The organism is Streptomyces sp. SAS_272 (assembly GCF_052543235.1).
Window position 1 is genome coordinate 63,841 of sequence record NZ_JBMNDR010000013.1, and the last position, 57,671, is coordinate 121,511.

At 72.5% G+C, this 57,671-nt stretch carries 48 protein-coding genes (1 of these 48 running past the window's edge); 29 read left to right on the forward strand and 19 right to left on the reverse strand.

All coding sequences use genetic code 11. The features are described 5' to 3' along the window. Together ACN6LD_RS11325 and ACN6LD_RS11330 are read right to left on the reverse strand one after the other, a co-directional pair. Positions 1-945, reverse strand: a 945-nt coding sequence (locus ACN6LD_RS11325) for a DMT family transporter (RefSeq protein ID WP_445043072.1), incomplete at its 3' end; no start/stop codon positions are given. Positions 946-1,341: 396 nt separating this feature from the next. Continuing rightward, positions 1,342-2,265, reverse strand: a complete 924-nt coding sequence (locus tag ACN6LD_RS11330) for an RNA polymerase sigma factor SigF (protein ID WP_107443617.1) — start codon at positions 2,263-2,265, stop codon at positions 1,342-1,344. A gap of 249 nt (positions 2,266-2,514) precedes the next feature. Here ACN6LD_RS11330 and ACN6LD_RS11335 point away from each other — a divergent pair, with 249 nt between their 5' ends. From ACN6LD_RS11335 to ACN6LD_RS11365, 7 genes are all read left to right on the forward strand, one after another. After that, entirely contained in the window at positions 2,515-2,910 is a 396-nt protein-coding gene (locus ACN6LD_RS11335) for an STAS domain-containing protein (protein ID WP_319190827.1), read from the forward strand. A gap of 202 nt (positions 2,911-3,112) precedes the next feature. Continuing rightward, positions 3,113-3,661 (forward strand): ATP-binding protein, encoded by a 549-nt coding sequence (locus tag ACN6LD_RS11340; protein WP_057578560.1) that lies wholly within the window; start codon positions 3,113-3,115, stop codon positions 3,659-3,661. A gap of 421 nt (positions 3,662-4,082) precedes the next feature. Further along, positions 4,083-5,387 carry a serine--tRNA ligase gene (gene serS / locus ACN6LD_RS11345; RefSeq protein ID WP_445043050.1) on the forward strand — a complete coding sequence of 435 codons (1,305 nt, stop codon included), beginning with the start codon at positions 4,083-4,085 and terminating at the stop codon, positions 5,385-5,387. A 132-nt stretch (positions 5,388-5,519) separates the two neighbouring features. Further along, positions 5,520-6,230, forward strand: a complete 711-nt coding sequence (locus ACN6LD_RS11350; protein WP_319190831.1) for an LPXTG cell wall anchor domain-containing protein — start codon at positions 5,520-5,522, stop codon at positions 6,228-6,230. Between the two features lie 37 nt (positions 6,231-6,267). After that, entirely contained in the window at positions 6,268-7,122 is an 855-nt protein-coding gene (locus ACN6LD_RS11355) for a COG1470 family protein (protein WP_445043051.1), read from the forward strand. A 65-nt stretch (positions 7,123-7,187) separates the two neighbouring features. After that, positions 7,188-8,444, forward strand: coding sequence for a hypothetical protein (locus tag ACN6LD_RS11360; protein WP_445043073.1), 1,257 nt, complete (start codon positions 7,188-7,190; stop codon positions 8,442-8,444). Positions 8,445-8,512: 68 nt separating this feature from the next. Then, positions 8,513-9,763 (forward strand): hypothetical protein, encoded by a 1,251-nt coding sequence (locus tag ACN6LD_RS11365; protein WP_445043074.1) that lies wholly within the window; start codon positions 8,513-8,515, stop codon positions 9,761-9,763. 87 nt (positions 9,764-9,850) lie between these two features. Here ACN6LD_RS11365 and ACN6LD_RS11370 read toward each other — a convergent pair whose 3' ends face one another. Continuing rightward, the gene (locus ACN6LD_RS11370) at positions 9,851-11,347 is read right to left on the reverse strand and encodes an oligopeptide:H+ symporter (RefSeq protein WP_319190835.1); all 1,497 of its coding nucleotides are present in this window, start codon (positions 11,345-11,347) and stop codon (positions 9,851-9,853) included. A 517-nt stretch (positions 11,348-11,864) separates the two neighbouring features. On the opposite strand from ACN6LD_RS11370, the gene ACN6LD_RS11375 reads away from it, so the two are divergent. Together ACN6LD_RS11375 and ACN6LD_RS11380 are read left to right on the forward strand one after the other, a co-directional pair. Continuing rightward, a complete protein-coding gene (locus tag ACN6LD_RS11375) occupies positions 11,865-12,542 on the forward strand; it encodes a response regulator transcription factor (RefSeq protein WP_020128522.1) in 678 nt (225 codons plus the stop codon). A gap of 159 nt (positions 12,543-12,701) precedes the next feature. Continuing rightward, entirely contained in the window at positions 12,702-13,976 is a 1,275-nt protein-coding gene (locus ACN6LD_RS11380; RefSeq protein ID WP_319190837.1) for an ATP-binding protein, read from the forward strand. Between the two features lie 145 nt (positions 13,977-14,121). Here ACN6LD_RS11380 and ACN6LD_RS11385 read toward each other — a convergent pair whose 3' ends face one another. After that, positions 14,122-14,637 carry a GtrA family protein gene (locus tag ACN6LD_RS11385; RefSeq protein ID WP_319190839.1) on the reverse strand — a complete coding sequence of 172 codons (516 nt, stop codon included), beginning with the start codon at positions 14,635-14,637 and terminating at the stop codon, positions 14,122-14,124. Positions 14,638-14,835: 198 nt separating this feature from the next. Here ACN6LD_RS11385 and ACN6LD_RS11390 point away from each other — a divergent pair, with 198 nt between their 5' ends. The 4 genes from ACN6LD_RS11390 (at position 14,836) to ACN6LD_RS11405 (ending at position 19,068) form a co-directional block, all read left to right on the forward strand. Further along, positions 14,836-15,975, forward strand: coding sequence for a 5-(carboxyamino)imidazole ribonucleotide synthase (locus ACN6LD_RS11390; RefSeq protein WP_319190840.1), 1,140 nt, complete (start codon positions 14,836-14,838; stop codon positions 15,973-15,975). Then, on the forward strand, positions 15,972-16,493 hold the full coding sequence (gene purE / locus ACN6LD_RS11395; protein ID WP_266721368.1) for a 5-(carboxyamino)imidazole ribonucleotide mutase: 522 nt from the start codon (positions 15,972-15,974) through the stop codon (positions 16,491-16,493). Before ACN6LD_RS11390 ends, purE begins: the two co-directional genes overlap by 4 nt. 8 nt (positions 16,494-16,501) lie before the next feature. Next, positions 16,502-17,689, forward strand: a complete 1,188-nt coding sequence (locus ACN6LD_RS11400) for a dipeptidase (RefSeq protein WP_319190844.1) — start codon at positions 16,502-16,504, stop codon at positions 17,687-17,689. A gap of 125 nt (positions 17,690-17,814) precedes the next feature. Next, positions 17,815-19,068, forward strand: coding sequence for a dipeptidase (locus ACN6LD_RS11405; RefSeq protein WP_445043052.1), 1,254 nt, complete (start codon positions 17,815-17,817; stop codon positions 19,066-19,068). A 217-nt stretch (positions 19,069-19,285) separates the two neighbouring features. Here ACN6LD_RS11405 and ACN6LD_RS11410 read toward each other — a convergent pair whose 3' ends face one another. After that, positions 19,286-19,693 (reverse strand): VOC family protein, encoded by a 408-nt coding sequence (locus ACN6LD_RS11410; protein WP_445043053.1) that lies wholly within the window; start codon positions 19,691-19,693, stop codon positions 19,286-19,288. Positions 19,694-19,709: 16 nt separating this feature from the next. After that, on the reverse strand, positions 19,710-20,069 hold the full coding sequence (locus ACN6LD_RS11415) for a VOC family protein (protein ID WP_319190850.1): 360 nt from the start codon (positions 20,067-20,069) through the stop codon (positions 19,710-19,712). 105 nt (positions 20,070-20,174) lie between these two features. Here ACN6LD_RS11415 and ACN6LD_RS11420 point away from each other — a divergent pair, with 105 nt between their 5' ends. Beyond that, positions 20,175-20,678 carry a CGNR zinc finger domain-containing protein gene (locus ACN6LD_RS11420; protein ID WP_445043054.1) on the forward strand — a complete coding sequence of 168 codons (504 nt, stop codon included), beginning with the start codon at positions 20,175-20,177 and terminating at the stop codon, positions 20,676-20,678. A 157-nt stretch (positions 20,679-20,835) separates the two neighbouring features. Here the strand turns inward: ACN6LD_RS11420 and ACN6LD_RS11425 are convergent, their stop codons facing one another. After that, positions 20,836-22,179, reverse strand: a complete 1,344-nt coding sequence (locus ACN6LD_RS11425) for a UDP-glucose dehydrogenase family protein (RefSeq protein WP_445043055.1) — start codon at positions 22,177-22,179, stop codon at positions 20,836-20,838. A gap of 199 nt (positions 22,180-22,378) precedes the next feature. Between ACN6LD_RS11425 and ACN6LD_RS11430 the strand changes: the two genes are divergently transcribed. After that, positions 22,379-23,536, forward strand: a complete 1,158-nt coding sequence (locus tag ACN6LD_RS11430) for an acyl-CoA dehydrogenase (protein ID WP_057578524.1) — start codon at positions 22,379-22,381, stop codon at positions 23,534-23,536. Positions 23,537-23,825: 289 nt separating this feature from the next. Here ACN6LD_RS11430 and ACN6LD_RS11435 read toward each other — a convergent pair whose 3' ends face one another. Beyond that, entirely contained in the window at positions 23,826-24,386 is a 561-nt protein-coding gene (locus tag ACN6LD_RS11435; protein ID WP_057578520.1) for an acyl-CoA thioesterase, read from the reverse strand. Positions 24,387-24,506: 120 nt separating this feature from the next. Between ACN6LD_RS11435 and ACN6LD_RS11440 the strand changes: the two genes are divergently transcribed. Beyond that, the gene (locus ACN6LD_RS11440) at positions 24,507-25,790 is read left to right on the forward strand and encodes an LCP family protein (protein WP_319190857.1); all 1,284 of its coding nucleotides are present in this window, start codon (positions 24,507-24,509) and stop codon (positions 25,788-25,790) included. 115 nt (positions 25,791-25,905) lie between these two features. Here ACN6LD_RS11440 and ACN6LD_RS11445 read toward each other — a convergent pair whose 3' ends face one another. Continuing rightward, positions 25,906-26,268, reverse strand: coding sequence for a four-helix bundle copper-binding protein (locus ACN6LD_RS11445; protein WP_319190859.1), 363 nt, complete (start codon positions 26,266-26,268; stop codon positions 25,906-25,908). A 145-nt stretch (positions 26,269-26,413) separates the two neighbouring features. Next, the gene (locus ACN6LD_RS11450; RefSeq protein ID WP_445043056.1) at positions 26,414-27,874 is read right to left on the reverse strand and encodes an LCP family protein; all 1,461 of its coding nucleotides are present in this window, start codon (positions 27,872-27,874) and stop codon (positions 26,414-26,416) included. 132 nt (positions 27,875-28,006) lie between these two features. Between ACN6LD_RS11450 and ACN6LD_RS11455 the strand changes: the two genes are divergently transcribed. Next, on the forward strand, positions 28,007-29,038 hold the full coding sequence (locus ACN6LD_RS11455) for a glycosyltransferase family 2 protein (RefSeq protein ID WP_319197405.1): 1,032 nt from the start codon (positions 28,007-28,009) through the stop codon (positions 29,036-29,038). Positions 29,039-29,246: 208 nt separating this feature from the next. Here ACN6LD_RS11455 and ACN6LD_RS11460 read toward each other — a convergent pair whose 3' ends face one another. From ACN6LD_RS11460 to ACN6LD_RS11475, 4 genes are all read right to left on the reverse strand, one after another. Further along, a complete protein-coding gene (locus tag ACN6LD_RS11460) occupies positions 29,247-30,827 on the reverse strand; it encodes an LCP family protein (RefSeq protein WP_445043057.1) in 1,581 nt (526 codons plus the stop codon). 416 nt (positions 30,828-31,243) lie between these two features. Further along, positions 31,244-33,001, reverse strand: coding sequence for an LCP family protein (locus ACN6LD_RS11465; RefSeq protein WP_445043058.1), 1,758 nt, complete (start codon positions 32,999-33,001; stop codon positions 31,244-31,246). A 245-nt stretch (positions 33,002-33,246) separates the two neighbouring features. Then, the gene (locus ACN6LD_RS11470) at positions 33,247-34,476 is read right to left on the reverse strand and encodes an LCP family protein (protein WP_445043059.1); all 1,230 of its coding nucleotides are present in this window, start codon (positions 34,474-34,476) and stop codon (positions 33,247-33,249) included. A gap of 252 nt (positions 34,477-34,728) precedes the next feature. Continuing rightward, the gene (locus tag ACN6LD_RS11475; RefSeq protein WP_319194878.1) at positions 34,729-35,487 is read right to left on the reverse strand and encodes a TIGR03089 family protein; all 759 of its coding nucleotides are present in this window, start codon (positions 35,485-35,487) and stop codon (positions 34,729-34,731) included. Between the two features lie 140 nt (positions 35,488-35,627). On the opposite strand from ACN6LD_RS11475, the gene ACN6LD_RS11480 reads away from it, so the two are divergent. Both ACN6LD_RS11480 and manB read left to right on the forward strand, forming a co-directional pair. Next, on the forward strand, positions 35,628-37,262 hold the full coding sequence (locus tag ACN6LD_RS11480; protein ID WP_319194880.1) for an N-acetylmuramoyl-L-alanine amidase: 1,635 nt from the start codon (positions 35,628-35,630) through the stop codon (positions 37,260-37,262). Between the two features lie 303 nt (positions 37,263-37,565). Next, entirely contained in the window at positions 37,566-38,648 is a 1,083-nt protein-coding gene (manB, locus tag ACN6LD_RS11485) for a mannose-1-phosphate guanylyltransferase (protein WP_057578501.1), read from the forward strand. A gap of 195 nt (positions 38,649-38,843) precedes the next feature. Here the strand turns inward: manB and ACN6LD_RS11490 are convergent, their stop codons facing one another. The 4 genes from ACN6LD_RS11490 to ACN6LD_RS11505 all read right to left on the reverse strand — a co-directional run bounded on the left by ACN6LD_RS11490 (position 38,844) and on the right by ACN6LD_RS11505 (position 43,154). Beyond that, on the reverse strand, positions 38,844-39,848 hold the full coding sequence (locus ACN6LD_RS11490) for a DNA-3-methyladenine glycosylase family protein (RefSeq protein WP_319194884.1): 1,005 nt from the start codon (positions 39,846-39,848) through the stop codon (positions 38,844-38,846). A 221-nt stretch (positions 39,849-40,069) separates the two neighbouring features. Then, the gene (locus ACN6LD_RS11495) at positions 40,070-41,404 is read right to left on the reverse strand and encodes a coenzyme F420-0:L-glutamate ligase (RefSeq protein WP_445043060.1); all 1,335 of its coding nucleotides are present in this window, start codon (positions 41,402-41,404) and stop codon (positions 40,070-40,072) included. Continuing rightward, positions 41,401-42,360 carry a 2-phospho-L-lactate transferase gene (gene cofD / locus ACN6LD_RS11500; protein WP_319194888.1) on the reverse strand — a complete coding sequence of 320 codons (960 nt, stop codon included), beginning with the start codon at positions 42,358-42,360 and terminating at the stop codon, positions 41,401-41,403. The genes ACN6LD_RS11495 and cofD overlap by 4 nt, the downstream gene beginning before the upstream one ends. 248 nt (positions 42,361-42,608) lie before the next feature. Further along, a complete protein-coding gene (locus ACN6LD_RS11505; protein WP_445043061.1) occupies positions 42,609-43,154 on the reverse strand; it encodes a cysteine dioxygenase in 546 nt (181 codons plus the stop codon). Between the two features lie 734 nt (positions 43,155-43,888). Between ACN6LD_RS11505 and ACN6LD_RS11510 the strand changes: the two genes are divergently transcribed. The 3 genes from ACN6LD_RS11510 to ACN6LD_RS11520 all read left to right on the forward strand — a co-directional run bounded on the left by ACN6LD_RS11510 (position 43,889) and on the right by ACN6LD_RS11520 (position 49,660). Further along, positions 43,889-44,158 (forward strand): WhiB family transcriptional regulator, encoded by a 270-nt coding sequence (locus ACN6LD_RS11510; RefSeq protein WP_020128551.1) that lies wholly within the window; start codon positions 43,889-43,891, stop codon positions 44,156-44,158. A gap of 208 nt (positions 44,159-44,366) precedes the next feature. After that, a complete protein-coding gene (locus ACN6LD_RS11515; protein WP_445043062.1) occupies positions 44,367-48,095 on the forward strand; it encodes a glycosyltransferase in 3,729 nt (1,242 codons plus the stop codon). Beyond that, positions 48,092-49,660, forward strand: a complete 1,569-nt coding sequence (locus ACN6LD_RS11520; protein ID WP_445043063.1) for a DUF5719 family protein — start codon at positions 48,092-48,094, stop codon at positions 49,658-49,660. Before ACN6LD_RS11515 ends, ACN6LD_RS11520 begins: the two co-directional genes overlap by 4 nt. Positions 49,661-49,712: 52 nt before the next feature. Here the strand turns inward: ACN6LD_RS11520 and ACN6LD_RS11525 are convergent, their stop codons facing one another. After that, positions 49,713-50,162: a metallopeptidase family protein gene (locus ACN6LD_RS11525; RefSeq protein WP_319194896.1), complete on the reverse strand. Its 450-nt coding sequence runs from the start codon at positions 50,160-50,162 to the stop codon at positions 49,713-49,715. A gap of 313 nt (positions 50,163-50,475) precedes the next feature. Between ACN6LD_RS11525 and ACN6LD_RS11530 the strand changes: the two genes are divergently transcribed. The 7 genes from ACN6LD_RS11530 to ahcY form a co-directional block, all read left to right on the forward strand. Further along, positions 50,476-50,898 (forward strand): DUF3499 domain-containing protein, encoded by a 423-nt coding sequence (locus ACN6LD_RS11530; protein ID WP_057578486.1) that lies wholly within the window; start codon positions 50,476-50,478, stop codon positions 50,896-50,898. A gap of 219 nt (positions 50,899-51,117) precedes the next feature. Further along, on the forward strand, positions 51,118-52,554 hold the full coding sequence (locus ACN6LD_RS11535; protein ID WP_445043064.1) for a phosphomannomutase/phosphoglucomutase: 1,437 nt from the start codon (positions 51,118-51,120) through the stop codon (positions 52,552-52,554). 175 nt (positions 52,555-52,729) lie between these two features. Further along, positions 52,730-52,900 carry a Trm112 family protein gene (locus ACN6LD_RS11540; protein WP_445043065.1) on the forward strand — a complete coding sequence of 57 codons (171 nt, stop codon included), beginning with the start codon at positions 52,730-52,732 and terminating at the stop codon, positions 52,898-52,900. A gap of 114 nt (positions 52,901-53,014) precedes the next feature. Next, on the forward strand, positions 53,015-54,148 hold the full coding sequence (locus ACN6LD_RS11545) for an SIS domain-containing protein (protein WP_445043066.1): 1,134 nt from the start codon (positions 53,015-53,017) through the stop codon (positions 54,146-54,148). Positions 54,149-54,290: 142 nt separating this feature from the next. Next, complete coding sequence (gene manA / locus ACN6LD_RS11550; RefSeq protein WP_445043067.1) at positions 54,291-55,442, forward strand: mannose-6-phosphate isomerase, class I; 1,152 nt, start codon at positions 54,291-54,293, stop codon at positions 55,440-55,442. A 135-nt stretch (positions 55,443-55,577) separates the two neighbouring features. Beyond that, positions 55,578-56,558 carry a cation diffusion facilitator family transporter gene (locus tag ACN6LD_RS11555; RefSeq protein ID WP_445043068.1) on the forward strand — a complete coding sequence of 327 codons (981 nt, stop codon included), beginning with the start codon at positions 55,578-55,580 and terminating at the stop codon, positions 56,556-56,558. A 373-nt stretch (positions 56,559-56,931) separates the two neighbouring features. Then, positions 56,932-57,671: the 5' portion of an adenosylhomocysteinase gene (ahcY, locus tag ACN6LD_RS11560; protein ID WP_319197648.1), read on the forward strand. Its footprint extends 718 nt past the window's final position; only the first 740 of its 1,458 coding nucleotides appear in the window; its start codon is at positions 56,932-56,934; its stop codon lies off the right edge, out of view.

The following is a 57,671-nucleotide window of genomic DNA, read 5'->3' on the forward strand; positions in this document are numbered from 1 at the left end:
AGCCCGCCCCCGGCCTGCCGCTGCCTGCCCCCGGTCCGCCGCTGCCTGCCCCCGGTCTGCCGCTGCCTGCCCCCGGTCTGCCGCTGCCCGCCCCCACGCCGTGCCGACGAGCACCAGCAGCGCGCCCGCGAACCCGAGCCGTCCCGGCCGGTCCCCGGCGAGCGCGATGCCCACGGCCGCAGCCCACACCGGCTCGGTCCCCAGCAGCAGGCTGACGCGGGACGGAGAGGTACGGCGGACGGCCCACATCTGCACGAAGAACGCGAACAGGGTGCAGAAGACGGACAGGTAGACCAGGCCGGCCCAGTCCCCGGCGTCGAAGTCCGCCGCGGCGGCCCAGGGCGAGGCGCCCGTCCCCGGCAGGGCCACCAGCACGGCGAACACAGCCACGGCGCCGCCCAGTTGCACGGTCGTGAGGGACAGAGCGTCCGCGCCGCGCACCGACTCCATCCGCGCCATGGCCAGCACGTGCACGGTCCGGACCACGGCCGCACCCAGCATCAGCAGGTCACCGCCCGACGGAGCGGTGAACCCGGCCCCCTGCGTCAGCAGGGCCACGCCCGCCACCGACAGGCCGGCGGCCGCCAGGAACGCGCCCGGCAGCCGCACCCGGCGCACCCGGCTCTCGGCGAGGGGGGTGAAGACCATGGTCAGGCTGATGATCAGACCGGCGTTCGTGGCGGAGGTGTGGACGACGCCGTACGTCTCCAGCAGGAAGATCACGGCGAGAATCAGCCCCAGCAGTCCGGCCCCTCGCAGTTGTGCGCCGCTCAGCGCGCGCAGCCGCCGCCACCCGACGGCCGCCAGCACCGGCAGCACCACGGCGAACCGCAGCACCAGCACGGCGAGCACGGTGTCCGCCGTCGTGACGCCCTTGGCGGCGAGGTAGCTGGACCCCCACACGACGGCGACCAGCAGCACGGGGACGTCGGCGAACCGGCCGATTCGGGAGACAGCGGAGGAGCCAGGAGAGCCAGAGGAGCCAGGAGAGCCAGAGGAGGCAGGGGAGCCGGAGGAGGCAGGGGAGACGGTCACGGGGCTCCTCGTGAGCAGGTGACGCGGCTGGCCCAGCGGCGCTGCTGGTCAGAGGGCTGGGCCAGCGTAGCCATCGCCGGGAATCCGGCCAGCGGATTTCACCATGAGGACAGGAGCAGACCCGGTTCCGTGTGGTCTGCGGTCTCTGCGGTCTCTGCGGTCTGTCGGCTGGGCTGGGGACCGGCGACATGCCGACGTCCGCGCCCGGGCGATCGCTCAGCGGCTGATCGCCCGGACGCGGACGGCACCGGTGTCCGGTGGACACCGGTGAGACCGGCGCTGCTGTTCGCACCGCGGCCCGTGGGCCTACTCCTCGAGCGTCAGGCCCTTCCGCAGCCGCACCAGCGTGCGCGACAGCAGCCGCGACACGTGCATCTGCGAGATGCCGAGTTCCTCGCCGATCTCCGACTGGGTGAGACCCGCGACGAAGCGGAGGGAGAGGATCTGGCGGTCACGGGAGGGAAGTTCGGCGATCATCGGCTTCAGCGACTCGACGTACTCGATGCCTTCGAGCCCGTGGTCCTCGTATCCGATGCGGTCGGCGAGGGCGCCTTCCGAGTCGTCCTCCTCGGGCTGCGCGTCCAGCGACGAGGCGGTGTACGCGTTCGACGCGGCCATGCCCTCGACGACCTCGTCGCGGGAGAGGCCGAGGCGTTCGGCCAGTTCCGCGACGGTGGGCGCCCGGTCGAGCTTCTGGGCCAGCTCGTCGCCCGCCTTGGCGAGGTCGAGCCGCAGCTCCTGGAGCCGGCGCGGGACGCGCACCGACCACGAGGTGTCACGGAAGAACCGTTTGATCTCGCCGATGATGGTTGGCATCGCGAAGGTCGGGAACTCGACGCCGCGCGAGAGCTCGAAACGGTCGATCGCCTTGATCAGGCCGATGGTGCCGACCTGGATGATGTCCTCCATCGGCTCGCTGCGGGAGCGGAACCGGGAGGCGGCGAACTTGACCAGCGCGAGGTTCAGTTCGACGAGGGTGTTGCGGACGTACGAGTACGCGTGCGTGCCCTCTTCGAGGGACTCGAGCCGCGCGAACAGGGTCTTGGACAGGGCCCGCGCGTCGACGGGTGCGATCTCGTCGTACGGGGGGATGTCCGGGAGTCCGGCGAGGAGGTCGGTGGGGTCGACGTCCTGCACCGCGTGCTGGGCGATGGGTTCCAGACTTTTCAGTTCCGGAGGGGGTGTCGACGTCGCTCCGCGGGTATGCGGTGCGTCGAGCCGGGGTGACATGAGTCCTCCATCGTTCTCGGCGTATGGCTGCCGATGCCAGTGAGCGCACTTCGGTGTGCGGCGCCTCCATAGCCGGCCGGGTCGGGTACGTGTTCCCCCTAGCCCTACCCGCTTTACTTGACCGATCGCAAGTGCATTTTGTATGGTTGTGTCCGTTTGTGTGCGATTGTTCAGGTGTGAGGTCGCGGGTCGAGGGCGTAAGGTGCGAGAGCGTCAGCAACCAGTACACGACCCCGGGAGAGAGACGGCATGGACCGCGGGACGGTCGGCAGCGCACAGTCTGGCCGGCTTCTGGTCGAGGTGCGGCAGGAAGGCTCCAGTGCCGTGGTGACCCCGGCAGGTGAGTTGGATCACCACACGGCCGATCTGTTGCGTGAGCCACTCGACGACTGCCTTTCCAGGGGCCTCAGCCGGCTGGTGGTGGACTGCGCGCGCCTGGAGTTCTGCGACTCCACCGGACTCAACGTGCTCCTCGGCGCCCGCCTGAAGGCGGAGGCGGCCGGTGGCGGAGTCCATCTGGCCGGCATGCAGCCCGTGGTGGCGCGGGTCTTCGAGATCACCGGCGCCGACGCGGTGTTCACCGTGCACGACACGGTGGAGGCGGCCCTCGCGGACGACGACGGCGAGCGTGACGGAGACGGCTGAGCTTCGCCGTCCGTCCGAATCGGGTGGAAACGGGGCGAAGGCGGGGGGTGTTCCGCCGGTTCCCCCGGGCAGGAGACATCCTGAACCCGAACATGTCGGCGGTGACGCCGACACACACGCCGTTCGGCTACGTACAGACTGTAGTGATCGACTGTTGAACTGTGAACCGGTTGAATCGGGGAATCGGTGAGGTGAAGCGCTGATGAGCACCACCCGGCCTTACTCGCCGGGCGACCGCGGCCCGGAGCCCAGCGGCGCTTCCGGGGCGTCCCAAGGGGGCCCGCAGGAGGCCGGTGCGTCCGGAGGAGGCACGGCAGCCGTGGCCTCCGCGTCGTCCGGCGGCCCTCAGGTACGCAGACTGAGCTTCGAGGACGCCAGCGGCGTCGTCCCGCTCGCCCGCGACTTCGCCCGGCAGGCGCTGTACGCCTGGGGCTGGCTGCCCGCCGCCACCGCCGACCAGCGGGCCGCCGCCGAGGACGTGCTGCTCGTCGTCTCCGAGCTGGTCACCAACGCGTGCCTGCACGCCGACGGACCGGACGGGCTGGTCCTCGGCTGCGACAAGAAGGTGATCCGCGTCGAGGTCTCCGACCGCGGCACCGGACAGCCGGCGCCCCGCACCCCGCACCGCGCGGGCCGCCCGGGCGGACACGGCATGTTCATCGTGCAGCGCCTCTGCCTCGACTGGGGCGTCGTCCGCGCTCCCGGCCTCGCAGGCAAGACGGTCTGGGCGGAACTGGGCGCCCCGGCCTGACCCCCAGGCCGGTCCGGGGCCCGCCCGAGCCGGTCCGGCCCCTCGGGCGCCGTCGCCGAAACCCGTTGGCGTGCCGGTGCGGTCCCGCTCTACCCTCGTCGGCAACGCGCTGACGGAGGCAAGTAGGCCGGGGTCCGCGAGTCGAGAGAGCTGCCGGTCGGTGTGAAGGCGGTCTCGCGTCCCCGACCGAATCCGCTCCCGAGTGCGGGGAGGAAATGCCCCGCCGGCCGGCCCCCGTCACCGGGCCCGAACGAGACCGGCGTCCCTCTTCCCGGCGGCCGACAGGCGACTGTCCGTCGGCCGGGCGGGCGGGCCGGCGGTGAAGGCGTGGTGGCACCGCGAGCACCCTCTCGCCCACGCCCCGAGGGGCCAGCCCCGGGGCGGCACGTGCCGCTCCGGCGTACCGGACGGAGCGCGCACCATGCTCGACGTCACCCTCATCCGACGGCATCCCGACCGGGTCCGCGACGCCCTGCGCAAGCGCGGCGTCGACGCAGGCCTGCCCGCCTTCCTCGCCCTGGACGCGGAGTTCCGCGAGGCCCACGCCGCAGTGGAGCGGCTGCGTGCCGAGCGCCGACGCGTCTCGTCGGAGATCGCCGCACACCGGCGGGCCGACGCCGGGGCGGCAGCCGTGCCGCAGGACGTCGCCGGGCTGCTGGCCGACGCCGCACGGCTGGCCGACCGGGTCGCCGAGGCCGAGGCCGCCTTCGCCCTGCTCGCCCGGCGTCACCAGGACGTCCTCGACGCCCTGCCCAACCTCCCCGACGACGACGTCCCGGCCGGCGGCAAGGAGGGCAACGAGGTCGTCCGGACCGCCGGCGAGCCTCCCGTGCCCGGCTTCCCGGCCAAGGACCACGTCACGCTCACCGAGGAGCTCGGCCTCGTCGACCACCGGCGCGGCGTCGCACTCGCCGGCAGCGGCAACTGGGTCTACCGGGGCGCGGGCGCCGCCCTGGAATGGGCACTGCTCAACCACTTCCTCGACATGCACCGCCGGGCGGGCTACGAGTTCGTGCTGCCGCCGCACCAGCTCGCCTGGGAGGCCGGGTACACGGCCGGTCAGTTCCCCAAGTTCGCCGACGAGGTGTACGTCACCGAGCGTCGCGCGGACGGCCGCCCGGAGCGATTCCTGCTGCCCACCGCCGAGACCGCCCTCGTCTCGCTGCACCGCGGCGAGACCCTCGACGAACGGGACCTGCCGCTCAAGTACGTTTCGTACACGCCCTGTTATCGCAAGGAGGCCGGCGGCTACCGCACGGCGGAGCGCGGGACGCTGCGCGGCCACCAGTTCAACAAGGTGGAGATGGTGCAGTACGTCCGGCCCGAGGACTCGGCGGCCGCGCAGCGTGAACTCCTCGCCCGCGCGGAGGAATCGGTGGCGGGACTGGGGCTGCACCATCGTGTGGTCAAGCTCGCCGCCGGGGACACCAGCCCGGCCCAGGCGAAGACGTACGACGTCGAGGTCTGGCTTCCGAGCCTCGGCGCCTACGCCGAGGTCAGCTCGGTGTCGAACGCCCGCGACTACCAGGCCCGGCGCGGCCTGATCCGCTACCGTCCGGCCGACGGCGGAAAACCGCGGTACGTGCACACGCTCAACGCGTCGGGGCTGGCCACCAGCCGCCTGCTGCCGGCCCTCCTCGAGCAGCATCAGCGTTGCGACGGGACGGTCGCCGTCCCCGAGGTCCTCCGGCGCTGGGGGGCTCCCGCCCTCCTCCGGGCCCGCTGAACCCCCGGGCCGGATCGGCGTAACTCCGGCGCGTGCCTTCTCTTCCCTCCTCATCGCCCCGGGCGTACCTTGACGGCTCAATCTGATGCCTCGTCAGTAAAGGCGGGGCGGTGGGAGTGAGGGGACGGGACCGTGTCGAACCGGAAGCGAACCACCGCGCTCGCGACTGCCGCGGCCCTGGCCGGCGCGGCGGTGGTCTGGACGGCCGCCCCCGCGGCCGTGGCCGAGGTCGTGAACGTCAACTACGGCTGCAATACCCCGATCGGCGAAAAGAGCGCCGTCTCGCCCATCGACATCAAGGCCGCCAAGAGCGGTGACGGTTACCGGATCACCATGTCCTGGCAGAAGGGCGTGTCCTCCAGCCCGGTCGAACTCGGCGCCGGTTCCATGAAGCCGAGCGCCACCGTCAAGCTGGGCGGCGCCGACAGCGGCACCCTGGACGTCACCGGCCCCGCCAACCAGGCCGCGATCCCCGAGAACACCCCCATCAAGATCAACGACCTCAGCGGCACCTACACGCCGAAGAAGTCCGGCAAGGTCACTTTCACGGCCGGCGTGCTCACCATCAAGGCGCTCGGCACGACCACCACGTGCACGCCCTCCAAAACCCCGGGCCCGTCCCTCACCCTCGACGTGACGGCGGCGGGCGGCGGCGGTTCCGGCGGCGGCACCGGCTCGGGCGGGACGACGGGCTCCGGCGGTTCCGGCGGCGATCTCCCGCAGACCGGCCCCGAGGACTCCGCGATCGCCCTCGGCACCCTCGGCGGCACCGTCCTGCTCGCCGGCGCGGCGGGCGCCCTGTGGCTGACCCGGCGCAACCAGCCGGCGCGCACCCGCCACTGACCGCACCGCACCCCGCGCCCGAGTGCTGGAGCCGCCGATGCCGTACCCCGCAGCCCGCGCCCCGCTGCTGTCCCTGCCACTGGTCCTGCTGCTGACCCTGCCCCTGCTGCTCGCCGCCGCGCCCGCGGAATCCGGCGGGGGCTGGGCGGCGGCGCCCTCGGGAGACGGGCGGCCGTCCTTCTACTGCGAGGGCGCGCCCGGCGCGGTGCTCCAGGACACGGTGGCCGTCACCAACCGGGGCGCCGGGCCGCTCACCGTACGGCTGAGGGCGGCCGGCGCCGGTCTGCGTGTCGTCTTCGCCGGGCCGGCCGCCCTCGCCGTGCCCGCACGCACCCGCGCCGAGGTCCCCTTCACGGTGACGGTCCCGGCGGACGCCCGGCCCGGCGACGTCGCCGGCGGGATCGTCGTGCGGGACGCGGCCGGCCGGGAGGCCGCCGTGCCGCTGCTGGTCCGGGTCGGCGGTCCGCGGCTGGCCGCGCTGACCGTCGAGCGGGTGGCCGTGCACGGCGACCGCATCACATACGAGCTGGTCAACCGAGGCACCACGGTCCTCGTCCCGCAGCTCGCCGTGCACGCCGACGGCGTCCTCGGGGCCGTCCTCGACCGGGCCCCGCGCACCCTGCCCGTCCGGCTACCGCCGGGCCGCCGCCTCGTCCTCGACGAGCCCTGGCCGGACCGTCCCGCCCTGGACGCGGTCACCGTGCGCCTGACGGTCACCGCTCCGGGCGCGGCGCCGGCCACCGGGCATGCGTCGGCCCGTTTCGTGCCGTGGGCCGCGACGGCGGGCACGGCGTCCGGGGCGCTGTCGGGGGGGGCCGTCGTCGTGGCCGTACGACGACGCGGGCGCCGCCCGGCCGCCGCGCAAGCCGAGTCGAGAGGAGCGCCGGCGTGAGAGGCAAGCCGCGCAGCACGGTGACGGCGACGCCGCAGGCCGTGCGCCCGTCCCTGTTCCGGTTCCTGTTCCTGTTTCCGGCCCTGCTCCTGCTCCTGCCGTTCCTGTCGCTGCCGGCGGCCGGTCCAGCGGCCGCCGCCGACAAGCCGGCCGTGACGCTCTCCACCGCCCAGGCGGGCGCGGGCGGTTCGGTCACCGTCAACGGCAGCGGTTGGCGGCCGCGCACGCTGGTGATGCTGCTGATCTGCGGGCAGGCGACACCGGCCCGGGGCGTCGTCGGCGGGACCAACTCGTGCGCCAACGCCGACGGCCGGGCCGTCACCACCGACGCCGACGGCCGCTTCAGCCGGCCGCTGCCGGTGGCCGAACCGCCGGCGCCCTGTCCGTGCGTGGTGCACGCGGCCACCGCGACCGGAGCGAAGGCACAGGCCGACGCGGTGTTCCAGGTGGCCGGGCACCCCGTCCGGCCGCTGCCCGCGGCGACGACCGGCGGACGGCTGTCGGTGCTCACCGACACCCGGCTCGAGGGTTCCGGCGGTCTGCTCACCTGGTTCGGCGCGCCGCCCTCCCGCACGCTCGTCTTCACCGTCGGCAACGTGGGCACCGGTCCCGTCGAGAACCCCGTCTTCCGCGTCGGCGCCGCGCACGGGGTGTTCGCCCCACAGTGGGACGAGCGCCAGTGGCACGGCACGATCCGCCCCGGCGGGAAGGCCCGCGTCGAGCTGCCCGTGGAGCTCGCCGCCGGCGCCCACGGCGACTACACCGTCTCCCTCGAGTACGGCGGGAAGGTCCTCGCCGAGCAGCCGTGGGGCGTCGGCCGCCCCTGGGGCGTGACCCTCTTCTGGATCCTGCTCTGCCTGGTGGTGCCGGCGGCTCTCTTCCGCACGGGGATGGCCGTGGTGGACCGGGTGCGTCCCCGCCCGGCGGCCGGACGGCCGGCCCGCGCCCGCCGTCCGGGACGCCTGCGGCCCGCCCCGGGGGCCGTTCCGGGGCCCGAGCCTGCCGTCCTGTCGCACGCGACCCTGCCGTGGTTCACCCCGGACGGCGCTCCGGGCGCAACGGTCCGGCCCTCCGCACCCCACGACGACCGACCGGGGCCCCCGACGAGCTTCACCACTCCGGCGTCCTCCGTGACTCCCGTGAGTCCCGCGCCCCCCACCGCTCCCGCGCCCTCCGCGAGTCCCGCGAGTCCCGCGACTCCCGTAGGTCCTGCGACTCCCACTCCTCCGGCGGCCTCCGCCGCTCCTCCGCCCCCCACGCATCCCACGCATCCCACGAGTTCACCGAGCCCCACGACTCCCCACAGGAAGGGATCCACGTGAGTGAGAGAGCCATACCCTCCGAGCGGGCGCCCGCCCGGAAGCGAGCGGCCGTCGCGGGCGCCGCCGTCATGCTCACCGGGGCGGCCGTCCTGCTGGGCGTGACCGCCGCACCGGCACAGGCCGCGGAGGTCGCCTACGCCACCAAGTGCGTACCGCCCTCAGGCATCGGCCTGCCCGACGTCAACGGCACCACCAAGGTCGAGATCAGCGCGCCGGCCACGGCGAAGGTCGGCGACACCGTCGACGTCGTCTGGAAGTTCACCCAGGCCGCGTCGAAGAACCCCGACATCATCGACCTGCCCGCGAACTCGGTGCAGCCGTCCGGCACTCTCAAGGCGGCCGGCGCGCAGAGCGCGGACATCGCGATGCAGGGGACCCGGCAGAACCCGGCGATCCCCAAGGGCGGCGCGATGACGCTGTCCGACATGAAGGGCACGCTGAAGCTGACGGCGGCCGGACAGGTGACGCTGACGCCGGACGCCTACGTCGTCAACGCGCTGTCGACCGACACCAAGTGCGCGCCGACGGAGACCGTCCAGCCGGCGGCGACCATCACCGTGACGGCGGGATCGGGGAGTTCGGGATCGGGGTCGTCCTCGCCGAGCACGTCCACCACCCCCTCGCAGAGCCGGTCACCGTCGTCGAGCGCGTCGTCCACGCCCAGCGCCACCCCGTCGGCGTCCGCGACGGGCGACAGCGGCGCGACCGACTTCACCGGCAAGGTCGTCGACATCCCCTACACCTGCCAGTCGCCGATCGGCGTGAAGAAGGCGACCTCGCCCATCCAGATCAACGCCAGGAAGAACAACGGGAGTTACGACCTCACCGTGCAGTTCAAGAAATCGGTCATGGACAGCCCCATCGCGATCCCGGCCGGCAAGGTGAAGCCGATCCTGCAGGTCGTGCTGGGCGGCGCGGACAAGGGGTCGGTGAGGGTGGAAGGCCCGCTGAACGCCGCGCCGATCCCGCAGAACAGCCCCATCCTGATCCCGGACCTCAAGGGCGTCTACAAGCCCGGCGCGACCGGTGAGTCCACGCTCTCCCCGGGTGTCCTCACCGTCGAGGCCATGGGCACGACCACCACCTGCACTCCGGACAGCACGGCCGTCTCCCTCACGCTGGACACCGCGCAACAGGCGAGCGGCGCGTCCGGCGGCGGCTCGTCGTCCTCGGGCGGGTCGACGTCGACGAGCGGCGGTCTCGCGGAGACGGGCTCCGGCGACCACGGCGCTCTGAAGGCGCTGGGCCTGGTGGCGGGCACGGCGATCCTGCTGGGCGGCGCGGTGTTCACCTTCATGCCCAGGAGGAGGGCGAGCTGAGCCGAGCCGGAACGACGACGGAACGACGACGGAGGGCCGCCGCACCCACACGGGTGCGGCGGCCCTCCGTCGGCACGGGAGCGGACGTCAGTGCACGTCCCCCATGAGCTCCTTGACCTTCTTGCGGTACATCCACACCGCCGCGCCGGCGAGGACGGCGAGCACGGCCTCCAGGGCCACGATGCCCGTCTTGTTGAGGTCGACGCCGGCGATGGACAGCAGGCCGGTCGTGGCGTCGCCCGCGGTGACGGCCAGGAACCAGACGCCCATCATCTGCGAGGCGTACTTCGCGGGGGCCATCTTCGTGGTGACGGACAGACCGACGGGGGAGAGGGTCAGCTCGCCGACGGTCTGCACGAAGTAGATCGCCGCAAGCCACAGCGCGGCCGCCTTGTGACCGCCCTCGGCGATCGCCAGCGGGGCCAGGAACAGGAAGAACGACGCGCCGACCAGGACGAGGCCCATCGCGAACTTCGTCGCGGTGCTCGGCTCCTTGCCGCGCCGGGCCAGCGCCAGCCAGGCCCAGGCGAAGAGCGGGGCCAGGGCCATGATCAGGACCGGGTTGACCGACTGGTACCAGGAGACCGGGAAGTCCCAGCCGAAGACGCTGTTCTTCGCCGAGGACTCCGCGAACAGGGACAGCGTCGAGCCGCCCTGGTCGTAGATCATCCAGAACACGGCCGCGGCGACGAAGAACCAGACGTACGCAGTGAGCTTGGACTGCTCGGCGCGGTCCAGCTCCTTGTCGCGCTTCATCCGGGCGATGACGAGCACCGGGATGACCAGGCCGGCCACCGTGATCGGCACCAGCAGCCAGTTCAGCGTGTAGACGCCGGAGACGCCCACGACGGCGTAGAAGACGATCGCGACGGCCGCCCAGAACGCGGCCTTGCGCAGCGTGGCGGCCTTCTCCTGCGCCGACAGCGGCGTGGGGACGACGTCCGAGCGGGCGCTCAGATGGCGGCCGCCGAGGAGGAACTGGGTGAGGCCGAGGCCCATGCCGAGTGCGGCGAGCGCGAAGCCGAGGTGCCAGTTGACGTTCTCGCCGATGGTGCCGATGATCAGCGGCGCGGCGAACGCGCCCAGGTTGATGCCGATGTAGAACAGCGTGAAGCCGCCGTCGCGGCGCGGGTCGTCGGGCCCGTCGTAGAGGTGGCCGACCATCGTGGAGATGTTGGCCTTGAGCAGGCCGGAGCCGATGGCGACGAGACCGAGACCCGCGTAGAAGGTGCCGGCGTTCGGCAGCGCGAGGGTCAGATGGCCGAGCATGATGATCGCGCCGGCGACGGCGACCGTCTTGCGGGGACCGAGCACGCGGTCCGCGAACCAGCCGCCGGGCAGGGCGAGCAGGTACACGAGCGACAGGTAGACCGAGTAGATTGCGGTCGCCGTCGCGGCGCTGAGGTGCAGGCCGCCGGGGGCGACCAGGTACAGCGGGAGCAGGGCCCGCATGCCGTAGTAGGAGAAACGCTCCCACATCTCGGTCATGAAGAGAGTGGCCAGTCCGCGGGGGTGGCCGAAGAAGGTCTTCCCGGAGCCGGGGGTGCCCGGGCGGACCGAGTCCTTCGTCAGGCTGGACGCCATGTCGTTCCTTGCTGGTCGGGACGCGCCGCGAGAGCTCGCGCGCCCGGTGGGGGCCGGCCGGCGCCGGCGGACCGCGTCGCCCACCCCTACGCCCGGGGGAGTCCGCTCCGGGTCGCGAAGCGGTGGACGGCGATCACCGGGATCCACGCCCCCTCCTCGGGGGCCCGGCCACAGGTCGTTCCTTGTCGAGGCCGGCGGACCGGCCCGCACACAGAAGAGACCCTCAGCGTCATGCCGACCGCCAAGGGTCCTTGTGTACTACAGGCGTTCTCTCACCATACGGCAGCACAACGCCGCATATGGAAGGACTTGAGACACGGATCACAGGTGATCATGGAACCGGGGGCGGCACTTCGAAGGTCTGCACCAGGATGCCATCCCTCGACCGCAGGTCCGTACCAACATCGCCGGTCCTGCGGCGCCCGACCGGCCGCCGGACTGTCCGGCATGTCCGGGGTAAGAAACCGCGTGGGCGATCACACTTCGACGGTCGCCCGCCGCGGACTACCATCAGCTCATGACCCGAGTACTGCTCGCCGAGGACGACGCGTCCATCTCGGAGCCGCTGGCCCGCGCACTGCGCAGGGAAGGCTACGAGGTCGAGGTGCGCGAGGACGGCCCCACCGCGCTGGACGCCGGAATGCAGGGCGGCGTCGACCTGGTCGTGCTGGACCTCGGTCTGCCCGGCATGGACGGCCTGGAGGTGGCCCGGCGGCTGCGCTCCGAGGGCCACGCCATTCCGATCCTGATCCTGACCGCGCGCGCCGACGAGGTGGACACCGTCGTCGGCCTGGACGCGGGCGCGGACGACTACGTCACCAAGCCCTTCCGGCTGGCCGAGCTGCTCGCCCGGGTCCGGGCCCTGCTGCGGCGCGGCGCGTCCGAACCGCAGCAGCCGCCCGCCACGCACGGCGTGCGCATCGACGTGGAGTCGCACCGCGCGTGGATGGGCGAGGAGGAACTCCAGCTCACCGCCAAGGAGTTCGACCTGCTGCGGGTCCTGGTGCGCGACGCGGGCCGGGTCGTCACCCGCGACCAGCTGATGCGCGAGGTGTGGGACACCACCTGGTGGTCGTCGACCAAGACCCTGGACATGCACATCTCCTGGCTGCGCAAGAAGCTCGGCGACGACGCGGCCAACCCCCGTTACATCGCCACCGTACGAGGTGTGGGCTTCCGCTTCGAGAAGAGCTGACCGCTCCCCCGGGGCAGGCCGGACGACGCGCGTCACCATCGGCACGGCCGGTGCGGGATGCGCGTCCCTCGGCCGGCGGGGGCCGGTCGCGCAGTTCCCCGCGCCCCGTGAGGGCGCTGTGCAAACCGCTCTCGTCATGTCACCGCCCCGGAGGGCACCGTGCGTCGCCGTCTCATTCAGTCCACCCTCGCCGTGGTGCTCGTCGTCATCGCGGTGTTCGGGGTGTCCCTGGTCATCGTCGAGACCCGCACGATCAGCAACAGCGCCCAGGAACGGGTCGACTCCGAGGCGCTGCGGCTGGCCAGCATCGTGGACAGCCGGCTGGTCGGCTCGGAGAACGTCACCCCGGCGATACTGCGCGACCAGGTCACGCAGGACCGTTACGCCGAGATCCGCATCCCCGGCCGGCCGGTCATCGAGGTCGGGACCAAGCCCACCGGCGACGTCATCAGGGCGCAGGCCAGGGGTGAGGAGGGCGAGACCGTCCTGGTCCAGGAGCCGCGCTCCACGGTGACCCGGGAGGTCGGCCGCACCCTGCTGATCATCGCCCTCGTGGCCATGCTCGCGGTGGTCGCCGCGGTCCTGCTGGCCATCCGCCAGGCCAACCGCCTCGCCTCCCCCCTGACCGACCTCGCCGAGACGGCCGAACGCCTCGGCTCCGGCGACCCGCGCCCCCGCCACAAGCGGTACGCCGTTCCCGAGCTGGACCGGGTCGCCGACGTCCTCGACTCCTCCGCGGAGCGCATCGCCCGCATGCTCACCGCCGAACGCCGGCTCGCGGCGGACGCCTCCCACCAGCTGCGCACCCCTCTGACGGCCCTGTCGATGCGCCTGGAGGAGATCACCCTCACCGACGACCCCGACACGGTGAAGGAGGAGGCCACGATCGCGCTGACCCAGGTGGAGCGCCTGACGGACGTCGTGGAACGCCTTCTGACCAACGCCCGGGACCCGCGTACCGGCTCTGCCGTCACCTTCGACCTCGACGAGGTCATCCAGCAGCAGCTCGCCGAGTGGCGGCCCGCCTACCGCGGCGACGGCCGGGCCATCGTCAGCTCCGGCAAACGCCATCTGCGCGCGGTGGGCACGCCCGGCGCGGTCGCCCAGGTCCTGGCCGCCCTGATCGAGAACTCCCTCATGCACGGCGGCGGCACGGTGGCGCTGCGGACCCGGGTCATCGGCAACCAGGCCGTCGTCGAGGTGACCGACGAGGGGCCGGGCGTCCCCGCCGACCTGGGGGCCCGCATCTTCGAGCGGGCGATCAGCGGCCGCAACTCCACCGGCATCGGCCTGGCCGTGGCCCGCGACCTGGCCGAGGCGGACGGCGGCCGTCTGGAGATGCTCCAGGCGCAGCCCCCGGTCTTCGGTCTGTTCCTGTCCCGCACGGCCCCGCAGACGCGCACGGCGAACGACGAGGAGCCGACCGTCAGATGAGCGACGGGCGGCCGACCGCCGGGTGAGCGACCGGGAGCCGGCCGTGGAGTGAGCGGCCGGGAGCCGGCCGTCACGTGAGAGCGGCGGGCCCCTGCCCGGCTCGGCAGCCCCCGCGGGCTCGACGGCTCCCGCAGCCCCGGCAGGCTCAGCCGACCCGCTGCGACGTCTTCGGCGCGGGCCTCCTGGCCTGCTCGGCCACCGCGCGGAACGGCTCCGCGCCGGGCACGGGCTCCGTCACGGGCAGCGCCCGGAAGACCCACGTGCGGTAGGACCAGAACCGGAACAGCGTCGCGACCCCGATGCCGACGAACTTGAACACGTTGTTCTGCAGCGGGCTGTCCCAGCCGAAGCCGTACGTCGCGGTGAAGAGCAGCCCGTTCTCGATCACCAGGCCGACCGCGCTGAACGCCATGAACAGCGTCAGTTCCCTCGTGCGCCCGCCCTTGTCGCGGTCACGATAGGTGAAGTAACGGAACCCCACGTAGTTGAAGACGATCGACACGACGGTCGCCAGCACGCTCGCCCGCACCACCTGCAGATCGGTGAGATGGCGGACGAGGTTGAACACGCCGAGGTTGACCAGCAGTCCCGCGCCGCCCACGGCTCCGAACTTGGCCAGCTCGTGAACGAGCCTCTTCAGCCCCGAGGAACCATGCGCCATGGTCGTACAGGCCCCCGTCCGGGTTCGGTTTCGTCAACCCAGCCATGCTAACCACCACTCTTGCCGGTTTCCTGTGGTCCCGCTCACCGGACCGCCCCCGACGGGGCAGATGCGGTGATACGGCGGGTATGAGCAGGGAAAGGCCCCGGTAAGAGGCGCGGGATCCGGCCGCGGCGGCGTGGCCGATATCCTGGGGGCGTGACGTTCCCGGTAGTCGGCATGGTCGGCGGGGGCCAGCTCGCTCGTATGACACACGAGGCGGGCATCCCGCTCGGCATCAGGTTCAAGCTCCTCAGTGACACCCCACAGGATTCCGCGGCGCAGGTCGTGAGCGATGTCGTCATCGGCGACTATCGCGATCTCGACACGCTCCGCGAGTTCGCGCGCGGGTGCGACGTGATCACCTTCGATCACGAACACGTTCCCACCGAGCATCTCCGGGCTCTGGAGGCGGACGGCATCCCCGTCCGCCCGGGCCCCGACGCGCTGGTGCACGCCCAGGACAAGGGGGTGATGCGCGCCAGACTCGACGCGATCGGCGTCCCGTGCCCACGGCACCGGATCGTGACCGACCCGGCCGACGTGGCCGCCTTCGCGGCCGAGGGCGACGGCTTCCCGGTGGTCCTGAAGACCGTCCGCGGCGGTTACGACGGCAAGGGCGTGTGGGTCGTCGACTCCGCCGAGGAGGCTGAGGACCCCTTCCGGGCCGGCGTCCCGGTGCTGGCCGAGGAGAAGGTCGACTACGTCCGCGAGCTCGCCGCCAACGTCGTGCGCTCCCCGCACGGCCAGGCGGTCGCTTACCCGGTCGTCGAGTCGCAGCAGGTCGGCGGCGTCTGCGACACGGTGATAGCGCCCGCCCCCGGCCTGGACGAGGCCCTCGCGCTGCGGGCCGAGGAGATGGCCCTCAGCATCGCCAAGGAACTGGGCGTCGTGGGCCACCTCGCGGTCGAGCTGTTCCAGACCCGCGACGGCCGCATCCTCGTCAACGAACTGGCGATGCGCCCGCACAACTCGGGCCACTGGTCGATGGACGGCGCGATCACCTCGCAGTTCGCCAACCACGTCCGCGCCGTCCTGGACCTCCCGCTCGGCGACCCGCGCCCGCGGGCCAGGTGGACGGTCATGGTCAACGTCCTCGGCGGCGACTACCCGGACATGTACTCCGCGTACCTGCACTGCATGGCCCGCGACCCCCAGCTGAAGATCCACATGTACGGCAAGGACGTGAAGCCCGGCCGCAAGGTCGGCCACGTCAACACCTACGGCGACGACCTGGACGACGTCCTCGAGCGGGCACGTCACGCAGCCGGTTACCTGAGAGGCACGATCACCGAATGAGCCCTGTCGTAGGCATCGTCATGGGGTCGGACAGCGACTGGCCCGTCATGGAGGCCGCAGCCCAGGCCCTCGACGAGTTCGAGATCGCGTACGAGGTCGACGTCGTCTCGGCGCACCGCATGCCGCGCGAGATGATCGCGTACGGCGAGCAGGCGGACGGGCGCGGACTCAAGGCGATCATCGCGGGCGCCGGCGGTGCGGCCCACCTGCCCGGCATGCTCGCCTCCGTCACCCCGCTGCCGGTGATCGGCGTGCCCGTGCCCCTGAAGTACCTGGACGGCATGGACAGCCTGCTGTCCATCGTGCAGATGCCGGCCGGCGTGCCCGTCGCGACCGTCTCCGTGGGCGGCGCGCGCAACGCCGGCCTGCTGGCCGCCCGCATCCTCGCCGCGCACGACGAGGAGCTGCTCGCCCGGATGCGCGAGTTCCAGCAGGAGCTGGGCGAACAGGCCACCGAGAAGGGCAAGCGCCTGCGCGCCAAGGTCGAGGGCGCGAACGGCTTCGGCTTCGGGAAGTGACGGGCGACGTGAGCGAGCCGACCTCACTGGCCGCCGCCCGCGAGCTCCTGCGCGAGTTCCCGGTCGCCGACGGCCACAACGACCTGCCCTGGGCGCTGCGCGAACAGGTCCGCTACGACCTCGACGCCCGCGACATCGCCGCCGACCAGCACGCCCACCTGCACACCGACATCCCCCGGCTGCGCGCGGGCGGGGTCGGCGCGCAGTACTGGTCGGTGTACGTGCGCTCGGACCTGCCCGACGCGGTCCCGGCGACGCTGGAGCAGATCGACTGCGTCCGGCGGCTCGTCGCCCGCCACCCGCGCGACCTGCGTGCGGCGCTGACGGCCGCCGACATGGAGGCCGCGCGCGCGGAGGGCCGGATCGCCTCGCTGATGGGCGCGGAGGGCGGTCACTCCATCGCCAACTCGCTGGGCACGCTGCGCGGGCTGTACGCGCTCGGCGTGCGCTACCTGACGCTCACCCACAACGACAACGTGGACTGGGCGGACTCCGCGACCGACGAGCCCGCCGCCGGCGGTCTGACGGCCTTCGGCCGCGAGGTCGTGCGCGAGATGAACCGCGAGGGCATGCTGGTCGACCTCTCGCACGTGGCGGCGACCACCATGCGGGACGCGCTCGACGCGACGAGCGCGCCGGTGATCTTCTCCCACTCCTCCGCGCGCGCGGTCTGCGACCACCCGCGCAACATCCCGGACGACGTCCTGGAGCGGCTGCCCGCCAACGGCGGCATGGCGATGGTGACGTTCGTGCCGAAGTTCGTCCTGCAGGAGGCGGTCGACTGGACGGCCGCGGCCGACGACAACATGCGCGACCACGGTTTCCACCACCTCGACACCACCCCCGAGGCGATGAAGGTGCACCGGGCCTTCGAGGAGACCCGCCCCCGGCCGATCGCCACCGTCTCCACGGTCGCCGACCACCTCGACCACATGCGCGAGGCGGCCGGCGTCGACCATCTCGGCATCGGCGGCGACTACGACGGCACGGCCTTCACCCCTGAAGGGCTGAACGACGTCTCCGGGTATCCCCGCCTGATCGCGGAGCTCCTCGACCGCGGCTGGTCGGCCGCCGACCTCGCCAAGCTGACCTGGCAGAACGCGGTGCGCGTCCTGGGCGCGGCGGAGGACGTGGCCCGGGACCTGCAGACCACGCGGGCGGCGTCCCACGCGACGATCGGGTCGCTGGACGGCTGACCCCGTCCGACGCGGGCGGGGGCGGCCGTCCTCGCCCGCGTACCCCCGAACGCCCTGTCCACCGGGAAGAACGCCGCCCCCCGTGCGACGGTGACCGTACTGCTGATCGACGTACGGAGACCGTCATGGCCGACCTCCAGGACGAACTGCGGCCTCTTCCCGAGGCCGGCGAGCCGGCCGACGAGGCGCAGACGGCCCCTTCCCAGGCCGCCCCGTACACACGCGGGACGAGCGCGACCGAGGAGTCCGACGCCGCCGCCCCGAGGGCCGTGCAGCGGGAGTCCGGGCGGGAACCGGGACCGGGGCCCGAGCCCGGGCGGGAACCGCGGCCGGAGCCCGAGCGGGAGCGGGAGCCGGAAGGCAGCCCGTTGGAGCGCGCCCGGGCCCTCCTCGCCGCCCACCCCGTCGCCGACGGCTACAGCGGACTGCCATGGGCCCTGCGGCACCTGCCCTGGTACGACCTCCAGCTCGGCGAGAGCGCCGTCGACACGGACGTGCCCCGGCTGCGGGAGGGCCATGTCGGCGCGCTGCTGTGGTCGCTGCATCCGCCCGAGGGCCTCGCCGCCGAACGGGCCGTCGGGGCGACCCTGGAGGAACTGGACCACGCCCGGGCGGTGATCGCCGCCCATCCCGAGGGGCTGCGGCTGGCGCTCAGCGCCGGGCAGGTCATCGACGCCCACCACTGCGGCCGGGTGGCCGTCGTGCTGGGCCCGGCCACGGCCGCCGCGCTGGACGGCTCCCTCGGCATCCTGCGGTCGCTGCACACCCTCGGGCTGCGCGTCCTGACCCTCGTCGGCGCCTCGTGGGCGGGTGAGGCGGGGCTGACCCGGTTCGGCGAGGAGGTCGTGCGCGAGATGAACCGGGTCGGGGTGCTGGCCGACCTCTCCGGCGCCTCCGACGCCACGATCGGCCGGGTGCTGGCGCTCTCCAAGACGCCGGTGCTGTGCACCCGCTCCGCAGCCCGCGCGCTGCGCCCGCACCCCGGCAACCTGCCCGACGGGCTGCTCGCCGAGCTGGGCGCCGCCAAGGGGCTGTGCATGGTGCCGCTGATCGCCGAGCAGACCGGTCCGAGCGTCCGGGACGTGGCCGACCACCTCGACCACGTCCGCGCGATCGCCGGCCCGGACTGCGTCGGCCTGTCCGGCACCTACGACTCCGGCGCCGCCCACCCGCAGGGCCTCGCCGACGCCTCCGGCTACCCGCACCTGATCGCCGAGCTGCTGGACCGAGGCTGGCCGGAGACCGACATCGCCCTGCTGACCTGGGGCAACATGCAACGCGTTCTGCGCACGGCCGACTTCGCGGCCCGGGCGGCCCGCGACCGCCGGGAGCCGCCGACGGCGGGCATCGCCCAGCTGGACGGCCACCTGGACGCCTGACCCGACGTACACACCCGCACGCGGCCTACGCGGCCTACGCGGCCTACGCGGCCTACGCGGCCTACGCGGCCTACGCGGCCTACGCGGCCTACGCGGCCTACGCGGCCTACGCGGCCTTGCGGCCTACGCGGCTTCGCAACCTACGCGGCCTCGCGGTACGCGGCCCGCGCCGTCTGCCAGGCCGCTCAGGCCGCCTGGACCGCCCGGGCCGCCCGGTTCACGCGTGTTCGATGCGGCAGAGGCAGAACGGATGCCCGGCCGGGTCGGCGTACACCATGAAGTCCTTCTTCTCCCGGTCCTCCAGATCCAGCGGGCGGGCGCCCAGCGCCAGCACCCGCTCGTGGGCGGCGTCCATCTCCTCCCAGGTGGCGCCGCCGTCGAGGTCCAGGTGGAACTGCTGCGGGTTGCGGTCAGCGCGCGGCCACTCCGGCGGGGTGTACCCCTCCACCTGCTGGAAGGCGATCCTGGGTCCCTCGGGGACGCGCAGGACGATCCAGTCGTCCTCGCCCGCCTCGCCCTCGGCGGCGTCCAGGGAGCCGCCCAGGACCGCCGAGTAGAACCCGGCGAGCGCGCGCGGATCGGGACAGTCGAGGACGACCGAACGGAAACGGGCTACGGGCGGCATGGAACCCTCCTGGCGGTCAGCACGAGCACAGGCAGAACGGGTGCCCGGCCGGATCGGCGTACACACGCCAGCCGCGCGAGCGGTCCTCGGCGTCCAGCGGCTTCGCGCCGAGGGCCAGCACGCCGCGTTCGGCCGCGTCCAGGTCCCCCACCGTCAGATCCAGGTGGAACTGCTGCGAGTGCTCGGGCGCGGGCCAGGCGGGCGGAGTGAACCCGGGGGCGGCCTGGAAGGCCAGCGACCGGCCGTCGGGCAGCTTCAGATCGACCCAGTCGCCGTCGCCCTCCGTGCTGCCGCCCAGCACCTCGGCGTAGAAACCGGCCAGCGCGCGCGGGTCGGGACAGTCCAGAACGACGACGCCCAGTTCGGCGAGAGCCATGACGCTCCTCCTCGAGTCGAAGTTGCCTGCTCACCGGTTACCCATAGACGCCGGTAACCAGTAACGGTTACTGCATACTCCCGTATCGGCGGTAACGTCGCAAGCATGAGTGAGCGATCGGCCGCGCCCGGCGACCTGGCCCTGGTCGAGGCCCTGGTGAACACGCTGGACGTCGAGTCCGGCGCGGACACGCTGGACACCGCGGAGGGCCGGGCGAGGTTCGGGATCGCCGAAGGCGAGGCGGCGCACGCCCGCGAGCTGCGGGAGTCCCTGCGCGCCGCCCTGCTGGCCCACGCGGGCCACCCGCCGCACCGCGCGGTGACCCCGCTGAGCGACCTGCTCGCCGCGGCGCCCCTGCTGGTGACGGTCGACGCCCACGACGGCGCGGCCCGGCTCGCCCCGGCGGCGGGCGGGGCCCCGCTGCTCGCCCGTACGGCGGCCGCCGTGGCGCAGGCGCTCGTCGAGGGCACCTGGACCCGGCTGAAGGCGTGCGAGGCCGTCACCTGCCACTGGGCGTACTACGACCGCAGTCCGGCCGGCCGGGGCCGCTGGTGCTCGATGCAGGTCTGCGGGGCCCGCGCGAAGATGCGCCGGTACCGGTCGAAGTAGTTCACCGGCCGTCGCACAGGCCGGTGGTGCAGAATGCAGAAAGACGCCGGTTCGGCCGACTGAGCCTCGGCCGAACCGGCTTCGCCCGCACGCGCCCAGCGGGAGCGCCCCCGGCGCCCCGCGGGAGCGCCCCCGGCGCCCCGCGAGAGCGCGGGCGTCAGGCCGTCGGGCGGCCCATGCCCCGGTAGGTCCAGCCGGCCTTGCGCCACAGCTCGGGGTCGAGCGCGTTGCGGCCGTCGAGGATCAGCCGGGTCGTCGCCACCTCGCCGAGCGCCGCCGGGTCCAGCTCGCGGAACTCCCGCCATTCGGTGAGATGCAGCACCGCGTCGGCGCCCCGCACGGCGTCGAGCGCCGAGGGGGCGTAACCGAGGGTGGGGAAGAGCCGGCGGGCGTTCTCCATCCCCTTCGGGTCGTACACCGTGACCTGACCGCCCTGCAGATGGATCTGGCCGGCCACGTTCAGCGCGGGGGAGTCCCGGACGTCGTCCGAGTCGGGCTTGAAAGTGGCGCCGAGCACGGCGACCCGCTTGCCCAGGAACGATCCGCCTCCCAGCGCCTGCCGCGCGAGCTCCACCATCCGCCCCCGCTGGCGCATGTTGATCGAGTCGATCTCGCGCAGGAAGGTCAGCGCCTGGTCGGCCCCGAGCTCACCGGCCCGGGCCATGAAGGCGCGGATGTCCTTGGGCAGACAGCCGCCGCCGAACCCGATCCCCGCCCGCAGGAACTTCTTGCCGATCCGGTCGTCGTACCCGATCGCCTCGGCCAGCTTGGCGACGTCGCCGTCGGCGGCCTCGCACACCTCCGCCATGGCGTTGATGAAGGAGATCTTGGTGGCGAGGAAGGAGTTCGCGGACGTCTTCACCAGCTCGGCCGTGGGGAAGTCCGTGACGACGAACGGGGAGCCCTCCCCGACGGGCGTCTCGTACACCTGCCGCAGCAGCGCCTCGGCCCGCTCGCTGCGCACGCCGACGACGATGCGGTCCGGGTGCAGCGTGTCCTGCACCGCGAAGCCCTCCCGCAGGAACTCCGGGTTCCAGGCGAGCTCGGCGTCCTCGCCGGCCGGCGCGAGCTCGGCGATCATGCGGGCCAGCCGGTCCGCGGAGCCCACCGGCACGGTCGACTTGCCGACGACCAGCGAGGGCCGCGTCAGATGCGGGGCGAGGGAGGCGAGGGCGGACTCGACGTACGACATGTCGCACGCGTACTCGCCGTGCTTCTGGGGCGTGTTGACGCAGACGAAGTGGACGTCGCCGAACGCCCCCACCTCGGCCCAGTCCTGGGTGAACCGCAGCCGGCCGCTGGAACCCTCGAAGCCGGCGACGTGCCGGCGCAGCAGCTCCTCGAGACCCGGCTCGTACATGGGCGTCTCACCGCGCTCGAGCATCTCGATCTTCTCGCGCACCACGTCGAGAGCGAGCACCTCGAATCCCAGCTCGGCCATGGCCGCGGCGTGCGTGGCGCCGAGATAGCCGGTGCCGATCACGGTGATGTTGAGGGCCATGAATGCTCCTGGTGGGGGATGCCGGTCGCTGCGCGCCCGAGCATAGTCGGGGCGTGCGGACGCCCTTCACCGGGCAGATCACGGGACGGGGCCCCTGTCGCCAAGGTCACGTATCAACAGGCTCGGCGGCGCTTTAAAATTTGAGTTACTTAACGGTAATTAGCACGGTGACCGCAGCGTCTTTGGAGCGTGAGACACCTTGGCCGGATCGGCTGATTTCGACCTGTACCGCCCGTCCGAGGAGCACGACATGCTCCGCGACGCCATCCGTTCGCTCTCCGAGGCGAAGATCGCGCCGTTCGCCGCCGCGGTGGACGAGGAGGCACGCTTCCCGCAGGAGGCGCTGGACGCGCTGGTGGCCAGCGACCTGCACGCCGTGCACGTTCCCGAGGAGTACGGCGGCGCGGGCGCCGACGCCCTCGCGACGGTCATCGTGATCGAGGAGGTGGCCCGTGTCTGCGTGTCCTCCTCGCTGATCCCCGCGGTCAACAAGCTGGGCTCGCTCCCGGTGATCCTCTCCGGGTCCGAGGACCTGAAGAAGAGGTACCTCTCGCCGCTCGCCAAGGGCGACGCGATGTTCTCGTACGCGCTCTCCGAGCCGGACGCGGGCTCGGACGCCGCCGGCATGAAGACGAAGGCGGTCCGCGACGGCGACCACTGGATCCTCAACGGCGTCAAGCGCTGGATCACCAACGCCGGCGTGAGCGACTACTACACGGTCATGGCCGTGACGGACCCGACGAAGCGCTCCAAGGGCATCTCCGCGTTCGTCGTCGAGAAGTCCGACCCGGGGGTCTCCTTCGGCGCCCCGGAGAAGAAGCTCGGCATCAAGGGCTCCCCGACCCGCGAGGTCTACTTCGACAACGTCCGCATCCCGGCCGACCGCATGATCGGCGAGGAGGGCACGGGCTTCGCGACGGCGATGAAGACGCTCGACCACACCCGCATCACGATCGCCGCGCAGGCGCTCGGCGTCGCCCAGGGCGCCTTCGACTACGCCAAGGGCTACGTCCAGGAGCGCAAGCAGTTCGGCAAGGCCATCGCCGACTTCCAGGGCATCCAGTTCATGCTCGCCGACATGGCGATGAAGATCGAGGCCGCCCGTCAGCTGACGTACGCGGCGGCGGCCAAGTCCGAGCGCCTGGACTCCGACCTCACCTTCCAGGGCGCGGCCGCCAAGTGCTTCGCCTCGGACGTGGCGATGGAGGTCACCACGGACGCCGTCCAGCTCCTCGGCGGCTACGGCTACACCCGTGACTACCCGGTCGAGCGGATGATGCGCGACGCGAAGATCACGCAGATTTATGAGGGCACGAACCAGGTTCAGCGCATCGTCATGGCGAGGAACCTGCCGTAGCCGTCGGCCGACGGCCGACGGCCCGGCGCAGTGACAGAGGGCCCGACGTCTCGCGTCGGGCCCTTCGTCTCGCGTCGGGCCCTTTGCGGCGGACGGCCGGAACTCTCCGGCGCTCCGGCCGCGCGGCAGGTGGCGGGCGAGGGGGGAATTCCGGCGTGGGCGTCGCCCAGGCGGTCCGTCGCCGCTCACGGCCCTCGAAGGGCGGCCCTGGAGGATTCGCACCCCACCCGGAGCCGCCGGCGGGGCGATCGGATGAAGCCGAGAAGCTGGACGCGGACCCGGTGTCTGCTCAGTCGCCGAAGCCCTCCGCGATCCGGCGCTCGCGCAGTTCCATGATCGCCCGGCGGCGCGCCAGGCGGTGGGTGCGGCGGATCTGGGCCTCCTGGAAGCGGCGTTCGTCGCGTTCCGTCTCGGGGAGCACCGGCGGGACCGTGCGCGGCTTGCCGTCGGCGTCGACGGCTGCGAAGACCAGGTAGGCCGAGCCGACCTGGGTGGCCGGGGCGGACTCGTTCCAGCGTTCGGCCATGACCCGCACGCCGACCTCCATCGAGGTCCGGCCGGTCCAGTTGACCTGGGCCTTCACATGGACGAGGTCGCCCACCCGGACCGGCTCCAGAAACGCCATCTCGTCCATGGACGCGGTGACGGCGGGACCCCCGGAGTGCCGTCCGGCCACGGCGCCCGCCGCGTCGTCGACGAGTTTCATGATCACACCGCCGTGCACCGTGCCCAGGAGGTTGGTGTCGGCGTGGGTCATGATGTGGCTGAGGGTGGTGCGGGACGCCGACGTGGGCTTGCCCGGGATGTCCGGAGTGCTGCCCGAGTCCGCTGCGGTGACCTGGTCTGTCATGTCCTCCACCTTATGGTGCGGGGGACAACCCGGGACTTTGTGTCAGCTTGGCAACAGCGGGGCCCTGATTCTCCGACGACCCTTGTACGGCACACAGCACTGCCCTGCACACTGGTCCGCATGAACGATTGGCCCGAGGGATGGTCCGACAGGGACCGCGGCAACCGGTACGGCGGCGGCAGCGCGAACGCGCAGCCCGAGAGCCCGCGTGTCATGCGGCAGGTCCGCCGCGGCCCGGCCGCGCCGCCGCAGGGCGCCGGCGTCCCGCCGCAGCCGTCGTACGTCAACGGCCAGGGATACGGCGACTACACCGACGCCCGGCAGACCGGGTACGACAGCGGCTACAACACGGGCCAGGTCTACGGCGGCGACTCCGGCGACTCCGGAGGGACCGGCGGATACTCCGGCGGTGAGCCGCGGCCCGCGCCGAACTGGCGCCGCCGCATCAAGTGGACGGCGATCACCGTCGTGACCGTGCTGGTCGTGACGACGGTGGGCACCTACTTCTGGGCCGACGGCAAGCTGCAGCGCGAGGTCGACCTGTCGAAGGTCATCGACCGGCCCGAGGGCGGCGACGGCACGAACTACCTGATCGTCGGCTCCGACAGCCGTGAGGGCATGTCCGCCGAGGACAAGAAGAAGCTGCACACCGGCTCCGCCGAGGGCAAGCGCACCGACTCGATGATGATCCTGCACGTCGGGTCGGGCGGCGACACGCTGGTCTCGCTGCCGCGTGACTCGGACGTCGAGCTCCCGACGTTCGTCGGCTCCGAGTCCGGCAAGACGTACAAGGGCACCGGCCGGCACATCAAGCTGAACGCCGCCTACGCCACGGACGGCCCCGAGCTGCTGGTGCGCACGATCGAGTTCAACACCGGCCTGCGCATCGACCACTACGTCGAGATCGGCTTCGCCGGCTTCGCGAGCATCGTGGACGCGGTCGGCGGCGTGGAGATCACCATCGACAAGGCGTTCAAGGACAAGTACTCGGGCGCCGACTTCCAGGCGGGCAAGCAGAAGCTGAACGGCGAGGAGGCGCTGGCCTTCGTCCGCACCCGCCACGCGTTCGCCGCGTCCGACCTGCAGCGCACCAAGAACCAGCAGAAGTTCCTCGCGGCCCTCGCCCACGAGGTGGCGACCCCCGGCACGGTCCTGAACCCCTTCAAGCTGTACCCGACGATGAGCGCCGGACTGGACTCGCTGATCGTCGACAAGGACATGGGTCTGTACGACCTCGGGTCCATGTTCTTCGCGATGAAGGGCGTCAACGGCGGCGACGGCACCTCGCTGAACATGCCGATCTCCGGCTCCTCCGGCGGCAACCTCGTCTGGGACAAGACGAAGGTCAAGCAGCTGGTGAACGAGCTGAACAACGACGAGAAGGTCACCGTCACCGGCAACTGACCCCGTCCGGCCCGGACCCGTCCGGGCCCCTGCGCGCACGGAGAGGGGCGCCCGCACAGGGCGCCCCTTTCCGTGTTCCGGTCGGTGTTGCGGACCGCGTTCCGGCGGAGCGGCGTCACATCGTGGCGCCCGCCATCGTGCGGCACATCTCGGCGCAGCGGCGACAGGACTCCGCGCAGCGCATCATCTGGGGATCGTCCGGCATGGCCATACACGCCTCGGCGCACATGTCGCACGCCTTGGCGCACATCGCGCACATCTCGGTCGACATGGCCGAGCGCCGCATCATCATGTCGGCGCACATGCGGGTCGTCTCGGAGCAGTCCAGCAGCGCGCGCATGATCTGCATCTGGGCCTGGCCGCCCATCTGCATGCAGGAGCTCATGGTCTCCTCGCACATGCTGTGGCAGGACATGCAGGCCTCGACGCAGTCCTGCATCTGGCTGCTCATGGCGTTCATGGTTCCGGGCTGGGTCATGGCTCCTCCTCGTGGTGAGGGGCCCGTGCGGGAGTGAGGGGGGGCCGGGCGGGCCCGGTGCGTGCCCTTCCGTCCTACGCCCTCTCACGCGCCCCCGCCATCGGGGACCGGGCGGCACCGGTGATCCGCGCGCTGCGGACACGACCTAGGAGCAGCCCACCTCGTCGCCGCGTACGACGGCGAACTCCCCGTGCTCCGCTTCGGCCGCCCGCACCGTGCGCACCCCACGGAAGTCCGCGCCGGCGGTCACTTTCAGCGTCGGCCCGAGCCCCTTGACGGCCCGTAGTTCGCTGTGCGGCAGGGCGGTCGCGAGGGACTTCGCGGAGCGGTCCCAGCGCGGGTCGTAGGCGACGACCGTGCGCCGGACGGTCGGGTCGGCCGCGCTGACCGGCTGCCCGGTCGTGCGGAAGCCCGTCGCCGCGAGCGCCGCGTCCACCCGCCTGCCGAGTCCCGTGGTGCGCGTGCCGTTCTCCACCTGGACCCGGATCTGCTGCGGCGCCACCTCCACGTGCGCGACCCTGCGGTCGAGCCGCCGGGCGGGTGCGGCCAGGGGCTTGTCGTCGCGCAGGGCCCGGAAGAGGCGCCGCGACTTCACCGGGTCCCACTTCAGCGTGGAGCCGATGCCCTTCACGAGGTATCCCATCTCTCCGACGGGGACGGTGACGAACTCGGAGGAGGACGGGGAGAAGGTGCGCATCGCCCTCCCGAGGTCGAGGAGTTCGTCCGCGCCGAAGCCCCGGTCGGCCCGTACCGAGCCGAGCACCGCCCGGGTCACGTCACGGAACCTCAGCGGGTTCAGCAGCACCCCGGAGGAGGTGGCCCGGTCCAGCAGGGCCGCCAGGAAGCGCTGTTGGCGCTTCATCCGGCCGAGGTCGGACGAGGCGTCCGCGTGCCGCGAGCGCACGTACTGCAGGGCCTCGCCGCCCTCGAGGGTGTGCGCGCCCGGCTCCAGGTCCAGGCCGGTGTACGCGTCCTTCAGGTGCGTCGCCGTGCAGATCTTCACGCCGCCGAGGACGTCCACGGTCTTCATGAAGCTGGTGAAGTCGACCTCCAGATAATGGTCGATCTTGACGTGCGTCATGTTCTCGACCGTGCGGACGGTCAGCTGCGGCCCGCCCTCCGCATAGGCCGCGTTGATCCTGATCGGGTGGCCGTGGTGCTCCTTGCCGGTGACCTGGTCGGTGTGCGGCGGCGTCTCGGCGTAGGAGTCGCGCGGGAGGCTGACCACGCTGGCCCGCTCCCGGTCCTCGGAGACGTGCACGATCATGATCGTGTCGGTGCAGTGGCAGGGCGCTCCGCCCAGGCGGTACCGGCGGCGCTCCGCCGCGCTGATCCGGTCGCGGCCGTCGGTGCCGACGAGCAGCACGTTCATGCCGTGACCGGCCCGCGGGCGGTTCTTCATGTCCTTGAAGGGGTCGACCCGGGCGATGCCGGCGTCGAGGCTGCTGATCACCGAGTGGCCGATGCCCGCGGAGGCGAGCAGCACCACGGAGAGCGTGGTCGCCGCCCGTACGGCCCAGCGGGGGCGCCGTCGTCGGGCGGGGTGAGGGGGCACGCGGCGCTGCGGGCGGGGGCGGCGCGGGAACCGGGGCGGTGTGGTGGGCATACGGGCACCTCCGGGCGGCGGCCGTGGGTGGGGGGAAGCCGTTGGAACGGTAGGCCCATACGATCTGCCGACCGGCGCAGCACACCCGGCGGGGCGGGCGCTGTCCCCCGTTCGCGGTAACGTGAGCCCCCTATGAACGCCAAGCCCGACGTGCAGCTCCCCGCAGTGTCCGTCATCATGCCCGTCCTCAATGAGGAGCGGCATCTGCGCGGAGCCGTCCAAGCGATCCTCGCGCAGGAGTACGCCGGCGAGATGGAGGTCGTGATCGCCATCGGTCCGTCCACGGACCGGACGGACGAGATCGCCGCCCAGCTCGTCGCTGAGGACTCCCGCGTGCACACGGTCCCCAATCCCACCGGGCGCACGCCCGCCGCGCTGAACGCCGCGATCAAGGCCTCCCGCCATCCGATCGTCGTCCGCGTGGACGGGCACGGGATGCTCTCGCCGAACTACATCGCCACCGCCGTGCGGCTCCTGGAGGAGACCGGCGCGCAGAACGTCGGCGGCATCATGCACGCCGAGGGCGAGAACGACTGGGAGCACGCCGTCGCCGCGGCCATGACGTCGAAGATCGGGGTCGGCAACGCCGCCTTCCACACGGGAGGGCAGGCCGGCCCCGCCGAGACCGTGTACCTCGGTGTGTTCCGGCGCGAGGCGCTGGAGCAACAGGGCGGCTACAACGAGGAGTTCATCCGCGCCCAGGACTGGGAGCTGAACTTCCGGATCAGGGAGGCCGGCGGCCTCATCTGGTTCTCGCCGGAGCTGAGGGTGTCCTACCGGCCGCGCCCCAGCGTGAAGGCGCTCGCCAAGCAGTACAAGGACTACGGCCGTTGGCGGCACGTCGTGGCCCGCTACCACGAGGGCTCCATCAACCTGCGCTACCTCGCCCCGCCGGCGGCGGTGTGCGCGATCGCCGCCGGGATCGTGGTGGGCGCCGCGCTCACCCCGCTCGGCTTCGTGATCCCCGGCGGCTACCTCGCGGCGATAGCCGCAGGCTCGCTTCCGGCCGGCCGCGGGCTGCCGGCGAAGGCCCGGCTGCAGATCCCGGTCGCCCTCGCCACCATGCACATGTCCTGGGGCTTCGGCTTCCTGACCAGTCCGAAGGCGCTGGCCAGGAAGGTCATCGCGTCCCGGCGGCCGGCGGTCCTCCTCAGCGACAGGTGAGAACCCGTCCCCGCAGGGACGCCAGGACCGCGCGCCGCCGTGCGGACCGCGCTGTCGGCTGATGCGGGGAGATCGCCGCCCTCAGGGGTGACCACGTCCGGCCGGGGGCTCGCCGTCGAGTGACGGCGAGCCCCCGTCGTCATGTGCCCCTCAGGGCAGGTGCGGTCCGGCGCCCGCAGGGCTGCCGGCGCCCGCGGGGCCGGCCGGGCTACCAGCGGTAGGGCGCGTACACGTCCATGCAGGGAGTGCTGTCCGACCCGTTGATGGCGTCGGCGTTGTCGGGGATGTCCCCGGCCTTCGGCGCCGACTGCTTGGGATAGGTCGTCCCCGAACGCCAGTCGGCGCCCACGATGACGGTGACCCCCGAGGCGTCGCTGGTCCGCTCCACCGAGGTCAGCGGAATTCCCAGCGCCTTGGCGACGCGCTGCGCGTCGCCCTCCAGGTCCGCACTGGGGTAGCGGACGACCGTCCTGTCCATGTCGGGCAGCGCCGAGGAGTCCGCCACCGCCTGCTTGAACCCCTTGCCGACGAGCTGCTGGGCGATCGTGCCGGCCCGTCGGGGCACCGCGGCCCGAGTGCTGGTCCGCGTGCCGTTCTCCACCTGTACGGCGATCTTGTCGTCGGCCGCCGCCGGATCCTTGGACAGCTTCTCCCCGGTCGCGGGCTTCTTCACGTCCGAGGCCTTGCCGTTGGCGTCGAAGGCCACGTCGTCGCGGATCATCGCCCACACCTTGTCGGCGTCGGCGCCGGCCGGCACCACGTGGTTGCGGTCCTGCGGGTCCTCGATGTTCGGCATCGTCGTCATGGTGATGCGGTTCGCCGGCACCGTCTTGAGCTGCATGCCCAGGTCGTACAGCTTCTTGACCGTGCCGATCTCCTCGGAGACCTTCAGCGACTTGGTGGCCGCCTCGGCCAGGTCCATCAGCCGTCCCGTGTCGGTGAAGACGTTCTGGTGCTGCAGCGTGCGGATCATCGAGTTCAGGTACATGTGCTGAGCCCTGGCCCGCAGGAGGTCACTGCCCCAGGCGTGGCGCGTGCGCAGCCACTGGAGCGCCTGCTCGCCCTCGACGTTCTTCGTGCCGGCCTTCATCTTCAGGCCGGAGCCCCCGCGGTCCCACACGTTCTGCTTCACGCAGACCTCGACCCCGCCGATGGCGTCCGCCATTCTCACCACGCCGGAGAAGTCGATCGTCATCCAGTGGTCGATGTAGATGCCGGTGAGGTTCTGCCAGGTGGCCAGCGTGCAGCCGGCGCCGCCGCGGGCCAGCGACTCGTTGATGATGGTGTTGATCTTGGGATAGGTCTTGCCGGTCTCCGCGTCCTTGCACCGGGGGATGTCGACCCGGGTGTCACGCGGGATGCTCACCACCGCGGCGCTCTTGCGGTCGGCGGACAGGTGGATGAGCATCTGCACGTCGCCCAGGGGCGGGTTGCCGCGGTTGTCCCGGCTGCCGCCCAGCGCGACGTTCTCGTCGGAGTTGCGGCTGTCGGAGCCGATCAGCAGGATGTTCAGCGGTGTCTGCCCGGCCGGGTTGGCCTCGGCCTTCGTCGCCTTCGAGTCGCCGCTGCTGCGCTCGCCCTTCTGGATGTTGCCGTTCAGGTGCTCGTAGTACAGGTAGCCGGCGCCGGCGGTCCCCGATATCACCACCGCGAGAACTATCGCCGACCAGCGAAGGACCCGTCTTCTGCGACGCGGCCGGTCGCTTTCGCGCCCCTGTCGGCGTCGTCCGCTTCCGCCCGACCCGCCCGCTCCCGCCGGCGCGCCCAGGTCCTGCGGCGCGAGGGACATCGTGTCCTCGACTGCGGAAGTCTTTCCCTGCTGCACCCTGCTCTGCCCCAACTTCGTGCCCCTCCCCACCCGTTATCCGACAGCTGCGCTCTCCGCCCGGTCTCCCCCGGATGGCGCGAGCGCACCCTGTCGGCCCACTCGTTCCGACACCTGTTCGCAACCTGTCAGACCCTTCCAGGCCCGAAGCGGGTTGGCCGCGCATCGGTAAAATCACGGTCCGGCACCGTGGGCCGTTCCCGGCCGCACTGACGTGCCGTCGGCACAGCGGTGCCGGTTGTCAGACCGTCATGCGTGCCGAATGGTTGCGTCCCGAGCCGGGCGACGCGGTACGGACACCGGCGACCGGGAGCCCGAAGGGCCCGGTCGCCCGCTCCACGGGACGGGGGCGGGCCCCGGAGGTCACCCGTCTCGCCGACTCAGCTGGCGCACTGGACCTTGTCCGCGGTGGACTTCTCCACGTCCGGAGTGGCCACCGTGGAGGAGTTCAGCTTCACCCCGGCGCCCTTGAAGTCCTTGCCCAGGATGAGGGTCATCGTCGGCAGCCCCTGGGCGTTGGTGACGCTCTTGCCCGGCTTCATCGCCGATCCCGACAGGCCCATGATGTCGGCCAGCCGGCGTGCCTGGTCCGCCTGGTCGGGCGCGTACTCGAGCGTCGTCGTGTTCTGGACGGCGCCCGCGTTGCCGGCGTTCTCGGACTTGGTCACGTCCGCCTCGGTCTGCAGCCAGGTCAGCTGTTCCTGCGCGCTGCCGCCGGGGGCGCCGCCGTTGAGGATCCGCACACGCACGTCCGAGGCCGCGGACTTCGTGCCCTTGAGACGGGCGGCGATGGCGGCCTTCTCCTTCGCCGCCTCCTTCTTCACCTCGGTGAAGGACGTGTCGCTCGTGATCATCTGGAAGACCTGGGGCGCACGCGTCTGGTCGACGACGACGGTCGCCTTGACCTTCTCGGCCGGGTTGTCGACCACGGGCACCGTCAGGAACGTGATGTTCTTCGGGGGGACCTTCTTCAGCTGCAGCGCCACGTCCTTCAGCGTGCTGACCTTGCCGATGCCCGTGTCGACGGTCAGCGCCTTCGTGGCCGCCTCGGCCAGACTCACCAGCTTCGTGGGGCTGGTGAGGGTGTCGCTGGAGGACATCTTGCGCATGAGGGAGCTCAGGAACTGCTGCTGCACCTTGATGCGGTCGAGGTCGCCCTGGTTGCCGAAGCTGTGCCGGGTGCGCACGAACGCCAGCGCCTGCTCACCCTCGACCACCGACTTGCCGGCGGGGAGCTTCAGCTTCGACTCCTTGTCGTCGACGGAGTGCGCGAGGCACACCTCGACCCCGCCCACCGCAGTCGTCAGCGTCTTCACCGCGTTGAAGTCGGCCATCATGAAGTGGTCCACCGTGATGCCGGTGACCTCCTTGACGGTGCGCATGGTGCAGCCCGCGTCCCGCTCGTACTGGCCGAGGCTGGTGTTGAAGCGGACGTTCCGCGTGCCGGGGATGTTCTTCTCGCTGCCGTCGGGCTGCTTCGTCGGGCAGTCCGGGACGTCGACGATCAGGTCGCGCGGAATGCTCAGCGCGGTCGCGTTCGTACGGTCCTTGGAGACGTGCAGCAGGATGTTGGTGTCGGCGTGGCCGACACTGCCCTTGTCGCCGTACCCCTCGTTGCCCTTGCCCGTGCGCTTGTCGGTGCCGATGATCAGGATGTTGAAGGCCTCGTCCTTGCTGAAGCCGCTCTTTCCCGCGCTGCCGACGTCCGTCGTGGTGACGTTGCCTTCGAGGTGCTTGAGGTACAGGTAGCCCGCCCCGGCGACGCCGACGAGGACGAAGGCCATGGTGCCGCCGGTCCACACCAGGATCTTCTTCGCCTTCGACTTCTTCTTCACGGGCCGTCGGCCGCGCCGGTTCGCCGGCTCCTCCGGCGGCGCGCCGCGGCGCCTTCTCGGGCCCGGGAAGTCCGCGCTCTGCGGCTGCTGGGGCGACGACGACTCCCGGTCGGGCGCCGCCGTACGGCCGCGCGCCCGGTCCGGGCCGCCGACCCGGTCCGCGGCGGATCCACGCGGTCCGGGGACGGCCGGCTGCGCTCCGGAAGCGCCCAGTCGCAGTTCGTATTCACCGGTGTCCGGGTTGAGTACCCACTGGTCTGCGGGGTCGATGTCGTCCGCCCGCCCACGGCCTTGCGCGTCCACGATTGTCCGAATCCTCCGTCGGGGCCACGCGGCGCCTTTACCCCCTCTAAGGCGCTCGGGTCTCGGTCACTCGGTGCGCGACCCGAGGGAAGGACCTCGCAGCCGGGTGCACCGGATCGCTCACACTATCCGCCCAGTTCAGCGTCGAGCGACGGCCGTGACAAATTCCACGCCCCTACAAGCGGGCAATCCGCCCCAATTCCTGGAACTCCAGTTCCCCGTGAGGGCTCCCCTTGGCAAGCGCTTTACCCGCAGTCGTCCTCGGCGGCGGTGTTCCCGCGGAAGGTCGGAGCGGGCGGAGGGGGCGAAACCGTCCCGTAAGCCGTTCCGTCCGATCGTGGCGATCTGTACGGAGCGCGATCGCCCGACTCCGAGAGGGGCGAGTTCGTGGGAATCTCCTGAGAAACCACGACCGGCGTGTCGGTGCGCAGCCGGCCGAAGAGCTTCTCCGCCTCGGGGCGCACCAGTTGGTCGCGGTTCGCGTCGTGGACATAGGACTCACGTGGAACGGTAAGGAATTGCACATTTTCGGTAGGAATGTGCCGCAGGCCGCGCACGAGGTCGTACAGGCCGCGCAGACTCGCCAGATCCGGGTCGGTGGTGAGCGAGGACGTGGCCGCGTCCAGCAACGGATACAGCTTCACCGGGTTCAGCAGGACGTCATTGCTCTGCACCTTGTTGACGAGCGCACCGAGGAACCGTTGCTGCCGGTCCATCCGCTCGGTGTCGCTGCCGTCCCCGAGCGTCTTGCGGGCCCGCACGTACCCCAGCGCCTGCTCCCCGTTCAGCGTGACCTTCCCGGCGGGCAGCCGCAGCTTGGCCGCCTTGTCGCTGATCGGCGCCTTCAGGCAGACCTGCACCCCGTCCACGGCGTCGACCATGTCCTTGAACCCGCTGAAGTCCACGACGACGTGATGGTCGATGCGCACTCCCGTCAGCTTCTCCACCGTCCGGATGGTGCAGGCCGAACCCCCGCTCTGGAAGGCGTAGTTGAACATGGCGAAGGTCGGCTCGGCCCGCTTGCCGTCCCGCCGCAGGCACCCCGGCACGTCCACCATCAGGTCACGCGGCAGCGAGACGGCGGTCGCACTGCGCCGCCCGGCGGCCAGATGCAACAGGATCGTGGTGTCGGACCGCTCGGTCCCGGAGTCCCGCCCGTACTTCTCGTTCCCGTCGCCGGAACGCGTGTCGGACCCGATGAGCAGGATGTTCTGCGCGTCCTTCACCAGCGAGGTCGGCCGCTCCTTCGCGTACCGCGCGAGCTCCGCCGCGGCCGCGTCGTCGGGCGTGATGTTCCCGTCGAGCTTCACGTAGACGGCCCACCCGGCCACCCCGATCCCCAGCACGACCACAGCCCCCGCCGCCGCCCCGTACCGCAGCCACCGCCGCCGGCGTCGCCGCACGAGCCCCCGCCCGTCCGCGGACGCCCCCGCCCCCGGCCCGAGGGGCCCGCCCCCACCACCGGAGTACGTCACGTCGGATCCACCCCTCCCGCCTGAGCGCGCAGAGCTGCTCCTACGACGATGACCCGAAAGCCCGGAAGGGGGCGGCCGGAAGCGAGCCGAACGGGTGACGGCGGCACTTCTCGGTCCGGGCGGGGGCTCGCAGAGTCAGCCCGTCCGGCGTGCGAGGACGAGGCCCCTCCAGGGGGCGGCAGCGGGGGCCCGGGGCGACAGCCCCCGGCTGCGCCGCCGCAGCCGACGTCGGCGCATGAGCGCCGGCCATGACTACCGAGCCGTCGCGGAGACCCGCTCCGCCTCGATCCGCCTCGCCACGGCCTCCTCGCTCGCCTCCGCCAGATTCCGGCACAGCACCACGGACCCCCCGCTCGCCAACGGCGCGTAGAGCCCGGCGCTCAGCCCCTCCCAGGTGTCGTACGGCAGCCCCGACAGCAGCCGCGCCCCGGGTCCCGTCAGGCCCAGCCCCGACGCCTCCGCCCGCGCCCGTTCCACGATCTCCGCGCCGGTGTACTCCGCCCCCGCCACGATCAGCGCGGGCTCCTCGGGGTCCACGGGAGCGTAGGGCGCGAACCGGTCCCCGAAGCCCGGGACGTTCACCGCGTAGTCGTCGTACCCCTCGGGAGGCCCCGGCACGAAGCGGCGCCCGAGCGGGGCGAGCGACAGCGCGTACCGCTCGCCCCGGCAGGCCAGCCCCGCCTCGAACCGGCCGGGCCCGGCCACGACGAGGTCGGCCCGTCCCGGGTCCCCCTCCACGTCCGCGACGACGCCGACCGAGGCGCACGCCAGCAGCCACACCGCCGTCTGCCAGTGCGCGGGCAGCAGCAGCGCGACCCGGTCGCCTGGCTCGGCGGACAGTCCGTCCTGGAGGAGGTTGGCGGTCTTGGCCACCCAGTTGGCGAACGTGGCCACGGACAATTCGACCCGCTCGCCCGTGGCGTCGTCGTAGAAGGTCACCAGGGGGCGCGCGGGATCGGCGGCGAGCGCGGAACGCAGCAGGTCGGCAGGGGTGCGATCGGTGGCAGTCACCCGCGCAAGCGTACGCGCCGCGCGCGCCGCCACGCCGGTCGCGGGGCCCGCCCGGGGCCACCGGTTCGGCCGAACGCATCCCGACGGTCCGTCAACTTCCCGATGGACAGAAATGTATGACTATGTCCAGGATCGGTGGCATGCGTGGATTGCTTGCTACCTCGATCGGTGTCACCTGTGCGGCGGCTCTCGCCCTCCCGCTGACGCCGCCCGCCGACGCGGCGACGGTGCGACCCGCGCCGACCGCGGAGGCGGCGCCCAACGGGACGACCAGGGCCACGAGCCCCGACACCGCGACCACGGGATCTCTTCCCGACCGCCCGGAGCTCCGCGAGCTCCCCGAACTCCCCGACCATCCCGAACTCCCCGCCGTCCCCGACCTGCCGGGCAGCACGCAGTCGCTGCCCCTGGCTCCCCTCGGCCACGACCGCGCCCTCGCCGGCGCGGCGGCGGCCCAGGGCCTGCCCCGGCGGGACGTCCGCCCCTTCTCCCTCCTCGGCGTCGTCTGGGACGACCCGGCCGCCGAACTGCACGGCCGCGTCCAGGTCCGCATCCGCCGGACCGGCGCCGACGCATGGTCCGGCTGGCAGGACGTCGAGACCCACAACGCCGACCACGGCGCCGATCCCGGGACGGCCGAGAGCGCCTCCGGGCGGGTCCGCGGAGCCACCGCCCCGCTCTGGGTCGGCGACTCCGACGGCGTCGAGATCCGCGTCCATCCCGACACCGAACGCCGTACGGAGGACACGGCCCGGGGCGCCCAGACCCTCACGGCCACCGCACCTCTCCCCTCCGGCCTGCACCTGGAACTGGTGGACCCGGGGGCGGAGCCGCCCGCGCAGGCCCAGGCAGGCCCACCACGCGGCCGCGCACTGACCACCGGTACGCGGCGGGCGGCCGCCCCCGAGCCCCCGCAGGCGGCGCCGGCCGCGGACGAGTTCGACCCGGTCGACGAGGCCGAACCGGTCGACCCGGCCGACGAGGCGAACGCGGCCGGCACGAAATCGGCGACCGGGCTGTCCGCCGAGGTGGCCGAAGCCTCCGCGGCCAATGCCTCCCTCGCGCCGCTCGGCGCCGAACAGATCCCGGCGCTGGACCGTGCGGACACCGAACGCGAACTGCTCGACCTGCGCGGGGCCGAACTGACCGCGGCCCAGCGGGCGAAGCCGTACATCGGCCCGCGCCCGAGCATCGTCACGCGCCGCGGCTGGGGCGCCGACGAGAATCTGCGGGAGAGCGGCTTCCGCTACACGACGAAGGTGAAGGCCGCGTTCGTCCACCACACGGCGTCGGGCAACAGCTACTCGTGCTCGCAGGCCCCGTCCGTCATCCGGGGTATCTACCGCTATCACGTCAGGAGCATGGGCTGGCGCGACATCGGCTACAACTTCCTCGTCGACAAGTGCGGCAGGATCTACGAGGGCCGTGCCGGGGGAGTGGCGAAGCCGGTCCTGGGCGCCCACACCCTCGGGTTCAACTCCAACAGCATGGGCATCGCCGTCCTCGGCACGTTCACGTCCGCCAAGCCGAACTCCGCCACCGTCAACGCCGTCGCCCGGCTGACGGCGTGGAAGCTCGGCCTCTTCGGGGCGAACCCGAAGGGGAAGACCTACCTGACGTCCGGGGGCGGCAACCTCTACGCGAAGGGCAGGAGCGTCCGGCTGAACGTGATCTCCGGGCATCGTGACGGGTTCGCCACGGAGTGCCCGGGCAAACAGCTCTACGGCAAGCTCGGCTCGGCCCGCTCGACCTCGGCGGGCTACCAGGGCCGCTGAGGCACGGACGCGCTGAAGCACGGACGCGCTGAGCACTGACGCCCGGAGGCGCTGACGCACCGAGACGTCCTGGCCGACCGGCTCGCACCCGGTCGGCCTCGTCGTCCGCCGGTCCCGTCGGCCCGGCCGGTCTCACCCGTCCCGTCGTCCTGCCGGTCCCCGCGGGCCGTCCCGCCATCCGGGGGACGGCCCGCAGCGACCGGGACGGAACGCCGCCGGCCTGGAAGTCGCCGCACGTCGGTCTGCATACACTGGCCGGTCGAAAGACAGTTCGGCCGGTCCCGGCAGGAAGCAGAGACGAAGGTGACAGAAGCGATCCTCCTGGTCGGCGGCAAGGGCACCCGGCTGCGCCCCCTCACGGTGCACACGCCCAAACCCATGGTCAGGGCGGCGGGGGTGCCGTTCCTCGCACACCAACTGGCGCGGGCGAGGGCGGCAGGCGTGGACCACGTCGTTCTCGCGACGAGCTATCTGGCCGAGGTCTTCGAACCGTACTTCGGCGACGGCTCGGCCCTCGGCCTGCACCTCGAGTACGTGACGGAGGAGGAGCCCCTCGGCACGGGCGGCGCGATCCGCAACGTGGCGTCCCGCCTCACCTCCGCCCCGGAAGACCCGGTGCTGATCTTCAACGGCGACATCCTCACCGGACTGGACATCGGCCGCCTGGTCACCACGCACGAGACGACGGGCGCGGACGTCTCCCTCCATCTGACCAGGGTGACGGACCCGAGAGCCTACGGTCTGGTGCCCACCGACGAGACGGGCCGGGTCCTCGCGTTCCTGGAGAAGCCGCAGACGCCCGAGGAGATCGTCACCGACCAGATCAACGCGGGAGCGTACGTCTTCCGCCGCTCGGTCATCGACACCGTCCCGGCAGGCCGCCCGGTGTCCGTGGAGCGCGAGACGTTCCCCGGCCTCCTCGCGGCCGGCGCGCGTCTCCAGGGCATGGTCGACTCGACGTACTGGCTGGACCTCGGCACCCCGGCGGCCTTCGTCCGGGGCTCGGCGGACCTGGTCCTCGGCCGCGCCCCGTCCCCGGCGGTCCCCGGCCGCTGCGGCGACCGCCTCGTCCTGCCGACGGCACAGGTCGCGGCGGACGCGAAGCTGACCGGCGGCACGGTGGTGGGCGAGGGCGCGTTCGTGGCGGAGGGTGCGCGGATCTTCGGCTCGACGATCCTCCCCGGCGCCGTCATCGAACCCGGCGCGGTGATCACCGACTCCCTCGTCGGGACCCGGGCCCGGGTGGGCGAACGTTCCGTCCTCACCGGCGCGGTGATCGGCGACGGGGCGGTCGTCGGCGCCGACAACGAGTTCCGCGAGGGCGCGCGGGTCTGGTGCGACGCGAGAATCCCGGCGGGCGCGGTGCGGTTCTCGTCGGACCAGTAGCCCGCCGCCCGGGTGAGGCCGGTTCCGCGCGGATCGACGTGAAGCCCTGCCGACCGCCCTCACCCTCGCCCCGGCCGTCCTCACCCTCGCCGGCCCGGATCCCGGGATCGGAGCCCCGGCCCGGCCCCGATCCCCGGCCAGGGCGTAGCGCCCCGGCCCGCGCGGAGCGACTCCGTCCGCGCGGCGCGGGGCCCCTCACAACGTCCCGATGTCCCATCGCGGCATCTTCGGGGCCCGCCGAGCCGGTGTCCGCCCGCTCAACAGGATCAACCTGGCCGCGCGGTGCCGCTGCCCCGCGTACGGCTCCAGCAGTTCCAGCATCACCGAGTCGTCGGCGTCGCGGTTCCCGGCCAGCGCCCATCCCACGATGCCCGGCAGATGCAGATCCCCCACGGTCACCGCGTCCGCCGCGCCGTGACTGCGCTGTACGGTCTCCGCCGACGTCCACGGCCCGATCCCCGGCACCAACTCCAGCCGGGCCTGCGCCGCGGCCGGCTCCATCCGCAGCGACTCCTCCAGCCGCCCCGCCACCCGGACGGCCCGCAGGATCGTCGACGCCCGCTTGTCGTCGACGCCCGCCCGGTGCCACTCCCACGACGGGATCAGCGCCCATGTCCGCGGCGCCGGCATCACCCACAGCCCTGCGTCGGCCCCAGGCCCGGGCGCCGGCTCGCCGAACTTGCGGACCAGCAGCCGCCACGCCCGATACGCCTCGTCCGTCGTGACCTTCTGTTCCAGGACCGACGGGATCAGCGACTCCAGCACCAGACCGGTCCGCGTCAGCCGGAGCCCCGGACGCCGGTGCCGTGCCGTGGCCACCACGCGGTGGCGGGGCTCGAAGGCCTCCGGCGCGTCCGCGGCCCCGAGCGTCTCCGGCAGCTGCTCCAGCAGCCACTCGGCCCCCGGGCCCCACGCCTCGGCGCGCACCGTCCCGTCGTGGGCGGCCACGCGCAACGTCCCCGGCCCTGCCGGGGTGAGGCTGGCCCGCCACACGCACCCGTCCGGAGTCGCCCGGAACGTCGGATCACCCGGCCCGCGGCGCAGCGGACCGAGCACCAGCCCGAGGTCGAGCGGCCCTTCGGGCGCCCAGTGCCGCACCCGTCCCGGCGCCGGAGCCTGCCGGGGCACCCCGGCGGGCACGCCGACATGACCGCCGCGCACGGTGGTGCGGGTGGGCCGGGGAGAGAAGCGTCCTGCCACGAGTGAAGTCCCGGGTCGTACGAGAGGGGGTCGGATGAGGGCCAGGGCCGGAGGGAGGTAGGAGTCGAGGGAGAGAAGGGGACAGAGGCGAGCGTAGGAGTCGGACGGGAGCAGGAGACAGAGGCGAGCGTAGGAGTCGGACGGGAACAGGAGACAGAGGCGAGCGTAGGAGTCGGACGGGAACAGGGACAGAAGGGAACAGGAGCCGGAGGGCGGAGCAGTCAGCGCACCTCGACGAAGTCGGCCACCTCCCGCTCCCCGCGCGCCCGCGGTTCCCCGGCCGCGTGGCCGACCGCCACCGCGCCCATCGGGTCCCAGCCCTGCGGCAGTTCGAGGACCTCCCGGACCACGTCCCGGCAGAACATCGTCGACGACACCCACGCGGACCCGAGTCGCTCGCCGGCCAGCGCGACCAGGAAGTTCTGCACGCCGGCGCCGGCCGCCACCACGAACATCTCCCGCTCGGCCGCGTCCCGCCGGGCGTCCCCGTAGGTGTGCGAGCCGTCCATCACCAGACAGGGGACGACGAGATACGGCGCATGGCGCAGGACGTCGCCCCGCCGCACCCGCTTCGCGATGGACTCCTCTGACTTCCCGTCCCTGCGCAGATCGGCGATCCACGCCTCCCGCATGGCGTCCAGCAGCCGGGTCCTCGACGCCTGCGACTCGAGCAGCACGAACCGCCACGGCGTGGTGTGATGCGGCGCCGGGGCGGTGACGGCCGCCGCCACCGCCCGCCGGACCGCTCCCGGGTCGACCGGCTCGTCGGTGAAGGAACGCACCGTCCGCCGTTGGGTCACGGCCAGTCGGACAGCCTCGGAGGTTCCGAGGCGGAACATGTCGTCGCGCGCGCCGCGCACCATCGCCCGGGCGCCTGCTGCGGCCTCCGCGGACCCCGCCGCGTCGTCCTCGGCCACGACGACGTGCCCGAGTCCGCGCACCACGGCCACGGGGAGCCCGGCCGCCTTGCCCTTCACGAGATCCCCCGCGGCGGCCAGCTCGTCCGCCGTGGCGACGACCGTCGCGCTCAGGGGATTGCCGTACGCGTCCGTGCCCCCGCGCAGGTCGTCCAGCACCCGTACGCCGGCGGCGCCGATCGCGACGTCCGTGAGCCCGGCCCGCCACGGACGCCCGAAGGTGTCGGTGACGAGGACGCCGACGTCGACGCCGAGCGCGTCCCGCAGTCCGTCCCGCAGCGCCCGCGCGGACGCGTCGGGGTCCTCGGGCAGCAACAGCACCGTCCCGGAGGGGGTGTTGGAGGCGTCGACCCCCGCGGCGGCCATCACCAGGCCCTGTCGGTTCTCGACGATCCGCAGCGCGCCGCGCCGGGCCACGACCCGGACCGTCTCGGCGTCGATCGCGGCCTCCCGGTCGTCCGCCCGGACGATCCGGCCCTCCGCCTTGGACACGATCTTCGAGGTGACGAGCAGGACGTCCCCGTCGGCGAGCTGCGGCTCGGCGGAGGCGATCAGCTTGGCGAGGTCGTCGCCGGACCGCACCTCGGGCAGTCCGGCCACGGCCCAGACCCGGTAGCCGTTCTCGACGGACCCGCTCATACGGCCCGCACCTCCTCCGCCAGCCGCAACGCCTCCCGCGCCATCTGCGCGGTCGCGTCGAGGTCGGTCATCATCAGCGGGACGGCCCGGCAGCGGACCCCGGCCGCCTCCACCTGCCCGACGGAGCCCGCGTCGACCGTGTCGACGAGCCAGCCGTCGAGCAGCCCCGAGCCGTAGTGCTCGGCCACCGCCGCGGCCGTCGACTCCACGCCCACCGCGGCGAGCACCTTGTCGGCCATGCCGCGCACCGGAGCGTCGCCGACGATGGGGGAGAGGCCCACCACCGGCACGCCGGCCTCGGCGATCGCCTCGCGGATGCCGGGCACGGCGAGGATCGTGCCGACCGAGACGACCGGATTCGACGGCGGGAAGAGGACGACGTCCGCCTCGGCGATCGCCTCCAGCACCCCCGGGGCCGGCTTGGCCTGCTCGGCGCCGACGGGCACGACGGCCACCGCCGGCGCCGACGCGCGCATCCGCACCCAGTACTCCTGGAAGTGCACGGCCCTGCGCTCGCCGTCGACCTCGACGGCGACATGTGTCTCGACCCGGTCGTCCGTCATGGGGATCAGCCGTACTCCCGGCTTCCACCGGTCGCACAGCGCCTCGGTGACCGCGCTCAGCGGATATCCGGCGCCGATCATCTGCGTCCGCACGATGTGCGTGGCGAAGTCACGGTCGCCCAGCCCGAACCAACCCGGTCCGGCGCCGTACGCCGCGAGCTCCTCCTTCAGGTGGAAGGTCTCGTCGGACCGCCCCCAGCCCTGCTCCTCGTTGATGCCGCCGCCGAGCGTGTACATCACCGTGTCGAGGTCCGGGCAGACCTTCAGCCCGAAGAGATGGATGTCGTCGCCGGTGTTGCCGATGACCGTGATGTCCGCGTCCGGCACGGCCTGCTTCAGACCGCGCAGGAACCGGGCACCGCCGATGCCGCCTGCCAGAACCACAATGCGCATGAGGGCAAGTCTCGCAGGCGGCGCCGACGGCGCGACGCCCGGTTGTGGACGACGGGCCGCTTGTGGACATCCCGGTCACCCGCCCGAGCGGCCCCCGCCTCCCGCCCGCTCCGACAGGCGCCCCGACAGTCGTCCGGAAGGGCATCGGGTCGGTCGTCCCGACGGGCACCGAGACGATCGTCCCGACGGGCGTCCGGCAGCAGTCCGACGACCTCGGCGCGACCGGCTCTCCCGGCCGGGACCTCGTCCTACGCTCCGACGGTGTCCGCGTGCCCCTGCGCGCCGACGGGCGTGCAGGCCACGGCCGACGCGAGGGCCGAACCGCTCCGCGACTCGCTGTGCATGGGCATCTCCGTGAGCCCGGGGAAGTACACGTGCAGACTCACCGCGGGCTCGAGCGCGTCGTTGACGACCTCGTGCGCGTACCCGGGCGCGAACACGCGCTGGGTGCCGGCCGCCAGCACGCGCTTGCCGCGCTCCGTGCGCTCGGTCAGCACGCCGTCCAGGACCGTGAGCACCCCGGAGGAACGGCCGTGGTCGTGCAGTCCGCTGCCCTGACCGGGCACCCAGGACAGCAGCCACACCTCGTAGTCGGGGCCGGTGCGCAGCCGGTGGTACCAGCGGGTCGTCGCGTCGTAGCGGACCAGGTGCTCCCACTGGGAGCGGTCGCCCGCGAGGGAGCGGGCCAGGCCGACGAACTCGGCCACGGTGGCGGGATGCTCGCGCGGCGCCTGGAGGAGGTGCGGGACTTCGAGGATGTCGCCGGCGATCTGGAGGTCGCTGTCGCTGTTCATGGGGTGCGGTGTTCCTCGGAGGAAGAGGCGGAAGAGCGTGGGGGTCGGCGGGGTGCCGCGTACCGTCCGCCCGGATCACGGGTGGATCAGCGAGGCCCTGGTGTGGGCCGGAGAAGGGCGGCGGCCGAGTCGCGGTGGACTCGACGGGTACAGCCGGAGCGCGTTGGACTCAACAGCTGGAACAGCGACAACAGCTACAGCGAGCGCGGGCAGCACCGTGGGACCCGGCGGAGCCGGTCGAGGTGAGTGCCAAGTTCGCGAGCATGCCCACTAGAACAGCGGCTCACACCTTCACTGTCAACTCGACACCCAGGATGTGGGACGCGGTTCACCTCATCAGGTTCAACTCCGAGGTGAAAGGTTTGTGCACCCGCCGACCGGGACACATGGCGCACATGCCGAGCGCGCAAGCCGTACGGCGATCCGTGATCGGGCTGTGATCCGCTTCGCTTCCGCGCGTGTGCCGCAACGAGATCGAACCTCTGGGCGTCCTTCTCTGTGCAAGCACCGCGCAGGGCCGGCGGCCCTCCGGGGCTTCATCTGCTTGTCAAGGTTTATGGCGATTTGAACACTTACCGCATGGCCTTGGTTCCGCAGAGTGAATTAAGGGGCCCAATAGCAGATCTCGGCTTGACTCGCCCGGAGCAGCACACTTGTAATTTCACTCGTGTCGTTCAGCCGGAATCGGTAACGGCCACGTCACGGGGACGCGAAAGACAGAGCGAGGGGCGCACATGACCGAGCTGGTGCAGCAACTGCTGGTCGACGTCGACGACGCGGACGAGGAACTCGGCTGGCAGGAGCGCGCACTGTGCGCCCAGACCGATCCCGAGTCCTTCTTCCCAGAGAAGGGCGGCTCCACCCGCGAGGCGAAGAAGGTCTGCCTCGCCTGCGAGGTCCGCTCCGAATGTCTCGAGTACGCCCTCGCGAACGACGAGAGATTCGGGATCTGGGGCGGCCTGTCCGAGCGGGAGCGCCGCCGACTGAAGAAAGCCGCGGTCTGAGCGCCGCCCGCTGAGCCACAGGCGCGGCGGCACGGCATGGCGGCAGCGAGGCACAGGGGTCCGAACGGCCCGTCGCAGGTGGGTTGTCCACAGGCGGCGGGCCGTCGTCCTGCCCAGCCGATAGTGTGGGCGCTCGTCCGAGACACCCCGCCGCCCCCACACGGCGCAGGCGTCCACCGCAGTCCAGCGAACCGGGGCCCGTACCTCGATGTCCGTGCACAGCCACACGGCAGCCCGCCAAGACGGCGCTGCCACACCTGAGTTCCCGCGTCATGTAGTGACCGCGGTGATCGTCTCCCACGACGGTGCCCGCTGGCTGCCCGACGCGCTCGCCGGGCTGCTCGGCCAGGAGCGCCCCGTCCAGTCCGTCATGGCCGCCGACACAGGCAGCTCGGACGACTCCGCGCGACTGGTCGCCGAAGCCGTCGGCGACGACCGCGTCCTGCACCTCGCCCGGCGCACCGGGTTCGGTCAGGCCGTCGAGGAGGCCCACCGCACGGCCCCGGTCCTCACCCCCGAGGAACTGCCCTACCTCAAGCGCCCCAGCGGCTGGGACCCCGTCACGCGCACCTGGCGCGACGACGCCTACGACCTGCCGGAACTTCCGCACGGAGAGCCCGTCCAGTGGCTCTGGCTGCTGCACGACGACAGCGCCCCCGAACCCGACGCGCTCGCCGAACTGCTGCGCGTCGTGGAGAACGAACTCGAACTCGGCCGTGACGACGTGGCCGTCGTCGGACCCAAGCTCCGCGGCTGGTACGACCGCCGCCAGCTGCTCGAGGTCGGCGTCACCATCGCCCACTCCGGCCGCCGCTGGACCGGCCTGGACCGCCGCGAACAGGACCAGGGCCAGCACGACCACGTCCGGTCCGTACTGTCCGTGTCCACCGCCGGCATGCTGATCCGCCGCGACGTCTTCGAACAGCTCGGCGGCTTCGACCGCCGCCTCCCCCTCATGCGGGACGACGTCGACCTGTGCTGGCGCGCACAGGCCGCCGGCCACCGCGTCCTCATCGCCCCCGAGGCCGTCGTACGGCACGCCGAGGCCGCCTCCCGCGAACGCCGCACCGTCGACTGCGCGGGCCGCACCAGCGCCTCCCCGCACAAGGTCGACAAGGCGGGCGCCGCCTACACCCTCCTCGTCAACAGCCGCACGGCCCTGCTGCCCTGGGTCCTGGTGCGCCTCGTCCTCGGCACCCTGCTGCGCACCGTCGCCTACCTCGTCGGCAAGGTCCCCGGACAGGCCGTCGACGAGATCCGCGGCCTGCTGGGCACCCTGCTGCGGCCCGAACGGATCATCGCCGGACGCCGCACGCGCGGCCGAGCGACCGTCGACAAGGACGAACTGCGCCCCCTGTTCCCACCGCCCGGCGCGACCGTGCGGGCCACCATCGAACAGGTCGCCGGCGACCTCTTCGGCTCCTCCGACCCCGAGGCCGTCGCCGGAGCCGGCCGGCACGGCGGCGCCGTCGAGTCGGGCCCCGGCGGCGACGACGCCGACTTCCTGGAGATCGAGCAGTTCGCCCGCCTCAAGCGCATCGCCCGCAAGCCCGGCCCCGTCCTCTTCGTCATCCTGCTCTTCGTCTCCCTGATCGCCTGCCGCAACCTCCTCGGCGGCGGCGCGCTCGCCGGAGGCGCCCTGCTGCCCGCCCCGCCGGACGCCTCCGACCTGTGGGCGCGCTACACCGACGCCTGGCACACGGTGGGCGCCGGCGGCACCGCCTCCGCCCCGCCCTACCTCGCGATCATCGCCACGCTGGCCACCCTGCTCCTCGGCTCGACCGGCCTCGCCCTCACCGTGCTGCTCGTCTGCTCGGTGCCCCTGGCCGGCGTGAGCGCCTACTTCGCCTCCCGGCCGCTCGTCGAATCGCGTCTGCTGCGCGCGTGGGCGGCCGTCGTCTACGCCTTCCTGCCCGCCGCCACCGGCGCCCTCGCCGGCGGCCGCGTCGGCACCGCCGTCCTCGCCGTCCTGCTGCCGCTCATCGCCCGCGCGGGCGCCGCCGCCGGCGGCCTGACGCAGCGCTCCGGCGGCCGCGGCAGCTGGCGCGCCACCTGGGCGTACGCGCTGCTCCTGACCGTCACCACCGCGTTCACGCCGATCGTCTGGCCCATCGCCCTGGTCCTCGGTCTCGCGGTCCTCGTCCTGCGCCGCGGCGACATCACCGCCCACGGCCTGCGCTTCCTCGCCCAGCTCGGCACGCCCCTGCTGATCCTCGCGCCCTGGTCGCTGTCGCTGCTGCCGTTCGGCTTCTTCACCCAGGCCGGCCTCGACCACGGCCCGTCGGCCGCCACCGCGCTCGACCTGCTCGGCGCGAGCCCCGGCGGCCCCGGCACCGTCGAGGGCCTCATGCTGATCGGCATCGTGCTGGCCGCACTGGCCGCCCTGCTGCGCTCCGAGCGCCACTTCGGCGTCTGGACGGCCTGGGCGGTCGCCCTGGTGGGCCTCGTCTTCGCCGTCCTGTCCAACAACTCCACCTGGGCCGGCCCCGCCACCCTCGTCTACGGCCTCGCCCTCCTCGCCGCCGCCGTCATCGGCGCCGAGGGAGCACGCACGCGTGTCGCCGAGCAGAGCTTCGGCTGGCGCCAGCCGGTCGCCGTCCTCATCGCCTTCGCCTCGGCCGCGGGTCCGCTGCTCGTCGCCGCCGGCTGGATGATCGGCGGCGCCGACGGCCCCCTGGAGCGCCGCGACCCCGTCCAGGTGCCCGCGTTCGTCGCCGAAGAGGCCGGCGGCCGCGACCAGGCCCGCACGCTCGTCCTCGACAGCGACTCCGCGGCACACGTCGGCTACATGCTGGTGCGCGGCTCCGGCGCGCGCCTCGGCGACGCCGAACTCGCCGCGGCCGATGGCGAGAACGCCCAGCTCGACAAGGTCGTCGCCAACCTCGTCGCCGGCTCCGGCGCCGACCAGAGCGACCAGCTCGGCAAGTTCGCGGTGGGCTACGTCCTCGTCCACAAGGGAGCGCCCCGCGAGGTCGCCCGCGTCCTGGACGCGACGCCGGGCCTGAAGCGGCTCAGCCAGCAGGACGGCAGCGCGCTGTGGCGGGTCAACCAGGAGGTTTCCCGCGCGGCCGTCGTCGCCGCGTCCGGCAAGGGCACGCCGGTCCCGGTCGCCGCGGGCCCCGTCGACATCCACACCACCCTGCCCGCCGGCACCGGAAAGCGCGTCCTGCGGCTGGCCGACGCCGCCGCCGACGGCTGGACGGCAACCCTCGACGGCAAGCCCCTCACGCCCACCACCGTCGACGGCTGGGCCCAGGGCTTCGAACTGCCCGCCTCCGGCGGCACGCTGAGCGTCACCTACGACGACCCGGTCACCCACACCGCCTGGCTGTGGGCGCAGGGCCTGCTCTCCGTCGTCCTGGTCGTCCTGGCCCTCCCCGGCCGCCGCCGCGACGTCGACGACGACCTCCCCGAGGAGGACCTCGTCCCCGCCCAGGCCGTCGAGGGCGAGGGCCGCCGCGCCCGTCGCCTGCGCGCACAGGCCGAGGCCGAGACCGAAGAACCCGGCCAGGACGGCGAGTTCCCGGTCCCCGCGCAGGAGGAGCAGCCGCCGGCCGCGGTCCCCCAGCAGCAGTCCTACGGGGACTGGAACGGGCAGGACCAGCCGGCCTACGCGGGCGCCGAGTACGGCGGCTACCCGGCCGGCCAGTACCCCGACGCCCAGCAGTACCCGGCGGGCGGCTACGACCAGCAGCAGCAGTCCTACGACCCCTACCAGGCCGGCCAGTACGAGCAGCCGTACGCCTACGACGGCCAGCCCCAGCAGGCGCCGTACGACCCGAACCAGCCGCAGCAGGCCTACGACCCGTCGGCCTACGACCCGTCGTCGGCCTACGACCCGTCGGCCTACGGCCAGGGCGGTTACGACCCCGCCTACGACCCGGCCCAGCACCCCCACGGCACCGGCAACGAGCGCCCCGACGGGAGCCAGCAGTGAACCGCACCACCCTGTCCCTGATCGCCGGCACGGCCGCCCTCGCCGCCGTGACCGGGTTCGCCACGCTCAACCAGCCAGACCCCGCCGGCCAGGACACTGTCAGGGCGGCCGCCGAACTCCCCGTGGAGCGCACGAGCCTGCTCTGCCCCTCGCCCAGCACCTCGGACCTCGCCGAGACGTCGTACACGTCCTTCACACCCGTCACCAAGGGGACCGCCGCCACCGGCACGGCCGAACTCACGGCGGCGGCGGGCAACGCGGCCGCTCCGACGGACACGGCGAGCGGCAAGACGGGGGACAAGGCAGGAGACAAGGCGGGGGACAAGGCAGGCGGCAAAACGGGGGACAAGGCGAGCGGCAAGAAGAAGGCCGCGAAGCCCGTCGTCGCCCCCAAGACGCCCGGCGCCCCGGCCGTCGGCGTCACCACCGGCGGCGACGCTCCCGCACTCCTGGGCACCGCCGAGGGGAAGTTCGCCCCCGGCTGGACGGTCCAGGAGACCACGGAGGTCGTCGCCGGCAGCGGTCGCGGCCTGCAGGGCCTCACCTGCACCGCGCCCGACACCGAGTTCTGGTTCCCGGGCGCGAGCACGTCCGCCGACCGCACGGACTACGTCCACCTCACCAATCCGGACGACTCCGCCGCCGTCGTCGACGTCGAGCTCTACGGCAAGGGCGGTGCCCTGGCGAGCACGGTGGGGGAGGACATCACCGTCCCCCCGCACTCCAGCGAGCCGATCCTGCTGTCCACGCTCACCCCCGAGAAGCAGGAGGACCTCACCGTCCACGTCAACGTCCGCAGCGGCCGCCTCGGGGCAGCCGTCCAGGCTCTGGACGCGAAGCTCGGCGGCGACTGGCTCGCCTCCTCCGCCGAACCGGCCGCCACCCAGGTCATCCCCGGCATCCCCAAGGACGCCACCGCCGTCCGCCTCGTCGCTTACGCGCCCGGCGACGCTGACGCCGACCTCAAAGTCCAACTGGCCTCCACCTCAGGCCTGATCACTCCGGCGGGACACGAGACGCTGCACGTCAAGGCGGGCATGACGACCTCCGTCGACCTCGGCGACGTCACGCGCGGGGAGGCCGGCTCCCTGATCCTGACCCCGACGGACCGGCCGACGCCCGTGGTCGTCGCCGTACGGGTGCTGCGCGGCAAGGGCGACAAGCAGGAGTCGGCGTTCATCCCGGCAGCCGGCCCGGTCGGCGCGCGCGCGTCGGCCGCCGACAACACGGCCAAGACCGCCTCCCTCTCCCTGACCGCCCCCAAGGGCACGGCCAAGGTCAAGGTCACGGCGTCCGCGGGCAGCGGCGGCGGCACACCCGTCTCCCAGACGTACACGGTCAAGGCGGGCGCCACGCTGGAGGTCCGGCCCCCCGTCCCCGCCGGGCTGAAGGGCACGTTCGCGCTGACCGTCGAACCCCTCACGGCCACCCCGGTCTACGCCGCCCGCACCCTGACGGTCGCTCAGGAAGGCGTCTCCGGCTTCACGGTCCAGACCCTGCCGGACGACCGGGGAACGGTGGCGGTACCGCAGGTCGACGAGGACATCGCGGTCCTGCAGAGGTGACCCGAAAGGGTGGCTCCGTCCCCCGCGAGGGGGACGTCGGACGGTGCGGCGCTCAATCCTCGCCGTAGCGCGGATCGACCGTCTCGGGCGTCAGCCCCAGCAGTTCGGCGACCTGCTCCACGACGACCTCGTGCACCAAGGCGGCCCGTTCGTCGCGCCCCTTGGTACGGATCTCGACCGGCCGCCGGTAGACGACGACCCGTGCCCGGCGACCCTCACGCGCGGGGATCGTGCCGCCCAGCGGGACCGCCTCGTCGTTCCACGGCTCAGCCGCCGTGTCCAGGCGCGGCACCTCCAGGACCATGAAGTCGATGTCGGTGAGCTGCGGCCATCGCCGTTCCAGCCGGTCCACGGAGTCCTGCACGAGATCGGCGAACACGTCGGCGCGGCTGGCGGCCAGCGGCACCTGGGGCGGTGCGACAGGCCCCCGCATCCCCCGCCCGTGGCGATCGCGACGACGGGGACCTGGGCCGGCGGAAGGGGGCGGTACGGGGCTCTCCATCACTACTGAAGCGTAGTCCCCGCGGTGACCCCGTGCCCCGCCCCCACACGCCTCCCCGCCGCCGGGACCGCCGCGGCCCGTCGTCGCCCCACGCGCGCGGCTTGTCGCAGGATGACCATTCCAGCCAAGGTTGGGCTCGAATCCGTATCCCTCCGAGACCGGTGAGCTCATGGCAATTGATGCCGTTTGTGGCGAGTGATGACCGCGAGCCGGCAGGTTCCCGCCCTCAACGACTGGTGTTCACGCAGGTCAGCGGGGTATGACTGAACCGGCGCGTGGGGCGTTTCACAACCCGACACGGTGGAGTGACCTGGTGGAGAGTCGTCGCAGCCCGCTCAAGAGTGCGGTACCGTCCAACATCGTGAGCCCTGTACGTCGCTGTTCGCGCACCGCCTGCGGCCGACCCGCCGTCGCGACGCTGACGTACGTCTACGCCGACTCGACCGCGGTCCTCGGCCCGCTCGCCACCTACGCCGAGCCCCACTGCTACGACCTGTGCGCCGAGCACTCCGAGCGCCTCACCGCCCCGCGCGGCTGGGAGGTCGTCCGGCTCCTCGACAGCTCGGCCCCCGCCCGCCCCAGCGGAGACGACCTGGAAGCGCTTGCCAACGCGGTGCGCGAGGCGGCCCGCCCGCAGGAGCGCGCGGCCGGAGCCGGCGGCGGCAGACGCTCGGCGGACCCGATGGAGGTCGCCCGCCGCGGCCACCTGCGGGTTCTGCGCTCACCGGACAACTGAGCGGCCGCACCCTCCGTCCCCCTCACCGCGCCCGCACAGCTCCTGGAAGCGCGACCTGCGCCCACCCCGCCGCGCGGCAGGCGAAATACCGGCAACCGCTTTCTGAACCGTCGCACGCCGGATCGGACACCACCGCGTCCCCACTCGGCGGCCCGCCGCCGCACGCCGAACCGGCCCGGGTAGTTTGTGGTGACCCACAGGACTTCAGGAAGGCCGGCCGTGGCTGCTGATCTGTCGCAGATCGTCAAGGCGTACGACGTACGCGGGCTGGTCCCGGACCAGTGGGACGAGTCCCTCGCCGAACTGTTCGGCGCGGCCTTCGCCCAGGTGACCGGCGCCCGGGCGATCGTCGTCGGCCACGACATGCGCCCTTCCTCACCCGGCCTCACCGACGCCTTCTCCCGCGGCGCGGCCGCCCGCGGCGTGGACGTCACACAGATCGGCCTGTGCTCCACGGACCAGCTGTACTACGCCTCGGGCGCGCTGAGCCTGCCCGGCGCGATGTTCACGGCCTCGCACAACCCGGCCCGGTACAACGGCATCAAGCTGTGCCGCGCGGGCGCGGCCCCGGTCGGCCAGGACACCGGCCTGACCGAGATCCGCGAACTCGTGGAGCGCTGGACGGACGACGCCGCGGCCTCCGCCGCCGACTCCGGTGCACCGAGATCGGCATCCCCGGCGGCACCACGCCCCGGGACGACGGCCGACACGCACGCCGGCCCGGCGCAGGGAACGATCACCCGGGCCGACACGTTGAACGACTACGCGGCACACCTGCGCGCACTCGTCGACCTGACCGGAATCCGCCCCCTCAAGGTCGTGGTCGACGCGGGCAACGGCATGGGCGGCCACACCGTCCCCACCGTCTTCGAGGGCCTGCCCCTGACCCTCGTCCCCCTGTACTTCGAGCTCGACGGCACCTTCCCCAACCACGAGGCCAACCCGCTGGACCCGGCGAACCTCGTGGACCTCCAGAAGCGGGTCCGCGAAGAGGGCGCCGACCTCGGCCTCGCCTTCGACGGCGACGCCGACCGCTGCTTCGTCGTCGACGAGCGAGGCGAACCGGTCTCCCCGTCCGCGGTCACGGCCCTGGTGGCCGTACGCGAACTCGCGCGCAACGGCGGCACGGGCACCGTCATCCACAACCTGATCACCTCCTGGTCCGTCCCGGAGACGGTGAAGGAGAACGGCGGCACCCCCGTCCGCACCCGCGTCGGCCACTCCTTCATCAAGGCCGAGATGGCACGCTCCGGCGCGATCTTCGGCGGCGAGCACTCCGCGCACTACTACTTCAAGGACTTCTGGAACGCCGACACCGGCATGCTGGCCGCACTCCACGTCCTCGCGGCCCTCGGAGGCCAGGACGGCCCCCTCTCCTCCCTCGTCGCGGAGTACGACCGCTACAGCGGCTCCGGGGAGATCAACTCGACGGTCGCCGACCAGGCCGGCCGCATCGCCGCGATCAAGGCGGCGTACGGCCCCCGCGAGGACGTCACCCTGGACGAACTCGACGGTCTGACGGTCTCCTCCGCCGACTGGTGGTTCAACGTCCGTCCCTCCAACACCGAGCCCCTCCTCCGCCTCAACGCGGAGGCCCGCGACGAACAGACGATGACCAGGATCCGGGACGAGGCCCTGCGCATCATCCGAGCCTGAGACCGAGCCGGAGACCGGTCCTGCGCGATCCGAGTCGCCCTCCCCACCGGCACCTCCCCGGCCCGTTCCGCCCGCCGCGCCGGACCCCCACGGCCCCACCCTCACCAGCGGTACGCTGACCAGGCACGTCCGCACCCCCGGACCACACCCGCCCGCACCCCCGAAAGGACACCCCATGCCGCTCGAAGCCGGCCTCCTGGAGATCCTCGCCTGCCCCGCCTGCCACGCCCCTCTCAAGGAGCAGGACACCGAGCTGATCTGCACGGCGCACGACTGCGGCCTGGCCTACCCGGTGCGTGACGACATCCCCGTCCTCCTCGTCGACGAGGCCCGCCGCCCCGCATAACCCGCCCGGCGCCCCCACACCGGGCGACCCGCGCCCCTGGGCGCACCGCGCCCGCCGCCCCCGCACCCCCGGCCCCGAAACCGACGACGCTCCAGGCGATCGGAGACTGCCGCCATGCTCGACGACTCGCTTCTCGACACGCCGGACGCCCTCACCGAGGCCGACCGCAGAGCCCTTCTGCGCGGCGCGGCCGAAGCCGGGGCCCGCGTCCGCACCGCCGTCCGACACGCGGCCGAGGCCGGCGTCAACGACCTGGCACCGGACGGCCGCCCCCGCGCCATCCTCATCGCAGGACCCGGCGCCGCCGCGGTCTGCGTGGCCGACCTCCTCGGCACCCTCGCCGGCGCAGCATGCCCCGTCATCCGGCTTGCGCCCACCGGCGTGGCCCCCGCCGCGGGCGCCCTGCGCTGGGAACTCCCCGGCTGGGCAGGCTCCGTGGACCTCCTCCTCATCGCCACCCCCGACGGCAGCGAACCCGGCCTCTCCCTCCTCGCCGAGCAGGCCTACCGCCGGGGCTGCACCGTCGCCGCCGTGGCCCCCGCCCACTCGCCGCTCAGCGAAGCGGCCGTCGCCGCGCACAGCCTGTTCATCCCCCTGGCGACCGCCCCCTACGAGCAGGACGAGCAGCCCCCCGTGGCCGCCTCCGCGCCCGGCGTCCTGTGGGCCCTGCTCACCCCGCTCCTCGCCCTCCTCGACCGCATCGCCCTGATCTCCGCCCCGCCCGAGGAGCTCGACAAGGTCGCCGACCGGCTCGACCAGGTCGCCGAACGCTGCGGGCCCGCCGTCGCCACCTACAGCAACCCGGCGAAGACCCTGGCCGCCGAACTCGCCGACGCGCTCCCGGTGATCTGGACCGAAGGGACCTCGGCCGGACCCGCGGGCCGCCGCTTCGCCGCCGCCCTCGCCGAACTCGCCGGCCGCCCCGCCCTCGTCGCCGAACTCCCCGAGGCCCTCGCCGAGCACAACGCGCTGCTGGCGGGCCCGCTCGCCGCCAGCGCCGACCCGGACGACTTCTTCCGCGACCGCGTCGAGGAACCGCCCGCCCTGCACGCGCGCGTGGTGCTGCTGCGGGACCGTCCGATCGGCGGGCTGACCGCCGCCCCGACCGCCCGCGAACTGGCCCTCAGCCACGACACGCCGATCAGCGAACTCGAACCCGAGGAAGGCGGCGAACTCGTCACCCTCGCCGAACTCATCGCCACCACGGACTTCGCCGCCGTCTACCTGGCCCTCGCCTCCGGAGCCTGACGAGCAGGCCAAGGCCACGCAACGGCCGTCCGCCTCCGTCCACGGCCGACCACCCACGCCCACGCCGGCACGCCCCCGGCATGACCGACGACCGACCGACAACCGACCGACCGACGACGGACGGGCAGCGGAGAGAGACCACATGGACCGCCTCGACAACACCGTCCGCCCCTACGCCTGGGGTTCCCCCACCGCGATCCCGCACCTGCTCGGCGTCGAGCCGACCGGCGAACCGCAGGCCGAGATGTGGATGGGCGCCCACCCCGGCGCACCCTCCCGCACCGGCCGGGGCACCCTCGTCGACGTGATCGACGCCGACCCGCGGCGCGAACTCGGCGAACGGACCGTCGCCAGGTTCGGCCCCCGCCTCCCCTTCCTCCTCAAACTCCTCGCCGCAGGCGCCCCCCTCTCCCTCCAGGTCCACCCCGACCTGACCCAGGCCAAGGAGGGCTACGAGGACGAGGAGCGCCGCGGCATCCCCTTCGACGCCCCGCACCGCAACTACAAGGACGCCAACCACAAGCCCGAACTCATCTGCGCCCTCACCGAGTTCGACGGCCTCTGCGGCTTCCGCACCCCGGCACACGCCGCCGACCTCCTCGACGGCCTCGGCGTCGACTCCCTCAAGCCGTACGTCGACCTGCTGCACGCACAGCCCGAGGAAGCCGCCCTGCGCGAGGTGCTGACGGCGATCCTCACCGCCGACCCCGACGAGACGGCGCACACCGTCACCGCCGCGGCCACCGCCTGCGACCGCCTCGGCGGCGCGTACACCCCCTACGCCGGCATCGCCCACCACTACCCCGGCGACCCCGGCGTCATCGCCGCCATGCTCCTCAACCACGTCCGGCTCCAGCCCGGCGAGGCCCTGTTCCTCGGCGCCGGCATCCCGCACGCCTACCTCAACGGGCTCGGCGTCGAGATCATGGCCAACTCCGACAACGTCCTGCGCTGCGGACTCACCCCGAAACACGTCGACGTCCCCGAACTCCTGCGCATCGTCCGCTTCGAGCCCGGCGACCCCGCCGTCCTGCGCCCCGAGGCGGCCCCGGACGGCGAAGAGGTCTACGACACCCCCACCGACGAGTTCCGGCTCTCCCGCTACGTCCTCGCCACCGGCGGCCCCGCCCACGACCTCACCCTCCCCACCCCGCAGATCCTGCTGTGCACCGCGGGCTCCGTCCGCGCGGGCGAGCACGCACTGACACCGGGCACGTCTGTCTTCGTCCCCGCGGGGAACAGAGCCGAAGTGAGCGGGGCGGGTACGGTCTTCCGGGCCACAGTCGTCGCATGACCCCACTGACGGTGACCTGACGCGGCACCGCCGAACGGGGCTGCAACAATGGCCCCCCGGCAAAGGACGGGCAAAGCCGCAACGGGCCGCGCCCAGCACGGCGTACGCACGAAGGCGAAGGGACAACGCGAACACATGAGCGCGTCAGGCGGCACCAGGGCGATCGTGGCGGCACTCGGCGCCAACCTAGCGATCGCGGCATCGAAGTTCGTGGCGTTCGCGTTCAGCGGCTCGTCGTCGATGCTCGCCGAAGGCGTGCACTCGCTCGCCGACTCCGGCAACCAGGCCCTCCTCCTCATCGGCGGCAAGAAGGCCCAGCGCGAAGCCACCCCCCAACACCCCTTCGGCTACGGCCGCGAACGCTACATCTACGCCTTCCTCGTCTCCATCGTCCTCTTCTCCGTCGGCGGCATGTTCGCCATCTACGAGGGCTACGAGAAGATCCAGCACCCGCACGACATCGAGCACTGGTACTGGCCCGTCGGCGTCCTCGTCTTCGCGATCATCGCCGAGGGCTTCTCCTTCCGCACCGCCATCAAGGAGTCCAACGAACTCCGCGGCAAGCTCTCCTGGTCACAGTTCATCCGCCGCGCCAAGGCCCCCGAACTTCCCGTCGTCCTCCTCGAGGACTTCGGCGCGCTGATCGGCCTCGTCCTCGCCCTCGGCGGCGTCGGCCTCGCCCTCCTCACCGGCGACGGCATCTGGGACGGCATCGGCACCGTCTGCATCGGCGTCCTCCTCGTCCTCATCGCCCTCGTCCTCGCCGCCGAGACCAAGTCCCTGCTGCTCGGCGAGTCCGCAGGCCTCGAAGACGTCCAGAAGATCGAGGCCGCGATCGTGGACGGCGACACCGTCACCCGCGTCATCCACATGCGCACCCTCCACCTCGGCCCCGAGGAACTCCTGGTCGCAGCCAAGATCGCCGTCGAGCACGACGACACGGCCACCCAGGTGGCCACCGCCATCAACGCCGCCGAGGCCCGCATCCGCGCCGCCGTCCCCATCGCCCGGGTCATCTACCTCGAGCCGGACATCTACAGCGAGACGGAAGCCGCCAAGGGCCCCGACGCCGAGGCCACCCCGGGCGGCCCCAGCCGCCCCACCGCCGAACACTGACCGTCCCCCTGACACCACCCGACAGGACCCCCCGGCACCACGGCGGGTCCTGTCGCCGTTCCGCCTCCATCCCCTCGACCCGACCGACCCGAACGGGCGGGATCCGGCCGGATCAAGCCCGATCTCACGCCATCCGACCCGACGAGGACTGGGGCCGTCCCGCGCCCGCGGTGTAGCTTGGAACGGAGCCAGACGTCGCTGCTGATGGCGGTCGGGCGGTCCCAGCGGACCGTCCGAGGGAGAGAGGGCCTCCGACGGACTGCGCTGCGCGCACGCGGGCATGCCCGTGTCCTCCTTCGGACACCCCTGTGTCCGCCGCCGCGCAGACCAGCCGTACCCCCACCTCGCCCCGACCCCCGAGGAGCAGCACAACATGACGACCGTCGAAAACCGACAGGACTTCAAGGTCGCCGACCTCTCCCTGGCCGCCTTCGGGCGCAAGGAGATCACCCTGGCCGAGCACGAGATGCCCGGCCTGATGTCGATCCGCAAGGAATTCGCCGCCGCCCAGCCGCTGGCCGGCGCCCGGATCATGGGCTCGCTGCACATGACCGTGCAGACCGCCGTGCTCATCGAGACCCTGGTCGCGCTCGGCGCCGAGGTCCGCTGGGTGTCCTGCAACATCTTCTCCACCCAGGACCACGCGGCCGCCGCCATCGCGGTCGGCCCGAACGGCACCCCCGAGAACCCGCAGGGCGTCCCGGTCTTCGCCTGGAAGGGCGAGACCCTGGAGGAGTACTGGTGGTGCACGGAGCAGGCGCTGACCTGGCCGAACAGCCCCACCGGCGGCCCGAACATGATCCTCGACGACGGCGGTGACGCCACCCTCCTGGTCCACAAGGGCGTCGAGTACGAGAAGGCCGGCAAGGTCCCCTCGGTCGACACCGCCGAGAACGACGAGCACCGCGTCATCCTCGAACTCCTCAACCGCACCATCTCCGACGGTTCGCAGAAGTGGACCCAGCTCGCGTCGGAGATCCGCGGCGTGACCGAGGAGACCACGACGGGAGTCCACCGCCTCTACGAGATGCACCGGGACGGCACCCTGCTGTTCCCGGCGATCAACGTCAACGACGCCGTCACCAAGTCGAAGTTCGACAACAAGTACGGCTG

What these genes read in the sequence shown, in the direction of transcription:
- ACN6LD_RS11410 (WP_445043053.1), bottom strand. Translation starts at nt 19,693, where the DNA reads ATGCCGCCCGTAGCCCGTTTCCGTTCGGTCGTCCTCGACTGTCCCGAT.
- ACN6LD_RS11480 (WP_319194880.1), top strand. Translation starts at nt 35,628, where the DNA reads ATGCGTGGATTGCTTGCTACCTCGATCGGTGTCACCTGTGCGGCGGCT.
- ACN6LD_RS11545 (WP_445043066.1), top strand. Translation starts at nt 53,015, where the DNA reads ATGCTCGACGACTCGCTTCTCGACACGCCGGACGCCCTCACCGAGGCC.
- ACN6LD_RS11340 (WP_057578560.1), top strand. Translation starts at nt 3,113, where the DNA reads ATGAGCACCACCCGGCCTTACTCGCCGGGCGACCGCGGCCCGGAGCCC.
- ACN6LD_RS11365 (WP_445043074.1), top strand. Translation starts at nt 8,513, where the DNA reads ATGCTCACCGGGGCGGCCGTCCTGCTGGGCGTGACCGCCGCACCGGCA.
- ACN6LD_RS11495 (WP_445043060.1), bottom strand. Translation starts at nt 41,404, where the DNA reads ATGAGCGGGTCCGTCGAGAACGGCTACCGGGTCTGGGCCGTGGCCGGA.
- ACN6LD_RS11540 (WP_445043065.1), top strand. Translation starts at nt 52,730, where the DNA reads ATGCCGCTCGAAGCCGGCCTCCTGGAGATCCTCGCCTGCCCCGCCTGC.
- ACN6LD_RS11425 (WP_445043055.1), bottom strand. Translation starts at nt 22,179, where the DNA reads ATGGCCCTCAACATCACCGTGATCGGCACCGGCTATCTCGGCGCCACG.
- serS (WP_445043050.1), top strand. Translation starts at nt 4,083, where the DNA reads ATGCTCGACGTCACCCTCATCCGACGGCATCCCGACCGGGTCCGCGAC.
- manA (WP_445043067.1), top strand. Translation starts at nt 54,291, where the DNA reads ATGGACCGCCTCGACAACACCGTCCGCCCCTACGCCTGGGGTTCCCCC.
- ACN6LD_RS11505 (WP_445043061.1), bottom strand. Translation starts at nt 43,154, where the DNA reads ATGAACAGCGACAGCGACCTCCAGATCGCCGGCGACATCCTCGAAGTC.
- ACN6LD_RS11435 (WP_057578520.1), bottom strand. Translation starts at nt 24,386, where the DNA reads ATGACAGACCAGGTCACCGCAGCGGACTCGGGCAGCACTCCGGACATC.
- ACN6LD_RS11515 (WP_445043062.1), top strand. Translation starts at nt 44,367, where the DNA reads ATGTCCGTGCACAGCCACACGGCAGCCCGCCAAGACGGCGCTGCCACA.
- ACN6LD_RS11375 (WP_020128522.1), top strand. Translation starts at nt 11,865, where the DNA reads ATGACCCGAGTACTGCTCGCCGAGGACGACGCGTCCATCTCGGAGCCG.
- ACN6LD_RS11355 (WP_445043051.1), top strand. Translation starts at nt 6,268, where the DNA reads ATGCCGTACCCCGCAGCCCGCGCCCCGCTGCTGTCCCTGCCACTGGTC.
- ACN6LD_RS11510 (WP_020128551.1), top strand. Translation starts at nt 43,889, where the DNA reads ATGACCGAGCTGGTGCAGCAACTGCTGGTCGACGTCGACGACGCGGAC.
- ACN6LD_RS11370 (WP_319190835.1), bottom strand. Translation starts at nt 11,347, where the DNA reads ATGGCGTCCAGCCTGACGAAGGACTCGGTCCGCCCGGGCACCCCCGGC.
- ACN6LD_RS11330 (WP_107443617.1), bottom strand. Translation starts at nt 2,265, where the DNA reads ATGTCACCCCGGCTCGACGCACCGCATACCCGCGGAGCGACGTCGACA.
- ACN6LD_RS11455 (WP_319197405.1), top strand. Translation starts at nt 28,007, where the DNA reads ATGAACGCCAAGCCCGACGTGCAGCTCCCCGCAGTGTCCGTCATCATG.
- ACN6LD_RS11525 (WP_319194896.1), bottom strand. Translation starts at nt 50,162, where the DNA reads ATGGAGAGCCCCGTACCGCCCCCTTCCGCCGGCCCAGGTCCCCGTCGT.
- ACN6LD_RS11555 (WP_445043068.1), top strand. Translation starts at nt 55,578, where the DNA reads ATGAGCGCGTCAGGCGGCACCAGGGCGATCGTGGCGGCACTCGGCGCC.
- ACN6LD_RS11405 (WP_445043052.1), top strand. Translation starts at nt 17,815, where the DNA reads ATGGCCGACCTCCAGGACGAACTGCGGCCTCTTCCCGAGGCCGGCGAG.
- ACN6LD_RS11440 (WP_319190857.1), top strand. Translation starts at nt 24,507, where the DNA reads ATGAACGATTGGCCCGAGGGATGGTCCGACAGGGACCGCGGCAACCGG.
- cofD (WP_319194888.1), bottom strand. Translation starts at nt 42,360, where the DNA reads ATGCGCATTGTGGTTCTGGCAGGCGGCATCGGCGGTGCCCGGTTCCTG.
- ACN6LD_RS11450 (WP_445043056.1), bottom strand. Translation starts at nt 27,874, where the DNA reads ATGCCCACCACACCGCCCCGGTTCCCGCGCCGCCCCCGCCCGCAGCGC.
- ACN6LD_RS11335 (WP_319190827.1), top strand. Translation starts at nt 2,515, where the DNA reads ATGGACCGCGGGACGGTCGGCAGCGCACAGTCTGGCCGGCTTCTGGTC.
- purE (WP_266721368.1), top strand. Translation starts at nt 15,972, where the DNA reads ATGAGCCCTGTCGTAGGCATCGTCATGGGGTCGGACAGCGACTGGCCC.
- ACN6LD_RS11385 (WP_319190839.1), bottom strand. Translation starts at nt 14,637, where the DNA reads ATGGCGCATGGTTCCTCGGGGCTGAAGAGGCTCGTTCACGAGCTGGCC.
- ACN6LD_RS11460 (WP_445043057.1), bottom strand. Translation starts at nt 30,827, where the DNA reads ATGTCCCTCGCGCCGCAGGACCTGGGCGCGCCGGCGGGAGCGGGCGGG.
- ACN6LD_RS11420 (WP_445043054.1), top strand. Translation starts at nt 20,175, where the DNA reads ATGAGTGAGCGATCGGCCGCGCCCGGCGACCTGGCCCTGGTCGAGGCC.
- ACN6LD_RS11445 (WP_319190859.1), bottom strand. Translation starts at nt 26,268, where the DNA reads ATGACCCAGCCCGGAACCATGAACGCCATGAGCAGCCAGATGCAGGAC.
- ACN6LD_RS11415 (WP_319190850.1), bottom strand. Translation starts at nt 20,069, where the DNA reads ATGGCTCTCGCCGAACTGGGCGTCGTCGTTCTGGACTGTCCCGACCCG.